Raw genomic sequence first — 54,833 nt, forward strand, 5'->3', positions numbered from 1 at the left:
TCAAAAAGAAAGCGACTTTACTTGATGATTATCACCGTTTGCAAATGGTCTATCTAGCAACCGAGGATTTTGCCAAAATAAAACCTTCTGATATTGAATTCAAATTATCTCAACCCAATTATACGGTAAATACGTTAGTTCATTTACAAGAAAAATTTCCTGATCATGAGTTCTCTTTGATTATGGGTGAAGACAACTTAAAATCGTTACATAAATGGAAAAATTATGAAGTGATTTTAGAACACCATGACATTTATGTCTATCCTCGCATTTCATCGGAAGGAGAAAATTTGGAGCTGAAAAACCATCCAAAAATCCATTTGATTGATGCTCCCGTTGTTGAAATATCATCGACCGACATTCGTCACAATATCAAAAAAGGGAAAAATGTTCAGCCTTTATTGCCTCATAAAGTTTGGGATTATATTGACCATAATAATTTTTACAGGAAATAATTAACTCAAAACCCCCTTTAATTCCATTTCTATATCCTGAAAAACAGAACTTAAATTATTATTTTTACCTGATAATAAAAAAACTTCAGTACTTGGCATTTCTTTGCTGTTCCATATCAATTTCAGTTTCTTTTCTCCAAGCAAATTTTTAGCATTGACATTCCAAGTAATTGCGACTCCATTATTTTTACTAAGGATTTCCAACATTTCATATTCTGACGGAATGATATAATTGGCCACAATCGAAGGCCTTTTTTTAGCAAAAACATGAAGCCAAAATAATTTTATATGTGGAATTCCAGCATCATGGCTGTACCATTTTTGCTCATTCATCCAATTTTCGATACCTAAAAAATCTTTGTTTTTAATTTTTGTTTTTAAAACCGAAATATCAATATCCGTTGATCCCACAATAACTTGCTTGATATCACCCACTTTTTTCTGAATCGTATCAAAAGTGTCGAACTTCTTGGTTCCTATAGCAAAATCTAGTTTTTTGGAATTCACCAAATCAAAGAGCGCATCATTTGTATGGAACGTAAAATCAATAAAATCAAATTTCGAAATCAATGAACTTCCTATACTACTCATCAAATGCCTAGAAATCCCGACAGTAAGCAATCGATTAGCATTAAAAGCTTTGGCACGAAATCCGTTCTCCACATTTTCCAAACGGTCTAAGGCATCAATAATTAAATTATTGAGTAACTTAGCATATTCTGTCGGTTCAACCCCTTTGGACTTTCGATTAAAAAGCTTGTAGCCTACATGTGCCTCCAACATGACTATCTGCTGACTAACAGCTGGTTGACTGATAAATAATTCTTTGGCCGCTAAAGAGAAATTTCCGTTTTTATAAACAGATTTAAACGTTCGGTACCATTCCAGATTAACCATGATATAAATATATTTATCACAAACATAATTTAAATTATTTTTACTAATATCATATTCGCCATAAATTTGCTGTACTAAAAAATTACATCATGAAAAAATTTACAGTCTTAACTATTCTAGCATTAACCGTGAGTTGCTTTATGGCAACTGCACAAAAACAAAATAATAAAAAGATGAAAAAAGTATTATTCGTAGTTACCAGCCACGATCAATTGGGTAACACAGGAGAAAAAACAGGATTTTGGACAGAAGAATTAGCGGCTCCATATTATGCATTGCTTGATCAAGGCGTGATTATTGACATCGCTACGCCAAAAGGAGGACAACCTCCAATTGATCCAAAAAGTGCCGATCCGTCATCAGCAACCGAAGACACAAAACGTTTTGATGCCGATACCGTTTTATTGGAAAAACTAAAAAATACCAAAAAACTAGCTGACGTGAATCAAGCTGATTATGACGCCGTTTTTTACCCAGGAGGTCACGGTCCACTTTGGGATTTGGTTGAAGATAAAAATTCCATTACACTGATTGAGTCTTTTTATTCACACAAAAAACCTGTTGCTTTTGTATGTCACGCTCCTGCCGTTTTAAAAAATGTAAAAGTGAATGGGCAATTTTTGGTAAAAGGAAAAAAAGTAACTGGATTTGCCAATACCGAAGAAGAAGCAGTTGGGTTAAGTAAAATCGTTCCTTTTTTATTGGAAGATGCACTAAAGGCAAATGGTGCAGTATATTCCAAAGGAGCAGATTGGAATCCTTATGCTGTAGAAGACGGTTTACTAATTACCGGTCAAAATCCAGCTTCGTCCAAACTAGTTGCTGAAAAATTGTTAGTACAATTGAATTCAAAAAAATAAGAAGAAAGTCTCTAAGATTCTGAGATGCTAAGTTACTAAGTTTCAAAAATTAGAATCTTAGTTTCTCAGCAACTTAGTTTCTCTAAAAAAACTCACTATGTTAAATTTCGAATTATACAATCCTACCAAATTGATTTTTGGTAAAGGACAAATAGAAAAATTACCGACGTTAATTCCTGCAGGTGCCAAAATTCTTCTTGCCTATGGCGGAGGAAGTATTTTTAAAAATGGTGTTCATGAGCAAGCTCGAAAAAGTCTCGAAGGATACAATATTGTAGAATTTGGAGGAATTGAAGCCAATCCACATTTTGAAACTTTGATGAAAGCAGTTGCGATTATCAAGGAGGAAAATATCGATTTTATTCTTGCTGTAGGTGGCGGAAGCGTTATTGACGGAGTAAAATTTATTTCGGCAGCAGTACATTTTGATGGAAATCCAATTGATATTCTTCAAAAACACATTTTGATTAAAGAAAATGCAATGCCTTTTGGAACAATTTTAACGTTGCCTGCTACTGGAAGTGAAATGAACTCTGGTTCTGTCGTGACAATTGCAGCTACCCAAGAAAAATTGGCTTTTGGAGGCTCAGCACTATTTCCGCAATTTTCAATATGCGATCCAACCGTTATTCAATCATTACCAAAAAGACAATTACAGAACGGAGTTGTAGATGCCTACACACACGTGCTGGAGCAATACCTAACTTATGTGCACGAAGGATTTTTACAAGACCGAATTGCAGAAAGCATTTTGCAAACTTTAATCCAAATTGGCCCTAATGTTATTGAAAAACCAACTGATTATGCTTTGGCTTCCAACTTTATGTGGAGCTGCACTATGGCTTTGAACGGACTGATTCAAAAAGGAGTTCCAAGTGATTGGGCAACTCACATGATTGGCCATGAACTGACAGCGCTGTATGGAATTGACCATGCCAGAACACTCGCAATCATTGGCCCAAATCTATATAAAGTTATGTTTGAAACCAAAAAAGAAAAATTGGCTCAATACGGAAAACGCGTCTTTAATTTAACAGGTTCCGAAGAAGAAATTGCTAGAGAAGCTATTGAAAAAACTGTTGCCTTCTTTCACAGCATGGGAATGAAAACTGCACTCTCTGAAAATGCAGAAAATATTGAGAAAACTGCTGATTTCATTGTCGACCGTTTTGAAAAAAGAGGTTGGAAAGGATTGGGAGAAAAACAAAATATCACTTTAGAAAAAGTAAAAGAAATTGTTTTAGCAAGTTATTAAGTCTGTATCAAATGGACATAAAAAAAGGCGTTCATCTAACCAATAAGAACGCCTTTTAAAATACTAAAACAAAACTAACTCAATCCTTATATTTAAATTCTAAACAATTTATTTATAATGACTTACAACGCAAGTGTTGTGTTTATATTGTATAAAATCAAAAAAAAATATAAATAATCTATTTTTTTAGCAAAAACTTTATAAAGCTCCATAAATTCAAGGCTTATCATTAAAATTAATTTGTGTTATTGGTATATTTTTAAGTACTTTTGATGAAATTTAATAAAAAAATGGCCGATAATTTAAAATTTGCAGTGATTGGTGGCGGAAGCTGGGCTACTGCCATTGCTAAAATGTTGTGTGTAAATCTTCCCGAGATTTCATGGTATATGCGTAATGATGCTGCCATAGAACACATTAAAAACCACAAGCACAATCCTAATTATTTAAGCTCTGTAGAGTTTGACAATACAAAACTAAAACTTACCAACGATATCAATGAAGCTGTTGCTTATGCCGATTATATCATATTTGCAATTCCTTCCGCTTTTTTAAACAGCGAGCTGGAAAAACTAACAGTTTCCCTGAAAGACAAAATAATTTTTTCTGCCATAAAAGGGATTGTTCCCGAAACCAGTTTAATCGTTGGAGAACATTTTCATTACAAATATGATATTCCTTATTACAATATTGGCGTAATTACAGGGCCTTGCCACGCTGAGGAAGTAGCGCTGGAAAGACTTTCGTACTTAACCATTGCCTGTGGTGATCCTGACAAAGCAGGTATTGTTGCCAAAAATTTATCCGGAAACTATATCAAAGCCAAAATATCCGATGATATCATAGGAACGGAATATGCAGCAATGCTAAAAAATATTTATTCTATTGCTGCAGGTATTGCACATGGATTGGGTTATGGCGATAATTTCCAATCGGTTATTATGAGTAATGCCATTCGTGAGATGAAAAAATTCATCAAGAAAGTGCATAAAATGAAACGTAACATTAATGATTCGGCCTATTTGGGCGATTTATTGGTTACGGGATATTCCGTTTTTTCGAGAAATAGAATGTTCGGGAATATGATTGGAAAAGGCTATACCGTAAAATCAGCACAAATGGAAATGAGCATGGTTGCCGAAGGTTATTATGCCGTAAAAAGTGCCTATAAACTAAACCAAGGCTATGGCGCCAAAACCCCTATTATTGATGCTGTCTATGCTATTTTGTACGAAGGAAAAGAAGCCAAAGCCGTGTTTAAAAAATTGACAGAGGAACTTGACTAGATTGCAGATTTTAGATTGAAAAAACAAAAAAGGCATTTTCTAATTTATGAAAATGCCTTTTTTGTTTGATTTCCTCAGCTAATCATCGGACACTAAAAAACTGAATACTTATTTCACCATCACTCCATCAACAAACAAAAGCGGCACTTCTTCCACATTAGTTTCATTGATGCTGTTGGCTTTGAAAATAAACTTTTTGTCGTATAATGTGCTTCCGATGAAATAGGTCACCATAAACTCATTGTTTAGTGCCAATACACTTTTTTCCATCATTTCGATTTTAACCACTGAAACGGCTGGAACTTCCATAAAAGCGTGACGCAAAAGAGAAGTTTTCTTCATTTCTCCGTCGATGGTTCCAAAAGCTTTGGAAACTACCATAACACTGTCAAGTTGAAAATCGCTATCGTTTATTAAATACGCATACCACACTTTTTCCATAAAATCGTCGCTCCATTCTTGAACGGCAGCAAGGAATACGTTTTCTACTTCGGGGATGTTAATGTCTTTTTTCATTGTTGTCAAAAGTTATAAAGCCGAAAGTCGAAAGTCCCAAACATTGAAACTTTCGACTTTCGGCTTTTGACTTAAATTATATGCTTGATTTAAATTGTTCTAAGAAACGCACGTCATTTTCATAAAACATACGGATGTCACCAATTTGGTATAGTAACATCGCGATACGCTCGATTCCCATTCCGAATGCAAAACCATTATATTCGTCTGGATTAATGCCACAGTTTTTAAGAACATTTGGATCTACCATTCCACAGCCCATAATTTCTAACCAGCCGGTTCCTTTGGTGATACGGTAATCGGTTTCAGTTTTTAAACCCCAATAAATATCAACCTCGGCGCTTGGTTCAGTAAACGGAAAATAAGAAGGTCTCAATCGGATTTTTGATTTTCCGAACATCTCTTTCGTGAAATACAAAAGGGTTTGTTTCAAGTCGGCAAACGATACGTCTTTGTCAATGTACAATCCTTCTACCTGGTGAAAAATACAGTGTGAACGAGACGAAACAGCCTCATTACGGAAAACTCTCCCCGGAGAAATGGTACGAATAGGCGGTTTGTTGTTCTCCATATAGCGCACTTGCACTGATGATGTGTGCGTACGCAACAAAATATCAGGATTGGTCTGAATAAAAAATGTGTCCTGCATATCACGTGCCGGATGGTATTCCGGTAAATTCAATGCGGTGAAATTATGCCAATCGTCCTCAATTTCCGGACCTTCTGAAACGTTAAATCCGATGTTTGAAAAGACATCTATAATTTGGTTTTTTACCAATGAAATAGGGTGACGTGAACCAATAATTGTCGGTTCGGCCGTACGGGTCAAATCTCCGTAAATTCCTTTGAACTCTTCTTTGTCAGCCAAAGCTTCCTGAATGGATTTTACTTTGTCTTCAGCAGAAGTTTTAAGTAAATTGATTACTTGTCCAAATTCCTTTTTTTGGTCATTGGGTACGTTTTTGAATTCAGCAAAAAGATCTTTCAACAAACCTTTGGTTCCAAGAAATTTTATTCTAAATGCTTCTAATTCTGCTGTGTTTTCTGTGGAGAACGCCTGAGCTTCACCAATATATTCTTTTATCTTATCTATCATTTTCATTCCGTAATTGAGAGTGCAAATTTAGGAAATTTGTTTCAAGTATCCCGTTTAAAGTATAAAGTTTCCGTTCCAAAATCTGAAAACTGGTATCTATCCTCAAAATTTAATCAATCACTTCTCTTTCCAGAAAATAATTGACGATTGCTTCTTTCATTAAAACGGATTGCTCTCCTGCTTTTAATGGTGGTAATTGTTCTTTTACCTTATAATGGGGCCAGCCGTCTTCGTCAAAATAGTCGAATTCGTAGAATCCATAAGGCTCCAATAATCGGCAAATAGCGATATGCATCAAATTTAGTTTCTCGTCTTTTTTGTATTCGCGATGAACTTTTCCTAATTCCTGTACTCCTATTAAATAAATAATGGCGTCCAAATCCAAATCTTCGCCTTGCGAAAATTGATTGGAAAGTATATCGACAAGCCGTTCCCAGCGTTCTTTTAGTTGTGTGTCTCTTGACATTTTGATCGTTGATTGTTGATTTTCAAAAAGGATAATCAAATTATTTTACGCAAAGATAAGAACTTGAAAATTGACAATGGTTAACGATCAATTCTTTTATATTTGCAACTCCAAATTTTAAAATAAAAAAATGAGTTTTTTTGATATTGTTATAGGCGGACTATTGTGTTTTTCATTGTATAAAGGAATCCGAAACGGTCTTTTTGTCGAAATGGCTTCGTTCTTTTCCCTTATTTTAGGTATTTACATTGCCATAAAATTTTCGGATATAGTGAAGAATATTTTGTCAGGCTGGCTGCATTGGAATCCATATACTATTCAGGTTTTTGCTTTTATCTTAACTTTTATTGTCGTGGTTATTGGAATTTATATGCTTGGAAAGTTCCTGACTAATTTAGCTGATTTTGCTTTTATGGGATGGATGAACAGTCTGGGAGGCGGTTTTTTCAGAGTTTTGAAAACCATTTTAATCATCAGCATATTTTTGACGCTTTTTGAAAAAATAAATTACCAAAATTATTTAGCCAAAAAAGAAACATTGGATAAATCCATTTTCTTTAACCCAATTCAAAAGATATCAGGATTTATATTTCCTTCTATTGAAAAATGGTATGATAAAGCGAGGAAGTAATTTAAGTTAGCAGATAGCAGTTTTAAGGTTGCAGATTTTAGATTTCTTGAATCCGATAAGATTATTTTTTTACGAATTATACATAACATCAAAAAACAGAGTAGCCCACAGTTCTTGACTGTGGGCTACTCTGTTTTTATAAATCCAATGATTATTTTTTTGAAATCAAAATATAAATATGGAAACTAATTAAATCTATCTCCTGCAAATTTCTGAATTCTTCCTTTCTGCTTTCTGAAATCTTCCGTCTGCAAACTAAACACTAATCTTTAACTTCCTTTATTGCCCTAGCGTCTATCCAGCCTTCGGTTCCATCTGTCAATTGAATTTTTTTCCAAGCCCCTAAAATTTCCCCCACGTACACTTTGGTGCCTGCGTGCAGTACAAAAGTGGTTGCGCTTGCACTTTGAGGCTCGCTCCTTACGTCTACAGATTCAGCAAAAACGATGGCTGGTCTTTCATTATCGAAATGACTTTTCTCGAAAAAAGCGGCAGAAATACTCATTACAAGAAGCAACAGTATTACAAACATTCCCACAAAGAAAATTCTTTTCACAATTACTGTTTGATAAAAATAATACCCCATAAAAAACGACAAGAACAAAAACGCAAAAACAATCGTAATCCATGCCCAAGTATCAAAAGGATAAATCCCGGTAAAATCGCGAAGCAATTTCTCAAAACCAACTTTTGGCACAACTTTGATTTCGTCTATTGTTTGCTTTTGGGCAAATTTTATATTGTTTAAAACATCTTTGTCGGAAGGATCCAAAACCAAAGCTTTTTCATAATTATAAATTGCCGGGGCTGTTTGGTTTAACTTATAATAACAATTCCCTAAATTAAAATACAACTCAACAGACTCTTTGTTTGCCTCCAAAACAGATTCATAAGCTTTGGCAGCCTCTGCGTACTCCCCGTTTTGGTACAGAAGATTTCCTTTTTCAAAACCCGTTTGAGCATAGAAAACTTGTGTGATTAATAATAGTATGTAAAAAATATTTTTCATTTTAATTTTTTTTAAGCTGCTGAGATTCTAAGTTGCTGAGATTCTAAGTTTCTTAGGTATTAAATCTGTTTTTCCAATTCAGAAATGATGGCTACTGCTTTGTCAAAATCGTGCTGTATTGTTGCACTTGATGATGGCGCATATCTTGCGATCTCACAATTCTCGGTAAGTGCAATAAAATCATTGACCACTTCGGGTTTGGCTTTTCTGGACAACAACAATTCCTGAATATTATCTTTACTCATTTCCGAAGTCTCGATATGGAGTTTGGCTTTCAAGAAATTATGCATTGCTTTTTCCAAAGCCACATAGAAAGGCTCTTTGTTGTTAATTTGTTTTTTGGCCTCGGACAAATATTTCTTAGCCAATTTGTTATTCATTTTGATACGGTTACCAAAAACATCACTATCAATTGCTTCTTTTTTCTTTTTGAACAATACAATTATTGGAAGCAATAGGAACGGCAAGAACAATAATCCATAGAATTTATCCGAACCAAAAAACACCGGTTCATTCCTTGTTACTAGTTTTGTTTTTAAATCGATATATTTAAACTGCTCCACACCTTCAATTCTGTTTTTTCCTACACTAGCAGTTGCAGACGAATCAGCTTTTTGTGTAGGTCCGTCAAGAACATTAATTTTAATTTCCTTGGAACTTATCGTTTTGTAGGTTCCTGTTCCTAAATCAAAATACGAAAAATGCATTGGTTTTATGACATATTCCCCTTTAAACTGCGGTATAATAGTGTAGGAATCTGATATTTTACCGGTCATTCCTGATAGTGGTGTGTTTACTTTCTCGTCGTGAACTGCATCATACATTTCTAATGCATTTGGCACTTCCGGCTTAGGCAAGGTAAATAATTTAAGATTACCTGTTCCTGCTACACTCAAAACCAAATCTAAGCTTTCTCCATTTTTCAATGTAGTTTTAGACGGAATTGCCTTGAAATCAAATTTTCCAACGGCACCTGTAAAATCAAGTGGTTTACCAGCTTCCGGCAAAGGTTTTACATTAATGGTTTTGGCTCCCGCAGAAACTCTTTTGCTGTCTTCAACCAATATAACTCGACCGAATATATCTCTACGATTCGTTGGTAATTGAACTCCAATATTTAACGAAAGTGGTTCTATAACCAGTTTTCCTGACTTTTGAGGGTATAAAACTGTTTTTCGCAAAACAACATAACGGTATTGCTCACCTTTGAACATTCCTTCTTCAGGAACCAATCGTTTGATATCAATGTTCTGATTCCAAAAATCATTATATTTTGGTTTGCTAAGTTCTTCAAAACCTCTAATCCCTATGTTATTGAAATACAATTTATACACTATCGTGATAGGTTGATTAATGTATGGATTTGTATTTGAGATATCGGCTACTAAATATAGATTATCATCTGCTGAAACCTGTGAATCATTTGGATCTCTAGGTTGTTCTGTAGCCGCAGTTACATTGATTCTGATAGGTTGTGTTTTGTATATCTGCCCATTATATTCAATCATTGCCTGCTTGATTACCAAGTTTCCTTTTTGGTTGGGCAATAAAAAATATGAATAGCTTTTCTCGAAAGATGTTTTTCCATTTATCCAAGATTGACTTACCTGCTGACTCGGCCCTGCAATAATTCGAAATCCGTCAAAAGAAGGCTGCACAAAATTATCTCCATCAATATTCATCACAAAATCGATACGCAGTCTCTCGTTTAGTCCAAGCGTCGTCTTGCTTACTCTTGCCTCAAACTGCACTTGAGCCAAAAGTCCTTGAAAACATAATAGGAATAAAATTAAATATCTTTTCATTACTTTTTTAATCGTTTAAGTGTTTAACTGTTTAATCGTTTAAGTGTTCCAAATAAACAAATAAACGATTAAACAAATCAACTTGAATTTTACCAATCTTTCTCCGTTTTTACAGGAGATCCTTTTACTTTATTAGCATTTACTTTATCCTGTATTTTCTTTTCCTCATTGTTTACTGCATCCAAAAGATTTTCGGTACGCTGTTTGGGAATATCACCCGGTTTGGGTTTTGGTTGTCCCTGATCGTTTTTGGGTTTATCCTCTTTTTTATCTTTATCCCCGTCTTTCTTATCGTCCTTTTTATCTTTATCGCCTTCTTTCTTGTCGTCCTTTTTATCTTTATCCTTGTCCTTATCTTTATCCTTGTCTTTGTTTTTATCTTTTTTCTTATCGTCCTTTGGAGGTGGATTATCTTTTAGCATTTTTTTTGCCAAAGCATAATTATAACGCGTTTCTTCATCCTCAGGATTGTTTCTCAAGGCATTTTTATAGGCTTCCACAGCTTGGGTATAATCCTTCTCTTTCATGAAAACATTTCCCAAATTATGAAAGGCTTTGTGTTTTTGAGTTCTAGTTTTCAAACTTTTCAAAGCATTGGCATACGCAAATTTGGATTCCGAAAATTGGTTTTGCCTGTAAATGGAATTCCCTAAGTTGTACGAAGCCACCGTTCGGCTTGGAAATTTAGAGTGTGAAATTCTATAATCGGCTTCAGCTTCCACAAAATTCTTCGCTACATATTCCTCATTTGCTTTAGGCAAAACTTTGTCTTTCTCTTGAGCATTAGCCGCAAAAGTTAAAAGTATCAGCAATAAGTATATAATTCTATTTTTCATTTTCATTTCAATATTCCTTTCAAGATGACTGAACAGCAGTTACTTTTTGTACTTTATTTATTTTCTCCAAATAAATTCAATTTGTTTACCCATTTGGTTTTTCTTTCCAAAAAGAAAACATCCAAAAACAGAAGCAGAAAACCAAATCCTAAAAACCATTGAAACTGCGATTGGAAATCAGCCATTTGAGTAGCTTCAAATTCTGTCTTTTGGATTTTATCCAATGTTGCTTTTATATATTCTAAAACTTCTTTAGTATTGTTTCCGTTTACATAACCTCCTTTTGTGGCTTTCCCAATTGCTTCAAGGTTTTTTGGAACCAATTTTGTGATAACAATTTCTCCGTTTTTGTCTCTTTTATAGCTTTCGACAACTCCATTTCTTTTCAAAGGAATAGTACCTCCTTTTTCTGTTCCAACTCCAATCGTGATAATCTTAATTCCTAATTTGTATGCTTCTTCTGCGGCTGCTTCAGCTCCTTCGGAATGATCTTCTCCGTCGGATATCATGATCAGCAGCTTACTGGTTTTTTTATCATCAAAAAAAGTAGAAGATATCCTAATGGCTTCGTCAAAAGAAGTGCCTACCGAGGAAACCATATCGGTATTTGTACTTTGCAGAAACATTTTGGCTACGCTATAATCGGTTGTTATCGGCAATAACGGAAATGCGCTTCCGGCATAAGCCACAATCCCTATCCTGTCATTTCCCAGCTGATTGATAATTTGTGAAACGATTTGTTTGCTTTTGTCCAAACGGCTTGGAGCAACATCCTCACAAAGCATACTTTTGGATACATCCATAGCAAAAACGATGTCAATTCCTTCTCTTTTTACGGTTTCGACTTTAGTCCCGATTTTAGGGTTCACCAAACCAATAATTAGAGCCAATAATGCTAAAAGCAACACTATCAATTTTAAAACTGGTTTGAAAACTGAACGTTCCGGACTTAATCTTTTGATTACTTCCAAATCTCCAAATTCACGTTGTTTCTTTCTTTTCCAATATAAATTAAATAGAAAAAGTACCGCCACAACTGGCAGTATAAAAAGAAAGTATAAATAGTTGCGTTCGTCTAATTCCATTTTTATTTAACCACTAAGGTCACTAAGTTTTCACTAAGTTCACAAAATTAATTGCAAACTGTCTTTTATAAAGTTCCGTTTATTACTCTTTTAACACCGTTTTTCAATAAATTAACATTGAAATTAATTAACAATCCTAATTTACAATTTGACAATCTTAAGTAGGTTAACACTTGTGCCAAATGCACATCATTTAAAGCTTCAACTGATTTAATCTCAACTATAAATTTATCTTCTATACTAATATCAATTCTATAACCTGCATCCAACTTCACTTCTTCATAAACCAAAGGCAATTGTTTTTGCTTCTCAATTTTTAAATTGTGTTTCTCTAACTCATAGAACAAGCATTCCTCATAAGCACTTTCTAATAAACCCGGACCAAAGTTTGATGAACTTTTAATGCACTTTCGAAAACAATTTTTGATATATCATTCTCGCTCATCTCTGTTTTGTGTCTTTTATATTATTCACTTTGTGCTCTTTGCGCATTCTCCGTGTACTTTGTGTTTAAACCTATATAAAACTCCTATACACTGTATTGCGTAAACCTATTTCCAACAACAATAAAAATCCAGCGAGCAAAACGAAAGGTCTAAATTTTTCGTCATAATCGTAGAATTTTAATTCTTCAATTTCAGTCGTTTCCAGTTTATTGATTTCGCCATAAATTTGGGCCAATTTGCTATTACTGGTTGCTCTAAAATATTTACCTCCGGTTTTATTCGCAATACTTTTCATCATTTGTTCGTCAATTTCCACCTTCATCATTCTAAATATCAATTGTCCGTTAGGTCCAAGTGCATAAGGAGATTCTGCCATCCCGTTGGATCCAATACCAATAGTATACACTTTGATCCCATATTGGCGTGCAATATCAGATGCTGTGTCCGGCTCAATGAATCCGGCGTTATTAACACCATCTGTCATTAAAATAACCACTTTACTTTTGGCTTTGCTGTCTTTTAATCGGTTTACGGCTGTCGCCAACCCCATTCCGATTCCTGTTCCATCCACCAAAATATTATCGTATTTAATACTCCTGATGGCTTCTTGAATAATGGCTTTATCACTTGTCACCGGTGATTTGGTGTAAGCTTCGGAGGCATAGACTACAAGCCCTATTCTGTCATTGGGTCTTTCATCCACAAAATCTGCAGCCAAACTTTTAAGCGCTTGCATTCGATCTGGCTTTAAATCTCTTGCCAACATACTTCCGGACACATCAATTGCCAAAACTATATCAATTCCCTTTGTGGTTTTGGTTTTATTGCTGATGTCTACCGTTCTTGGTCTTGCCAATGCAACGATTAATGATGATAATGCCAGTATTCGTAAAACATCAAGCCCAGGCTTTAATTTTGCCAATAAAGATTCTGTCCCTTTGAAGCCTTGAAGTGAACTCATTTTCAAGGCCGCTGTCTGCTGGTTCCTTTTCCAAAACAGCCAAGCCACCGCAACAGGCATCAGAAGAAACAACCAAAAAAATTCTGGATTTAAAAAGGTTATTTTTTCCATTAGTTACTTGCTGATTTAAGTTCAACCGAATTCATAATACGGTCTGTCAATTCCGTTGCATATCGATCTCCTTCTTCGTGAAGAATCATAATTTGCTGTAGTCCTCCTTCTTGTCCAAAAAGCAGGATTTCATAATATATTTTGGAACTTGATTGGCTTTCACCATCAATTCTTGAGAAAGTTCCATATCCTTTTTTACCAGTAATTCCGTTGTTGGTTTGGAAATCCTCTTCTTTGACAATCATATTTTGTGCGCCTTGAGTTTCCAATACTTTCAAAGAACTTTCTATAGCTTTCGATAAATCTAAAGCGCCTTCTTTTTTGTATTTCATTGTGGACACCATAATATAAAAATTGTCCAGCAAACTTCCATATCCAAATGACTGCATCTCTTTAATCAGTGCCATTCCATCTTTTGGCAATGATTTGGTCAAATCCATTCGTTTTAAAACCTTTGGAGTTTCAATGATAACGCCCGGATTTCCATACTCACTTTTAACCCATTCGCCTTCCAGCAATTCTTTGGTTGGATGTCCCAGCACATTGTCCTTTACATAATCAAAACCTTTGGTGGCGACAAAGAAAGCTGTCGTTGCAAAAAGCAGAAAAAGAACAGACCCAACCGATATTGCAATACGCTGATTTCTCTTTTTTCTAAGCAAAATTTTGATTTGTTTTTGCTTTTGAGCTTCATTCAGGATAGTGTCTTCCTCTATTGGAACTTCAACAGGAATTGCTTCGTCTAGTGTTAAAATCGCTTTTTGAATTCTATTTCTGTCCTCGGTGATTTCATACTCCAGCGGTTTCGACTTTGCAAACTTTACTAAATCGGCCTGTTTCAAAACGGTAAACAAATTCTCTATTGTTTCCTGAGAAAGCTTCATTTTCTTTTTTAATGAAGCGGTTTTTAATCCGTCAATCAATTCAGAAGTAGTACTTTCCATTGCGGGAATTTCTATTGCTTCTTCAATATAATTTCGGGCAATATCCGTCAGTTCACTATAATATTCTTTGACTTCTCCATGCTGCCAAAGTTCTTTCTTTTCTAATATATTAAGCAGACTTGTCGCTTTTTCAATCGGAGTTTTATAAACTTCTTCTTCAATTTTTTTCTTCTGGCGAATTTTGGTGTACCAATAAACAAAAGCTCCAATTCCTAAAATCAATAGTATTCCCAAAAGATATTTCCACCAGTCTGAAGAATCTTCGGCTTTAACAATCTCTTTGATGTCATACATTTTTTGTCTTAATGTATCAACCTCAACATTGGCAACCTCAACTTTTATGGAGTCCGTCAAAAACTCTTTGTTGTTTATCAAGATTTTTATACTTGGAATTGTGTATTTCCCCGAATCAAATTGAGTCAAACCATACTTTTTGATTAATTCGTATCGGTCGTCTTTTTTGATGGTGTCAATTGGATACGACTGAATTACTTCCAGCGCTCCAATGTTTTTTAGTTTTGGAAAAACAACTTTAGATAAAGTATCTACTGAAGTTTTTAAAGTCAGTTTAAACTCAGCTCCAATTTTATTTTTTGTGGTATCGATACTGGTAACTACTTTTTGCTGTGCAAAAATAGAAGTCGAAATCAGCAGTAATAGTAGGTAAAGTTTAATTTTCATTTTTTATCTAATTAACCTTGTCAGTTCCAATGGATATTCCAGAACTGATTGGGGCTAGGTTTCGTCTTATCGTGATTTAAAATAGCCTAATAATTTGGTGACATAACTTTCATCCACTCTTGTGTTTACAACACCTGAACCCGATTTGCTGAAAGTTTCTTTAAAATAATTCACATTATCATGAAAGTATTTCTCATAATTCATTCGCACCGATTTTGAACCTGTATTAATCAATTGTGTTTCACCTGTCTCAGCATCAATCATCGACACCATTCCTAAGTTTGGCATTTTTTCTTCTCTAATATCATACACGCGAATACCTGTGATATCGTGTTTTTTTGAAGCAATTTTCAAGGTTTGCTCATAGTCTCCCGACATGAAATCGGAAATAACAAAAACGATTGCTTTCTTTTTTTGAGTTCCCGACAGAAACTTCAAAGCTTGAGAAATATCTGTTTTGTGACTTTTAGGTTCAAATTCTATCAATTCACGAATGATGCGTAATACGTGAGACCTCCCTTTTTTGGGTGGAATATACAATTCGATTTGGTCCGAGAACAAAATCAATCCTATTTTGTCATTATTTTGAGTAGCCGAAAATGCCATTGTTGCAGCAATTTCGGTAACAATTTCTTTCTTAAACTGGTTCTTGGAACCAAAACTTTCAGAACCCGAAATATCGACCATTAACATCATGGTCAATTCTCTTTCTTCCTCAAAAACTTTGACGTGAGCTTCGTTGTACCTAGCAGTCACATTCCAATCGATGGAGCGTATATCGTCGCCAAATTGATATTGACGCACCTCACTGAAAGTCATACCTCGCCCTTTGAAAGATGTATGATATTCACCCGAGAAGATATGATCGCTCAATCTTCTGGTTTTGATTTCTATTTTACGTACTTTTTTTAAAAGCTCTTTTGTATCCATTTTTTTTAGTAATTAGTAATTAGTGAATAGTGAATAGTAACCAACCAAGGCTAATTACTTTTCACTTATTACTTTTCACCTATTATGGTACTTCGATTTCGTTTATGATTTTATTGATAATGTCAACCGATGTAATATTTTCGGCTTCGGCTTCATAAGTAACTCCGATTCTATGACGTAAAATATCATGAACTACGGCACGAACATCTTCAGGAATTACATATCCACGACGTTTGATAAAAGCATAACATTTGGCGGCAGTAGCAAGATTAATACTTCCACGTGGTGATGCTCCAAAACTGATTAAAGGTTTCAAATCAGCCAATTTATATTTCTCTGGGTAACGAGTTGCAAAAATAATATCCAGTATGTATTTTTCGATTTTTTCATCCATGTAAACCTCACGAACTGCTTCTTGAGCACGAAGAATTTGCTCTACAGAAACTACTTGATTTACTTTTTCATAACTTCCTTTAAGGTTTTGACGAATTACCAAACGCTCATCTTCCATTTTTGGATAATCGATAACTGTTTTCAGCATAAAACGATCAACTTGCGCTTCAGGCAATTGATATGTTCCTTCTTGCTCAATTGGGTTTTGAGTTGCTAAAACTAAAAACGGCTTGTCTAATTTGAAAGTAGTATCGCCAATAGTTACTTGTTTTTCTTGCATCGCCTCTAATAAAGCCGATTGCACTTTGGCAGGAGCACGGTTAATCTCATCGGCAAGAACGAAATTAGCAAAAATTGGTCCTTTTTTAATAGAAAACTCATTGGATTTAATATTATAAATCATGGTTCCAATAACATCCGCGGGCAATAAATCGGGAGTAAACTGGATTCTGCTGAAAGAACCATGAATGGCTTGTGAAAGAGTATTGATGGCTAATGTTTTTGCCAATCCTGGAACTCCTTCCAACAAAATATGTCCTTGGCCCAAAAGTCCAATTAACAATCTTTCGACCATATGTTTTTGTCCCACAATAACTTTGTTCATTTCCATAGTGAGAAGGTCTATAAAAGCACTCTCTCTTTCGATTTTTTCATTGATTGCTCTAATGTCTAAAGTCGTTGTATTTTCTTCCATTTTTATATATTTATTCCCTTAAATTTTTATCTCTTTTATTTGATGGTGCAAATTGAATTTTTTTTTAGAAGTAAGATGTTAAAAAATGGTTAAAACTTCTACCAATCCCCTAATTTTAAGGACGAATTATGATAGTATTTACCTATTTTTAAGAACAAAAAAAAATAAACATCAAATTCATAGATTTACCCCCAAAATCACTAGGGGGAATAACAAAATAAAACCATGAGCAAAATTCCATTTTCAAAAATAATTGCAGGCACAATGACTTGGGGAGCTTGGGGCAAAAACTGCTCTACTCAACAAATTATAGAACTAATAAATTTATGTCTCGAAAGCGGCATTTCAACTTTCGATCATGCCGATATTTATGGGGGTTATACTACAGAAGAAGACTTTGGAAAAGCTTTTGGCGAGAGCCAAATAAACCGAAAAGACATCCAGTTGATTTCTAAATGTGGTATTCAAATGATGTCTGAAAAAAGAAACAATACAATCAAACATTATGCTTATTCCAAGGAGTACATTATCGCCTCGGCAGAACAATCTTTAAAAAATTTACAAACTGATTATTTGGATCTTTTGTTGTTACATCGGCCAAGTCCATTAATGCAAGTAGATGAAATTGCTGAAGCTGTTGAAAAATTAAAAATTGACGGAAAGATTTTGGATTTTGGTGTTTCAAATTTTACACCAAGCCAAAGCGATTTGATTGAGACAAAAACCAAAATAAACTACAACCAAATTGAGTTTTCTGTTACCCATTTGGATCCAATGATTAACGGAAGTTTAGATCACATGCAAACCAACCGAATCACTCCTATGTGCTGGTCACCTCTAGGAACTGTCTTTAGAAAAGATGACGAACAGTCACAACGCATTCAAAAAGTTGCAAACGAATTGGCTTCCAAATATGATGTTACCGATGATATTATTTTATTGGCCTGGATACTGAAACATCCCGCTGGAATTTTACCCGTTTGTGGCACCTCAGACAAAGGTAGACTTGCCAATTTAATGCAAGCCACGACGATTGAAATCGAGTTACAGGATTGGTTCTCACTTTGGACAGCGAGTACTGGAAAAGATGTAGATTAGACTATTCAAAATTGATTTGGCAGTTGGATAAAACTGTTCTCAAGTAACAATTTTAGGTTGCAAATTCAGAAAAAATGATAAACAAGCGTCTTCTTATTAAAAACCTATTGGCTCACAATGATGAGTCCAGTTTTTATGACAAAAAGCGACAGCTGAATCTGCATTCAAGAGAAGGAAAAGCCAAGTTTTTGAAACACATTTGCGCGTTATCCAATTCAAATCCAACCAATAATTCCTATATAGTTGTAGGGGTTGAAGATGAAAGTAATCAAATTGTGGGAGACGATTTTTTTGATGACAGCAGGATTCAGAATTTAGTAAATGCTTTTCTGGAAAATCCGCCCAAAATTCAATACGAAAATGTCCCTTTCCCTAATTTGCCAAAAGACAAAGTGATTGGACTCGTAACCATAAAACCCAACAGCAAAACTTCCTTTTTCAAAAAAGGAATTCATACTATTCCCGTCAACAGTATTTTTATACGACAAGGCAGTAATACGATGCCAATTGAAGGCGAAATTGAGAAAAATTTTCATAATATTGAAACCGTTATTGGTATCGAAAATAATTCGAGAAACAGCATCGAATACACACTTGACGGCGTGATTGATTTTATGAATTTTCGCCATAAGGACATGGCTCCAAAATACAAAGTTTTCAAAGAATTGTTTGTGATTTGCTGGGCTGGAATTGCCAAAAAATCCAGAAACAAAACCTATTTGTCACGAGTCGATATTGAACTGATTAACGAACAGATCAAATTATTTTATTCCGCTCAAGATGTGGTTGAAATCAGTTACGACGAAGATAGTTTTACGATTATTGAATACGTTCCTTTGGGCTTGAATGACATAACCAGTTACTATCCTCTAGAGCAACAAACAATCCATTTTCATGATAATGGGTATTATAAAATTGATCGAAAAATACTTTTTGAACCGCCGGAATACAACAAAAAAATGTTGTACCATATTTATAATTCAAACATGGCATTACTCCATAAACTAGAAAAAAATATTAAATTGTCGGAACGGGAACGAAAAGATCTGAATCATTTGCCTTCCACTTTTATGATTTGTTATCTTAATGGTTTTGAAGATGCCAAACAAAAACTAATTGATGCCAAAACGTTATTAAAACCGTTTACGCAAGTCTATCTTTCGTTTAAAGAAGCATTACGAATTCTGAGAAAAATGAAATATGATGTGCAATAATAAATTTACTTATTGCCATTTGGTCTGCCTTTATTAGCTGAACAATCCTGTTAGCCAAACAACCACATCATTTATAACTTGACAAATAAAATTGGTCATTAAAAGCAATAAAGTGAGAAGTGCGTTCATCTTAAAAATTTTAAGTAAAATTATAATGTTTTATTACAGCATGCAATCACCAAAAACAATGATTTTTTGAAACTCAAAAGTACTGAAAAATACTATACTATCATTCGCATCAAGTTGGAATTCAACGGGTATAAATGGCAATTTGACGGTTTTATTCTTAATAAAAACTTAAAGCCTTTTTAATTAACATACTTCTAACATCTCTTTCAAAAAAAAGTTAAACCAACACTTCTTTTCCCTTATTTTTGTAAAAGAACAAATTAAGAATAAATGAGAACATTAGTTATTGGTGACATACATGGTGGTTTGAGAGCTTTACATCAAATTTTCGAAAGAGCAAACGTAACCCCAAAAGACAAACTCATTTTCCTGGGGGATTATGTAGATGGCTGGAGCCAATCCCCACAGGTAATTGATTTTTTGATAGAATTGAAAACGACCCATGATATTATCTGTATTCGTGGTAACCATGATGAATTGCTAAGGGAATGGCTCAAGGACAGTAAAGACAACGAACAATGGTATCAGCATGGTGGCGAAGCAACAGTATTAGCGTATCAAGATGTTAATAATGAAACCAAAAAAAAACATATCCTATTCTTAGAATCCTTAAAAGACTATTACTTGGACGAACAAAATCGGATGTTTATCCATGCCGGTTTCACCAATATGAATGGGGTGAACTTCGAGTATTTCCCTAAATTATTTTATTGGGACCGAACACTTTGGGAAGCAGCTTTGGCATTAGATCCAAAAATGAAATCCGATCATCCGTATTATCCAAAACGATTTACATTATATAACGAAATCTATATCGGTCATACCCCTGTCTCGCGTATAGGAAAAACCACTCCTGTGCAAAAAGCTAATATTTGGAATATCGATACCAGTGCTGCTTTCAAAGGTCCCCTGACAATACTTGACGTCGATACAAAAGAGTTTTGGCAAAGCGAACTTTTACCCAGTTTATATCCTACTGAAAAAGGTCGAAATAGAATCTAAACACTATATTTGCCGAAAATTTATTACCTATTTTATATTATGAAAAAAATTATTACAGTTTTATTTTTAGCTACTTTTTGTATAACAAATGCACAACAGGCCTTTAAAGGAAAAGGTGACGCAAAAATTAATATTGGAGCCAATATTCAAGACGGAGGTTCTGGAATTCAGGCTTCTGCTGATTTTGGTCTTGGTGAAAATTTCTCTTATGGATTTGTCGCTTCTTATTTATTGGGAGTAGATGAGTTTTCAGGAATCTATGGCGAAAACATTTACGTTGACGCAAAACCAGAATTTCAAGACCGTTTTGATGCTAAATTTAGAATTAATGCTAATTTAAGCAGTGTACTTGGTGTAGATCAATTGGATATCTATCCAGGTTTAAGCTTAGGATTACGCAATTTTGGAGGTCATCTTGGAGGCCGTTATTTTTTTACAGACGGTTTTGGTATTTTTACTGAACTTGGATTCCCAATTGCAAAATACAGCAAGGAAAAAGAAGTATTCGATCATTTAAACAATCAAGTTACCTTTAGTGTAGGTGCTTCATTTAATTTAGATTAAACCTTAAATTCCAAATAAAAAAAGTGGCTTGTTAATCAAAACAAGCCACTTTTTTTTATGAATTATAATTGTCTACAAATCAAATTTGATTCCCTGTGCCAATGGCAGACTCGTAGTATAATTGATTGTATTCGTTTGTCTTCTCATGTAGACTTTCCAAGCATCAGAACCAGATTCTCTTCCACCGCCGGTTTCTTTTTCTCCACCAAAAGCACCGCCAATTTCAGCTCCAGAAGTTCCAATATTTACATTGGCAATTCCGCAGTCGGATCCTACTACAGACAAGAAATGTTCAGCTTCACGCAAATTATTTGTCATAATCGCAGAGGATAATCCCTGAGCTACTCCGTTTTGAACATCAATTGCATTCTCAACAGTTCCTGAATATTTGATTAAATATAAAACTGGAGCAAACGTTTCGTGTTGTACAATTTCGAATGAATTTTGTGCTTCAGCAATAGCTGGTTTTACGTAGCAACCACTTTCATATCCTTCTCCAGAAAGTACGCCACCTTCAACCAGGATTTTACCACCTTCGGCAACAACTTTGGTTAATGCATTATTATACATTTCAACTGCGTGTGTATCAATTAATGGTCCAACATGATTTTTCTCGTCCAATGGATTTCCAATTCTCAGTTGTCCGTAAGCCGATACAACAGCATCTTTTACTTTATCGTAAATACTTTCGTGAATAATCAAACGACGAGTAGAAGTACATCTTTGTCCTGCAGTTCCTACGGCTCCAAAAACTGCTCCGATAACTGTCATTTTGATATCAGCATCTGGAGTTACAATAATTGCATTATTACCACCTAATTCCAATAATGATCTACCCAAACGACCTGCAACAGTTTGTGCCACAATTTTCCCCATACGAGTAGAACCGGTAGCCGAAACTAAAGGCACACGTTTATCGGCAGTCATCAATTGTCCTATTGTATAATCACCGTTAATCAAACAGGAAATTCCTTCAGGAAGGTTGTTTTCTCTGATTACCTCAGCAATAATATTTTGGCAGGCGATTCCGCACAATGGTGTTTTCTCAGATGGTTTCCAAACGCAAACATCTCCGCAAATCCAAGCCAATGCAGTGTTCCAAGCCCAAACGGCTACCGGAAAATTGAAAGCCGAAATGATTCCCACAATTCCCAAAGAATGGTATTGCTCATACATTCTGTGTCCTGGACGTTCAGAGTGCATAGTCAATCCGTGCAATTGACGTGACAATCCTACTGCAAAATCACAAATGTCAATCATCTCTTGTACTTCGCCATATCCTTCTTGCAATGATTTCCCCATTTCATAAGAAACCAGTTTCCCTAAAGCTTCTTTATTTTGACGCAATTTCTCTCCAAACTGACGTACAATTTCTCCACGTTGTGGCGCTGGCATCAATCGAAATGTTTTGAAAGCTTCGGTTGCAGTTTGCATTACTTTTTCGTAATCTGCTGGTGTGCTAATTTTTACAGAAGCAATTAACTTACCATCTACTGGCGAAAAGCTTTCTAGGATTGCTCCGTTTGAAAAATGATTAATCCCTGTCGAAGTTCCTTCGTTTATGGCTTTAACTCCCAATTGCGCTAATGCCTCTTTCATCCCAAATTGATCTGCTATTGTTGTCATTGTAACTTTTTTAGTTAAAATTGTTATATTTTTGTGTAAAGATATTATTTTAAGGTCAATTTTTCACACTCCATAAGATGTTAAAATCAAAATTGCTGCAAAATTAACTTCTTTTGAAACACACAATCTTTAATATGAATAGTAAAATTATAGCATTTTAATGGGTTGTTGTCATTTTTTACAAAAAAACACATTCGTTAAAAAAGAAGGAAGTAATTTTATCACGGCAAACAGATTAAGTTAAAAAACAACCGCAGATTCGCAGATTTTTTCTTTATAAAGCTAAATTTTGTGATTTTAGAAAATTTAATTTGTGTTAATTTCACTGAAAGTGATTAATTTATGATTCAAAATTTACTAAAATCTGCGAATCTGCGGTAAAAATAAGTCATCTGTTGCCTTGCAGTTTTATAGGCATAAATAAAATTTAAAATAACACCCTTCATAATATGACTTCTTTTAATCGATACTTCATTGGATTATTTTTGATATCTATTCAACTTTTTGCACAAAAACCGGCTTTTGAAGTTGTTCCTTTGGGTATAAAAGGCGGTGTTGACGAAGCAAATCTTTCGGCCTATTTGGTTGCTCCCATAAATACCCACGATTATATTTGCCTCGATGCAGGAACCATTAATGCGGGGATTGAAAAAGCAATTTCGAATAAAGTATTCAATGTTCCGGCTAGTGAAGTTTTGCGAAAATATATTAAAGGATATTGCATTTCCCATGCGCATTTGGATCACGTTTCGGGTTTGATAATTAACTCCCCTGCTGATTCTTCCAAAACGGTTTATGCCACAAAGAAATGCATGGAGATGATGGAAAAGCATTATTTTAACGGAGAGACTTGGGCCAATTTTGGTGATGAAGGCCCTGGTTTTCAACTAAAAAAATATCATTTTCAAACACTTACCTTCGGGGAAGAAACCAAAATCAACAATACCGCAATGACTGTAAAAGCATTTCCGCTAAGTCATGTGAATTCCTTTGAAAGTACTGCTTTTTTAATCCAAAACGGCAATGATGCCATTTTGTATTTGGGAGATACAGGTCCAGATTCGGTTGAGAAAAGCAATCATTTAAGTGAGTTATGGAAAGCCGTTACTCCTTTGCTTCAGCAAAAAAGATTGAGAGGAATTTTTATCGAAGTATCATTTCCGAATGAACAACCTGACACCTCTCTATTTGGGCATTTGACTCCCAATCATCTTATGAAAGAACTTCACAAACTGGAAGAAATGGCAGGAAAAGGAACTTTGAAGAACTTCAAAATTATCATTACCCATTTGAAACCGCCAAGTCAAAACATTGTAAAAATTAAAGAACAATTGCAAAAAGGAAATGATTTAGGAGTAGTACTCATATTCCCCGAACAAGGAAAACGTTTTGAATTGTAAATTTTTAGATTTAAACTTAAGTTCAATTAATACTGCACATAATTTATTTATAAATTAAGTTTTGTTTAGTATTAATTGAACTGAGGTTTTAAGGGAAGTTTTTGTATTCGTTTGTGTCCCGATTGAACATTCTCCTCTTTTCTGCGAGATAGAGCGAAAATAGTTCCTGAAGAAAATTATTTTTACATTCAGTTTAATATATTGCTTTTTGACTTCAATAACTCTATATCAAATTATAAACATATTTTTATATAATGCTTTTTCTTTTAAACCAACTATAAATAATAACACTTACAAAAACCATAAACAAGATCACATATAAGTAGCCGTATTGCCATCGAAGTTCAGGCATAAAATCAAAATTCATCCCATATACTCCAACAATGAAAGTTAGTGGCAGAAAAAATGCTGAAAAAACTGTAAGCAATTTGACGACATCATTATTCTTTTGTGCCGTTACAGACAAGAATGTATTCATTAAATTTACCGCATTTTCCGTTGCTTCCTCATATTCTAAAATTAATTTGATCAAATTGTCTTTTACATCCTGTAGTGCCGAAGAACTTTCCTGAGGAACCACAACCTGATTAATCACATTTTGGGTAAGTAGGAGTAATTTTCTGCTGATTCTGGTTTCTGCCTTTTGATAATACAAATCTTCAAGAGAGATTTTATATTCTTTTTTTAGAAAAATTGTTTTCTCAACTTCATCAATTTGATTTGTTTGCCATTGCGAAGGGATGCTATATGTTAAAATTATTTCCTTGAAAATAGAAATCAACAATTCAAAGACGGAGTTATATTTTAAATCTTCGTCAAAAGCTTTCTTCAAAAAAGGAAATGGCAATCTGTGAATTGTAATTAATTGGTTTTCATTATAAAAAAAAGCCACTTTATTTGACAATTCCTCTACCGTAGAAATATTGTCGTATTCATTTGCCGTGTAGGCCCTTAAAATAATAAAATCAAAATTCCTTATTTTCTCAATTTTAGGCAAATGTCCCGGTTCTAGAGCATCTTTTATTGGGAAAATATCCAGATCAAATTTTGTTGCTATTTCTTCCAGTTGTTGTGTTGACGGTTTTTCAATATCAATCCAATTAAAAGTTTTGAATTGTTTTTCTAATATGTTTTTATTCATTTTTTTAATTTTAATTCAAATTTAATCCAAATGCTAATCCGTACCATAATTTGTTCTGGTAAATCCAATATTGCTTGTTTTCATCTAATAAATTGTCATAGCCAATTGCTATTCCAATGGTAAAATTATTAACCCCAATAATTCCTGCAATTCCTTTTGACCACACTACACCGTCATATTCCTTCACTATTTTTTCCTGAGTTACCGATGGATTCATAGCGGTACCGCCAAAACCGGTAAACAATCCAAAAGAAAAGGCATAGTGATTTATATTTCGGTTAAATTTTTGAAAAGGATTTAGTTTATAATCTAAACTGTAGGCATCAGTTCTGTAACCAAAATACACTTCACCATTAAGATTTGTAGTAAATTGATTGGGTAAATCTTTTTGTGCAGGTCTGTATTTAAAAGGTATAGTTAGAAAATCAACATCAAAACTATTTTTTAAAAACACGGAAGATTTAATATGATCACTGTTGTATTGCTCTAAATAAATTTGCTTTTTATGGTGCAGAGTATCAATTATTAGATTTCCTTTTTCATCTTTATTAATTGGATAAATAACAACTGTTTCTTCTTTATTATCGATGTAAACTAACTTTTTTTTATCATCAAAAGTTGTGCTTTTATAAATTCCAGAAGATAATTGCTGCTTTGATTTTTGCTCTAAAACACTACAGCTGCTACAAAATAGTATACAACAAATGGAAATACAAATTATCTTCATTATTAAAATTTAGGTTAAAATATGTGACGAATTCTGATGACAACTAAACTCCAATTATTTTCAGTTTCCATCTATGATTGTTCATTAATATCTCAAAAAAAGTGACTATTTTGTAACTATAAATCTTGAATCGGTTTCCAAAATTATTCCGCACTCAGGGTTTAACGCTGTCCATTTTTTGTATGCTAAATTACTGAGATGCTAAAGTTACTGAAAAGTTTCAATAGCTGTGAAAGCTTTGTGTAAACGCTTATTTTTTTTCTTTAATTAAATAAATGTACACCGGAAAATGATCGCTAAATCCTGGAACAGTTGGAGTATTTCTTAATCCATATCCTTTATATTTGCCTTTTGGATTTATCAAAAAAGGTGCGTTGTAAACTCCAGCTTTCCAATATTTATAACTCGAATACTCCTCACTTATTAAAGATTGCGTTACAATTATCTGGTCGAAAATATCCCAACTGTCTCTAAATGCGATTGTCCCTGTTCCTTTTTTAGCTAAATTTTCCATTGGGTTATACAGCCCAAATGGTTCTACTTCATTTTTACTAGCTTTAGTTTTAAGGATTTTTTTTAAACTGGTATTAAACGGGCCGTCGTTTAAATCGCCCATCGTAACCACTTTGGCATTTGGATTTATCGATTGTAAGGAGTCAATAATTTTCACATTCAAGGTTGCTGCTTTTTCCCTCAATAAATTACTTATTGCCTCACCTCCTCTTCGCGAAGGCCAGTGATTTACTATGAAATTTATTTCTTCTCCTTCAAGAAATCCCGTTAATAGAATTTGATCGCGAGTGTAAATTCTTTTTGTAATCTTATCAGAATCGATAATATCTTCGCTATCTTCATTTACTATCTTTTCTTTAATTGGTTTGGTATTCACATCATAAATTAGTAACGGAATATTTGTATAGCTAGTAGGTTTGAAATATTTTTTTTGATATAAAAAAGCACAATCTATTCCTCTTCTATCTGGGGAGTCGAAGTGTACAATACCATAACCTTTATCAATTATTTGAGGATCCTTGACCAAATCTTCTAGAACCTTTCTGTTTTCCGCTTCGGCTAGACCAATAATTGTTGGAGAATTAGAGTTTTCCCCAGTACCAATTTTTGACAATACTCTTGCAATATTACTAATCTTTTTTTTATAATATTCGGTAGTATAAATCCAATCTTCATCTCGTGTAGCAGGATCATTAATAGTGTCATATAAATTTTCCATATTATAGAAGGCTACCGTATGAACTAAAAAAGTCTTCTTTTGCGCATTGGCATTGACCATTAAAAGAAATAGAAAGAGATATACTAATTTATTCATTTTATGCTTTTACAATTGGGTTCCAGTTTTGTAAATATAGTAATTTGATTACAATTATTTGTTGTCTTCAAGAAATGCATATCTTTGCTTTAACCCTGAATCTTTAACAGCAATTCATTTTTCAAAAAATACAGCATGCAGACCAATCCATTTTCTTTTATTCAAAAACAATCTGTTTTGTATCCAATGCTATTGCTTATTTTTGTTTTTCAATCTATGAACAGTCAAGCTCAAACCACTATGATCACACCACCTTATTTACAAAAAGGAGACACCATTGCCATTGTTGCCACCGCCAGAAAAAATGTTGATGACAACCTAAAACCAACAATAAATTTACTACACTCTTGGGGACTGGAAGTCGTAATAGGAAAAACCATTGGATTAGATCTTAATCAATTGGCAGGAACTGATGAACAGCGTGCTGCCGATTTTCAACATCAAATGGACAACCCGAATATCAAAGCAATTTGGTGTGCACGAGGTGGATATGGTACGGTACGAATGATTGATTTATTGGATTTTACTAAATTCAAACAGCACCCAAAATGGATTGTGGGTTTTAGCGACGTAACTGTTTTACACAATCATCTTAATACAATGGGTTATAAATCGATTCACGGTACAATGCCCGTCAGCGTCGAAAGAACAGCTCCCGAATCTATAGAAACTTTAAAAAAAGCGTTGTTCGGAAAACCTTTGGAATATCAAATCGATCCGTTCCCGATGAATCGTTTTGGGAAAGCTACCGGCGAATTGGTTGGTGGAAATTTGTCTATTTTATATAGTCTATTTGGATCTAAATCGGCGATTGACTGTACCGATAAAATTTTATTCATTGAAGATTTGGACGAATATCTTTATCACATTGACAGAATGATGATGAACCTGAAACGCAACGGCTGTCTCGAAAGTATCAAAGGAATTATTGTGGGCGGCATGACCAAAATGAAAGACAATGATATTCCTTGGGGAAAAAATGCTAATGAAATTGTTCAGGATGTAACCAAAAAATACAACATTCCGATTCTTTATAATTTCCCAGCCGGACACGTTCACGATAACAGAGCCTTGATTATGGGAAATATTGTGAGTATGGATGTGAATGAGAGTTGCAATACTGTGATTTTTAAATAAAAAAAACTAAAGAATAGAGTAAAGACTTAATCACCATCTTTATTCTATATTCTCTTCTCTTTTTTCTATCTTCTAAAATGTAACTTCTAATTTCTAACTTCAAAAATGGCTGCACACAACGAACTGGGAAAGTTGGGAGAGGATCTTGCTGTAGATTACCTTAGAAAAAACGGATACACTATTCTGGACACCAATTGGACCTTTCAAAAAGCGGAAATTGATATTATTGCCAGAATAGAAAATACTCTTGCTATTATAGAAGTTAAAACCCGTTCGTCTCTCGATTTTGGATTACCGCAGGATTTTGTGAAACCAAAAAAAATTCAGCTTTTGGTCAAAGCTGTAGATGCTTACGTAGTTGAAAGAGATTTGGATATTGATGTCCGTTTTGATATCATTGCCATCCACAAGGAAGAGAAATCCTTTGCAATTGAACACCTTATAGATGCTTTTTTTCATTTTTAAAGAAATTTAACAATGTTATATTTGTAACAAATTGTTTTTTATGTATATTTGTCGAGAATTTAGAATCAAAAACTAAGTATTAACTACGTACAAACCACTATACATTATGAAAACTGTTTCCTCAATTGTTGAAAATTACATCAAAACCAAACCTTTTTTATTGAATGCATTGTCACTTGGAATTATCAATCTGACTTCTTTGTCCAGAAACATTATGACCGAATTGGAAAGTGAATTTGGGAAAGAAGTAAAACAAGGAGCTGTAGTTATGGCTCTGAAACGATTGACCGAAGAGCTTGACTTTAGACTCAATCACAAAATCAATAAAGTAATAAAAAACATAGGTGAAATCACAGTACGATCTGCCTTAACTGATTATACCTATGTTGTTTCGGATACTGTTTTGAACAAACAAGCCGATTTAATCACCGACATTAATTCATTACCTGATATTTTTTATACATCGTCTAAAGGTGTAAATGAAACTAATATTGTGGTTAGCAACAGTGTAAATCATTTGGTTGAAAAGCATTTTGCTTCCGAAAAATTGATTCAAAAATTGGAAAATCTGGCTTCGATTACGGTAAAATTACCAAAAGAAAACATTGTGGTTCCAGGTATTTATTATTTCATCTTCCAGCGTCTAGCTTGGGAAGGGATTATCATCAATGAGGTAATCTCAACTTCTAACGAATTTACGATTTTAGTAAGTGAAAATGAAGTGGATGTTGCTTTCAAGGTGATAAAAGATTTGAAAAATTAAAATAAAAAATATTTTATATAATGAAACGAGGCCAAGTGCTTCGTTTTTTTTTGTTTGAATATAGAATTAACATTTACTAATCCCTAATTTTACATTTTAAGTAAAAGACATTAAAGTTTTCGCTTCTGATTTATAATTAGTGTATTCATAAATACAATCGCCATGCTAGCCCCTTCTTATCAAAAGTTAAAAGATATTTTATCCTCCTCTATTGATCCCAAACGCATTTTGACCAATCCTTTGCAAACCCTTGCTTATGGAACCGATGCCAGTTTTTATAGACTAATTCCAAAAATCGTAATTCTGGTACACGATGAATCGGAAGTCATTGAAATTATAAAACAGGCCAAAAAACTGGACATTGCTTTGACTTTTAGAGCTGCAGGAACCAGTTTATCTGGTCAAGCCATTACGGATTCGGTATTGGTGGTAGCCACGCACGGCTGGAAAGATTTTGAGCTATTGGAAAACAATCAAAAAATAAAACTCGAGCCAGGTATTATTGGAGCAAAAGCCAATAATTTCTTGGCTCCACATGGTTTGAAGATAGGCCCAGACCCGGCATCTATCGCCGCCTGCATGATTGGCGGAATAGTCGCGAACAATGCCAGCGGAATGTGTTGCGGAACAGCGCAAAACTCCTATCAAACCATAGCCGATATTCGAATTGTATTGCATGACGGAACGATTTTGGATACCGCCGATACGCAAAGTATTACAGCTTTCAGGAAAAACCAAACTGCGTTAATTCAGGAAATCGAAAACCTCAGGGATCAAATAAAAGGCAATGAAATTCTTTTCAATCAGATAAAAAATAAATTCAAGATAAAAAATACGACTGGCTACAGTATCAATGCCTTGGTCGACTATCAAGATCCTATCGATATCATCAAACATTTGATGGTAGGTTCTGAAGGAACTTTAGCGTTTATCTCCTCTGTCACCTTAAAAACGGTCATTGACGAAAAACACAAGTCCTGTTCATTGATTTTTTTCAACACGATTCAGGATGCCTGTAATGCCACTATTTTATTGAAATCTGCTCCCGTATCGGCCGTAGAGTTATTAGACAGGGAATCGATTCGCTCTGTTGAAAACGACAATGATTCCCCTGAATATTTCAAAACATTACCCGAATCGGCTTGTGCTTTATTGGTGGAATGCCGTGACAATGATTTGGCCACCTTGAAAGAAAAACAAACCGCTATCAGAAATCAGATTCAGTCCATCTCTACTTACACTGATTATGAATTTACAAGTAATCCCAAACAATATTATTTTAACTGGAAAGCCCGAAAAGGTTTGTTACCTACAGTTGGCGGACTCAGAAAAAACGGAACAACGGTTATCATTGAAGATGTAGCATTCCCTTTACCTCAACTAGCAGATGCTTGTCTGGCATTGAAAGATTTGTTTAAAAAGTATGAATACCACGATGCAGTTTTATTTGGTCATGCCTTGGAAGGAAATCTTCATTTTGTCTTTTCACAAGACTTTTCAAACCAAAATGAAATCGATCGTTACGAAAAACTGATGTCAGAATTGGCTGTTCTGGTTGTCGATCGTTTTAATGGCTCCCTGAAAGCCGAACATGGAACGGGTCGTAACATGGCGGCATTTGTGGAAAAAGAATGGGGATCTACGGCCTACGAAATCATGAAACGTATCAAAAACATTTTTGATCCCAATAATAAAATCAATCCAGATGTATTAATCAATCCAGATCCCAAAGCGCATCTCAAAAATTTAAAACCGCTACCCGAATGCAATGATATTGTTGACAAATGTATGGAGTGCGGGTTTTGTGAACCACATTGCGTATCCGAAGGCTTGACTTTGTCACCGCGCCAACGTATTGTGATAGCACGAGAAATTAGTCGATTGGAAGAATCCAAAGATGATCCGCAACGGTTAGCCGATATCCGAAAAGATGTTACCTATCAGTTGGATGAAACCTGTGCCACCGATGGCCTTTGTGCCCTGGCCTGCCCTGTCCATATCGACACAGGGAAATTTGTAAAAACTTGGCGTGCCAATGAATTAAATTCTGGCAATAAAAAAGTGGCTGCATATATTGGCACACACATGGCAGGAACTACATCGATTTTGAGAACCGGATTAAAAATTGTTTCCTTTTTTCACGCTATTCTTGGAACCACCGTTATGACCGCATTGTCAAATGTGTCCCATTTTATCACTTTTGGAAAAGTTCCGAAATGGATTCCAGAAATGCCAAAAGGAGCCGACAAAATTAACACGAAAAATTAACCACAGATTGCTCCGCCTATTCGCTATCGCTCGGGTCGCAGATTATTTTTAAAATCTTTGACAAAAAATTTAAAATAATCTACGAATCTGCAGTCAAACATTTAATAAAAAAGTAATGAATACAACCGCTGATTTAAAAGTCGTTTACTTTCCTTCGTGCATCAACAGAAGCATGGGGAAAAATCGTTTCCAAGACTCGGATGATCTTCAATTGACCGAACTGACCCATCGATTGTTGGTTCGTGCCGGATTCACAATAATTTATCCTGAATCTATGGATGCTCATTGCTGTGGTATGCCTTTCTCTAGTAAAGGTTTTGCAGAAGCTAATCATGAACAATCGGAGGCATTAGAAAAAGATTTGTTGAAGGCTTCGGAAAATGGTAAATATCCCGTTTTGTATGATATGAGTCCTTGTTTTTACCATTCGAAAGAAGAATTTACGAAAGCCTTAAAAATCGTCGATCCTATCGAATTTATGTTGGATTATGTAATGCCACAATTGGTTGTGAAAAACAAAAAAGATACTATAGCGGTTTTCCCGGTTTGTTCTGTCAAAAAAATTGGAAAAACAGAACAATTGTTGGCATTGTCAAAAATGTGTGCCGACAAAGTGACCCTTATTGACAGCAATTGTTGCGGTTTTGCCGGTGACAGAGGTTTCCTGATTCCAGAATTGAACGAACATGGATTGCGCGAATTGAAAGCACAAATTCCTGCCAATTGCCAAGAAGGTTATTCCACCAGCCGAACCTGCGAAATAGGTTTTGAAAAAATAAGCGGCATTGATTTTAAATCCATCTTTTATTTGATTGAAGAAGTGACGCGGTAAAACAACAAGTACAGCCCAAAACACCAACTTGGATAAGATAATTTCACACTATACTATTTATTTGCAACGAACTAGCTGCCTTACAAATGCTTAAATTACAAGAGCTTTTTTTAAAAGTAATGTCATTTTGAAGTTTGATAACTAATGTTTTTTAAGCCTTTGTAATTATTATCGCTGCAATCTTTTTTTGCGTATTGAAAAATTATAACCTATTAATACGCAACCAAATCATTAAAATAACATCTATAATAATAAAGCATAGAAAACATGAAAAACAGAATTTATCTTATTGCATTATTATTAATCGGTGGCCTAATCTCTTCTTGTGAATCCGATGATGTAGATCAAAATGAGTTTCAAAATAGTGTCAAGGTCTTATCAGATTTCAAAAAATCAACCAATAACTCATATAGATACATAGTCACTGGTGTGTCTTGGGTTGGTACTGCTTGGGAAACTACTATAACTATTTCAGGCGGAAAAGCAATTCAAAGACATTTTAAATACACTAATACCCAAGGATTAAGAAATGATATTCCTAAAGAAGAATTGGAATGGACTGAAAATGGAAATGAAATAGGCAGTCATAAAAACATAGCTGCAACTGCTCTAACTTTAGACGAAATATATAATAAAGCCGAACAAGAATGGTTAATTAAAAGAGATAATGCAAAGACATACTTTGAAACCAAAAACAATGGATTAATCTCCATTTGTGGTTATATTGAAAATGGTTGTCAAGACGATTGCTTTATTGGAATACATATAAAAAATATCGAGCCATATAATATCATTTAGAAATATAAAAACCCTTTTTTGTTTTAATCCTCTCCCAAAAAAGAAGAAATAAAAATTGGCCACTTTATATTTCTAAATGACATAAAAAAAGATTCATAAACCCTTAAAATTTCTTTTACAAATTCACACCCCCCGAAACCTCAATACGTTGTCCATTTATCCATTTGGCATCATCGGTACACAAAAAAGCAACCACACCTCCAATATCATCAGGCAAGCCTACTCTTCCCAAAGCTGTTAACGAAGAAATAAGCTGATTTAACTGCTCATTATCACGAACCACACCACCACCAAAATCGGTTTCAATAGCACCCGGAGCCACAATATTCACTCTGATTTTTCTCTCCCCCAATTCTTTTGCCTGATATTTAGTCAACGTTTCCATTGCTCCTTTCATACTCGCATAAGTGGAATATCCTGGAAATGAAAAACGAGTCAATCCCGACGAAATATTTACAATTCCACCGCCATCATTCATAACTCCTAATGCTTTTTGAGTTAGAAAAAAGGGTCCTTTAAATTGAATATTAACCATTTCGTCAAATTGGGTTGTGCTAGTTGTCGAAAAACTTTCGTGAAGACCAACACCAGCATTGTTGATTAAGAAATCAATTTTATCGGTTCCGAATGAGTCTTTCAATGCAGTTTCTACTTTTTGAAAAAACAAATCAAAACCACTTACCTCAGCAACATTCAATTGAATGGCTACAGCTTTTTGCCCCAGTTTTTCAATTTCGTTTACAACACTATCAGCTTCTTCCTTTTTACTGTTGTAAGTCAATACAAGATCAAGCCCTTTTTTAGCAAGATTCAAAGCCATGTCTTTTCCTAATCCGCGGCTTCCTCCAGTTACTAATGCTATTTTGCTTTTAATTTCCATCTTAAAGTTTGTTTTAAATTATATATGACAAAATTAGTTCAGATGTAAAGTCTTGGAATTGTAAATATCAATCCAGAGTTTGCGAAATTCAAATCAGGTTATTTAAACCCGAAAAGAAATAGGCGTCAATGTTGTTTGTTTTTTGAAAAAATTTGAGAAATGTGCCAACTCCTCAAAACCGAGCGAGTAAGCGATTTCCGAAATATTCCAGTCGGTTTCTTTCAATAGAATTTTGGCCTCATGAATCAATCGGTCGCTGATTAATTCGGTGGTCGTTTTTCCTGTATTCTCTTTTAAAACTTTATTGAGATGATTGACATGAATTGCCAAACGGCTAGCAAAATCTTTGGCGGATTTCAATTCCAGTCTTTGGCGCGGCGATTCGATCGGAAATTGTCTTTCGAGTAATTCCACAAATAAAGAAGAAACTCTCGCAGCCGAATTATGCTTGGAATATAAAGCGGTAACGGGTTGCAGCTTTTGCCCAAAATGAATGAGCTCCGCCACATAGTTCCGAATCAAATCGTATTTATACACATAATCCGAATTGATTTCTTGATGTATCTTTTTGAAAACCAATTCAATTTCAGCAGCTTCATCAGTCGTGAGCTGAAAAACGGGATATCCATCTGTTTGAAAAATAGGCAATTTATCCAAATCAATTCCGCTCTTGTCTTTGGTTAAAAACTCTCCGGTAAAAACACAAAAATGACCCGATTGCTGGGTGTCCTGCGGAACATAATTATAAGGAATTTTGGGTGTGGCAAATAGAAGTGCATTTTCCTCAATATCAATTACCCGGTCTGCATACTCGACTCTGTTTTTGCCACGAATCAGGCTTATTTTATAGTAGGCTCTTCGGTCATAAGGCATAACCGGTTTTTCCTTTAGTCTTTCGTAAAGTTCTTTAGTGCTGAAAACATTAAAATGTCCAATTTCTTTTTGGATATCCTTGGGTAATAATGAATTCTGTTCCGTACCTGAGTCTCCAGAAATTTCTTGGTAGAACTCTTCTATTGATTTTGGTTTCATTGGGAATGAATTTGTAAAAATCAAATATACGGATTCTTTGAAATAATTATTCTATCAATCAAAGATTTGAAATTAAGCTTGATAAAATGTGCCAAAAATTTTTAACTTTTCAAATATGCATTTATTCCCTTTCGTTTCTCTTTGTTAGAAATTGGTAGACATATACTATAAACGGGAAAGTCACAAAGACAATCCATATAGCAATATGTTTTGGAACAACTTTATAGTAAAAATTCAAACTAAAAATTCCACCAGTGAAGACAATACAATATAAAGAATGTAAAATATCTATTTGTTGCATCGAATATCTTTTAATGTGATCGTTTTTCAACTCTTTTAGTTCTTTATAGTATTGTTTATTGAAGAACCTTTCTTTGCTTGGTAAAAAACCTAATATCATAAAGTAATTTTGAACAATATAGACACTTGAAACTCCTAAAAGAAAATATTGAAGTCCAATATAAAATCCGCTGCTTATATCTTCAGTGTTTTCAATTTGTTCATTTTGAAAAGTTCGAATTATGTTTTCAGTCGCAAGTAAGACAAATATAATGGTACTCCAAACGCTTAAAGTTAGCCTACTCGTTGGTGTTAATTCTGTATGTGTAAATGCGTGAAAAATTGAAAAAATTGAGAAAAACAAACCCACACCCATTAAAATAATTAGAAATAAATTATGCGTTTTAATTAATCCAAAATCTACAACCCAATATATTATCGCTATTGATTGAAGCAAAGTAATTCCTTCCGTTAATTTTGGAATTATTTTATCCTTGTTAAAACCAATTGTCAACATTAAAAAGAAAACTAAAAAAACGTATGGCCAAATTTCAATATGTTTTTCAAAATCATAATTGTGCTCTCTTTTACCGGGAAGGAAAGCTAAAAAGCTTAACAAAAATGAAAAAAGTGCTGTAGATAGAACAGTTCCCCATTTTTCCATTATCCGTTTTGTTTCAAAAACAGCTCCAGCAATTAAGGCAAAAATACTTATTGGAATTAAATTTCGTTCCGTAATATACAATCTGTACGAAATGTATAAAAGTAAAATTAGAGACAAACCACCTACTGCAATCATATATGGCATTAAATCAAATCCTTTACTTTTAGTTTTTGGCTTTTTTACTTTTTCTTCTGTTGTTATCAATTATCTATCCTTTTTTAGATTTAAAACTAACTTTAATGTCTAACAGTTTACAAACTATTAAGAGTTCATAGATTCCATTTATTACTGATTTATTGGAAAAGTAAAACCAATAGCAACTGCTCCAGAAGTTTGTTCTGCTGATGGATGGTCATAATAGGTAAAGGCAACATCAATATTATGTTTACGCCCTAATGCCAGCCCAATAGAAATAGGAATATGCATTAATAGCCCACTCTTCTTTATATCAGTAAAAGGCGTATAAGTATCAAATGAACCTATCGAGGCGCCAACACCGATTTCAAAATAGGGCGCAACCCAAGGTATAGGTGCGCAAATACGGGCTTTCCCGCCAAATAAAAATGCTTTGGATGTTACCTTGTAACCCTGCTGTTGGTATAGGGGATCAGTGATTCCATCAGGTGATGTAATAATAATTCCGGCATAAGGTCTTATGCCAACCCATCTAGTTAAACCAAAAACATATTCTCCTTGAGTATAAAACCCAGAACCTCCAATATTTACATCGTCATAAGGAGCACTTATTCCCATACCTACAGAAACATCAATAAATCTACCTTTTCTAGGTTGTGCTTTTGCAGGGTTAGAAAGAAATATTGTAAAAAGGGCAATAACAAAAAAAATACGTAAAGTTGAAATCATAATTAAGGGGCTTGGATGTTACAAAAATGTATTCTTAATGTGCTGCAATTTTGTGAAACACATACGATATTTGGTGCCAAAATAAGTCTATTATTCTGATTTACCAAAACACAAAAACCTCCTTTTATTAAACAGAAAATCTTACTCCCCACCCAACAACTCCATCAATTCCAAAGCTCTTCTAGTCGATTTCACATTATCAAAAGTCAATAACAATCGTAAACCGTTTGGAGTTTGCTTTTCTTTCATAACACAAATGCTACTATGGGTTTGCACAAACTGAATCACTTTATGGAAACGTTTCGAATGGTAATAATCGGATTGTTGATCGGAGACAAAATAGCCAATCATCTTGCCTTTTTTCATCACCAGTTTTTCGATTCCTACTCGAGTGGCAATCCATTTGATGCGAATACTGTTCATTAAGGCAAGTGCCCTAGGAGGCATTGGGCCAAAACGGTCGATTAATTTATTTTGGAAAACAACCAGTTCTTCCTCGTTTTTCACATCGGCCAACTCGTTGTACAAACTCAGACGTTCGGTGACATTATTAATGTATTCATCTGAAAACAACAACTCAAAATCAGTGTCGATTTGCAGGTCTTTTACATATTCCTTGGTTTCAATATTATTCTCTTCTGGGTATAAATCCTTGAATTCGTTTTCCTTCAATTCCTCGATGGCCTCGTTCATGATTTTTTGGTACGTATCAAAACCAATGTCGTTTATGAAACCGCTTTGTTCTCCTCCTAATAAATCTCCGGCACCACGAATTTCTAGATCTTTCATCGCAATGTTCAATCCACTTCCCAACTCGCTAAATTGCTCCAAAGCCTGAATTCGTTTTCTGGCATCTTCGGTCATGTGGGAATACGGTGGACAGATGAAATAACAAAATGCTTTCTTGTTACTTCTTCCTACTCTACCACGCATTTGATGCAAATCAGATAAACCAAAATTATTGGCATTATTGATAAAAATGGTATTCGCATTCGGAACGTCCAATCCGCTTTCGATGATGGTTGTCGCCACCAAAACATCAAATTCTCCATTCATAAAGGCAAGCATCAATTCTTCTAGTTTGGCTCCGTCCATTTGTCCGTGGCCAATTCCCACTCGGGCATTTGGAACCAAACGCTGAATCATTCCTGCAAATTCCTTGATATTTTCGATTCGGTTATTAATGAAAAAAACCTGTCCGTTTCGCTGAATTTCATACGAAATTGCATCCCGAATCAGTTCTTCATTAAAACTTACCACATTCGTTTCTATAGGATATCTGTTTGGCGGAGGTGTCGTAATTACCGATAAATCCCGTGCAGCCATCAACGAAAACTGCAAGGTTCTCGGGATTGGGGTTGCCGTCAAAGTCAAAGTATCCACATTGGCCGCGATGGTTTTGAGTTTGTCTTTTACGTTAACACCAAATTTCTGTTCCTCATCGACAATCAATAATCCAAGGTCTTTGAAAACCACATTTTTGTTGACCAATTGATGCGTTCCAATGACAATATCAAGTTTGCCTTCGGCCAATTGTTTAAGGGTTTCGGCTTTTTGTTTGGCAGTTCTAAAACGGTTCAAATAACCAATAGAAACCGGCATATCTTTTAATCTTTCGCTAAAAGTACGGTAATGTTGGTAGGCCAAAATAGTTGTAGGAACCAAAATTGCCACTTGTTTTGAATTGTCCACAGCCTTGAAAGCCGCACGAATTGCCACCTCGGTTTTACCAAATCCTACATCCCCACAAACCAAACGGTCCATCGGGCGCTCGCTCTCCATATCGGCTTTGACTTCTTGAGTCGATTTGATTTGGTCTGGCGTGTCCTCATAGATAAATGAACTTTCCAACTCGTTTTGCAGGTAACTGTCGGGAGCAAATTGGAATCCTTTTTCCAATCTACGTTTAGCATACAACTGAATCAAATTGAAAGCGATATGCTTGACCCTTGCTTTGGTTTTTTGTTTTAAAGTCTTCCAAGCACTGGATCCCAATTTGTAAATTTTGGGAGGCGTTCCGTCTTTTCCGTTGTATTTCGAAATCTTGTGCAGTGAATGAATACTCACATACACGATGTCATTATCGGCATAAACGAGCTTGATCGCTTCCTGTGTTTTGCCTTCGACCTGTATTTTTTGCAACCCGCCAAACTTCCCGATTCCGTGGTCGATATGCGTTACATAATCGCCAACGGACAAAGTCGTAAGTTCTTTTAAGGTTAGATTTTGCTTTTTGGAATAGCCGTTTTTGATGCTAAATTTATGGTAACGCTCAAAAATTTGATGGTCGGTATAACAGGTAATTTGGTTTTCCTGATCGATGAAGCCTTGGTACAAAGGCAACACAATCGTCTTGTATTGTTTGCGAATATTCTCAGAATTTGCTTCATCCAAAGATTCGAATATATCATGAAAACGTTTCGTCTGCGCTTCATTCGAACAAAACAAATAATTTTGATACCCGTTAAAATGGTTGTCGCTCAAATTATTCAGCAATAAATCAAATTGCTTGTTGAACGACGGTTGCGGCTGAATGTGAAACTCAAACTTCTTAGTCGTTTTAAAAACCGGCTTGGAATTAAATTCCACAACCGAAAAATCCAATGCTCTTTTTACAAATTGCTTTTGGTTCAAGAACAATTGTTCTGGCGTGGCGTGTTTGATATCTATGGATAATTTTTCAAAAGCTTCTTCGGCTCTGGCAAATTGTTTATCCAATTCATATAAAAGATTCTCGGTATTCTGAAAAAACAAAACCGTTCTTTCGGCTATATAATCCAGAAAACTTTCTCTGTTTTCTTGAAAAACTTTATTCTCGACATTCGGAATAATGGTGATTTTTTTCTGCTTTTCTAATGACAGTTGCGTATCAACAGCAAAACTGCGGATGCTTTCGACTTCATTGCCAAAAAATTCTATTCGGTACGGATTGTCATTCGAAAACGAAAACACATCGACAATTCCCCCGCGAACAGAAAATTCGCCGGGTTCCGTGATAAAATCAACCCTTTTAAATTCATATTCAAAAAGCACTTCGTTCAAGAAATCGATCGAAATTTTATCACCCAAACTTACTTTTAAAGTATTTTGATCCAAGTTTTTTCGGGTCACCACTTTTTCAAAAAGCGCTTCGGGATACGTAACGATTATGGCGGGTTTCTTGCGGGAATTGATTCGGTTGAGCACCTCAGCGCGAAGCAAAACATTGGCATTATCGGTTTCTTCAATTTGGTACGGACGACGAAAAGAACCCGGATAAAACAACACATCCTGCTCGCCTATCATTTGTTCCAAATCGTTCAAATAATACGCCGCTTCTTCTTTATTGTTCAAAACCACCAAAAAAGGAAGTTCCGATTTCTTGAAAACAGACTGAATCACAAAGGAAGCCGCCGATCCCAATAGACCGTCCAATTGCATTTTTACCTGATTGTTTTCCAACAAACGGGCCACAATCTGAGCCGTTTTTGGAGAAGAATCATAAACCGAATATATAGTTGCTTTACTCAACGCGCGCTTCGTTTGGGTTTTTTGGACTAGTTGCCGCACCTCCCGGATTACTAGGTATTGTCAGATTCGCTGGCCTTTTAGGATTTCCAGGAATCGACTTACTTCCTGGTAGTACTGGATTTCCGGATTGAATCGCTCTTGAGGTATCCAGCATCATCAACAATTCCGTCTCCCCAACTTCCATCGGAATCTTACTTTTCTCAACAATCTTGTCCATTTGTCTTTGCAAGGAAACCAGTTCCAAATTAATTTCGGCAACTAGCTCCGTTACTTTTTTATCCGAAACTTTATCCAGGTTAATATATAGATCCAACATTCGAACTTGAGTAATCAACGTCGCTATTCTGCTTCTTATTTGCGATGTGTCAAATTGTGTGGGTATATTGGTGTTCAAAGCCATCACTTTGGTTGACAAAGCCTTGGCTTTCTTTTGAAAAGCAGTAATTGTTTTCTTGGGTTTAATAGACAGTTCTTCCATAAAGGCACGCCATTCAGGCCAAGTCTTCAATGTAGATTCTGAAGTAGTGTTGATAGGAGTGTCAATAAAATTCCACCCTTTATTTATTGTTTTAAAAATTAATTCTTTCTTTTTTGCATCCCTTAAGTTATCGGCAAGACGTTCCTCGTTGTCGTTTTTACACGAAAACTGCATCAAGATCACCAAAAAAAGTAGCGTTAATTTATTATTCATTTCCTAAATTATTTGAGTCACAAAGTTACAAAGTAAATTTACAATGGCAATCGGAAAATAAAAGGCAATCCGTTCAAATCTATGAGTTTTTTTTACCGCAGATTCGCAGATTTTAATGTGGCTTATTATCGTGAATTAACCGCTTTCAGTGGAATTAACGCAATTTTTTTTCTAATTATAGTTACAAAATTCTTTTTTTAAATAAAATCTGCGAATCTGCGGTAATTTTTAACTCATATAATTGCAACATCAATGACAGAATATTAACACCTATAATTACGACCTTTTTCCGATTTTAGCTATTTTTTTACAATATCTACAAAAATGATTGTCTTTATTCAAGATAATTTACGAAATCGTTATCTTTGCATTTCAAAACAACACACAATGAATCCAAAGATCTTAATTATTGGCGCTTGCGGGCAAATAGGTACTGAATTGACTCATCAACTTAGAGCCATTTATGGAACCGACAATGTTATTGCTTCTGATATTCGAAAGCTGAATAACGATGTGGTGAATTCTGGTCCTTTTGAGGTAATCAATGCGCTAGATTTTAACCAAATCGAGCATTTGGTAGAACTTCACCAAATCACCGACGTGTATTTGATGGCCGCCTTACTCTCGGCAACTGCCGAAAAAAACCCTGCCTTTGCTTGGGATCTAAATATGAATTCGTTGTTTCACGTTTTGAATTTGGCGAAAGCCGGAAAAATAAAAAAGATCTTTTGGCCTTCCAGTATCGCCGTTTTTGGACCGACAACTCCAAAGGAAAATACGCCGCAATATACCGTCATGGAACCTTCAACCGTTTATGGAATCAGCAAACAGGCTGGTGAAAGATGGTGTGAATACTACCACAACATTTTTGGGGTCGATGTGAGAAGCATCCGTTACCCGGGATTAATCAGCTGGACAACATTGCCCGGCGGAGGAACCACCGATTATGCTGTAGATATTTACCACAAAGCACTTTCGGATGGAAAATACGAGTGCTTTTTGAACTCCGAAACCAAAATGCCAATGATGTATATGGACGACGCCATTGCCGCCACCATCAATATCATGAAAGCGCCTGTTGAACAAATCAAAATACGCTCTTCCTATAATTTGGCCGCAATGAGCTTTACTCCAACGGAGGTTGCAGCCGAAATCAAGAAACACATTCCAGAACTGGAAGTAACCTACGCACCTGACTTCCGTCAAAAAATTGCCGACAGCTGGCCTGCCAGTATTGACGACTCCCGCGCTAGAGAAGACTGGGGTTGGAACCACGAATTTGACCTGGAAATGATGACCGTCGATATGCTTAAAAACCTAGCACCTCAATACAATACCGATTTACAGTAACACACCAATTAATATCACTTGGGCGTGCCACCATAAAGAGAAGGGACTAATCACTGTAACGGTGATTCAGTCCCTTCTCTTTATGCTGTCGGGCCATCCACGCTACTTCGGTAGCTTGCTCCAAACGAAGTTCACTGAACTCCAATTAAAATAAAAGCTAAGTGAAGTAATCCCTCACGCAGCATCAATGTTCCAAAAATATTTTTATTGCAAATTATCCTGTGTAGGATTCTAATTATTATTTTCTACATTTGAAAAAAGGAAAACGTGATACTTATTACACAAAGCTATCATGATTAGGATGGATAAGTGTGATTTTGTCAGGCATATATATAAGTTATAAGCTATTAAAATGAACAACTACATATGAACAACTACATTCTAGACAAATTACGAGCCGATAGCATACATTTACTTCATTTGTCCTCAAACGAAGAAAAAGTTCAGCATACTGGTTTAAGAGGACGACTTAGAGAACTTTTAATTGACAATATATTAACTCCCTGGCTACCTCCATACGTTTTAAGTGGCACAGGGACAATTATTGAGGCTGAAAATTTGAAAAGAGAATCAACTCAAGATGACATTATTTTATTTGATAAGACATTAGCACCTCCAATATTAGGCTCACATAATTCCAAAGAAGGAATTTTTCTTTTTAATTCCGTTTTAGCAAGAATTGAAGTAAAGTCAACTGTAAATAGAGGATATATAAAAGATTTTTCTGCAACTTCTTTGGAAATTTCAAAATTAAAATTTACTGTCGGTCCTAATTTTAACGCAAATTATTTCGGAGCTTTTAATTTGTTCTTTGCGTTTAAAAGTGATGCTGACTTGGATAATAAAAATCCAAATTTTGAACTAAAGCGACTTGTAGAAGTAATGAAAGAGCTAAATATTGACCCACTTTCCGGCATCATTTCAATGGTCTGCATTCTTGGTAAAGGTTTTTGGAAAATTGGAATGAAAACAGATGGTATAACAAGAACATGGCAAAAATTAAATTCCGATGAAGTAGCTGATCAAATCACTTGGTTCGTAGGATGTGTTTCAAATTCATGTTTTAATGCCCATATGCAAAGGCAAGGTAGAAATCCAGATAATAGTTTGGAATCTGGAATAGGAATGTATCTTGACCACCCATTCACAGATATTGATATTAACAGCTTATAACAGCCACTACAACGGATTTGGGCATTTGGCTTAATGGAAAATGGTCTTGTATTTGGAATATTTGGCTAATCCGAAAATAGGGCTTAATTTAATCCCAAACCCGCTGTAGTGCCAGAACGTTGGCAGACAGCTTGAGAAAACGAAATGCAAAAAAAAATTAACTAAAAACATAAACTATGTTAGAATTATTTTGGGGAATATTAAATACTGTAATTTTAATTTATTTTATAATTATCTGCTTCAAAGCAACAAAGATAATTCGTGATAATTTAGGAATATTGGCAACTCTTATTTTTGTTTTTGGTCTTTTGTCATTTATTGGAAAAACAAATGAAGAAAATACTAAAAACAAAACTTTTAATTTACAAGAAGAAACTGAAAATATAGAGCGTCCTAAATTTAATGGAAATACTTATTTAAGAGAAAAAAAACTTGAAGATAATTTAATGACAGATATTGATATTTCAATTTCATTTGGTGAAAATACAATTGAAAAAAAGCTGTTAAATGCAAATGTTTATAGAAATGGTTTTGTGAGTGGAACTGATTGGAAAACTACTAACATAAATGTTTTTAAATTAGAGAATAATACATACAAATACAATGTAACAGGAACAGTTGATTGGAGAATTTTAGGAATAAAATTTTACACTGAATTGAAAGAATTTGATGGAAAAATTGAATTGAAAAAATAAAGCCGATCTGCCAACACACGCTACAATCAATTTGGGGATTTGGCTTAATTTGAAATTGGTTTTGTATTTGGAAGATTTGGCAAATCCGAAGATTGGGCTTAATATAGTCCCAAACCCGCTGTAGCCCCAAGACGTTGTGCGACATTACCATAACAAATCTTAAACATTGATTCATGAAGAAAATTCTATTTCTTTCCTTTTGCATGGTAATACTTAGTTCTTGCAACTTACCGTCTTATGTTTTCTACAATCCCGGACAAACAACAGGTGTCGATTTCACCAACGGAAAATGGCTACTTAATGAGATAGATGCGCCGGCAGATTGCACAAAATATCTTAAAGAAACTTCAATACGTGACTTTAAGATTCTTCTCGGCGAAAGATTAAATTATGTGACCGATGTTTCTGGTTTACTTTTGACACAGAAAAAAATTCCTTTGAATCCAAGTAAGCAAATCATTGCAGACATTAAAAAAGGAACTAACTATGACTTTTTCATAAACATTAAAGCTACCCAAACAAGAAATGATTTTGGTTCAATCGATTTGACTCCACATAGAATGAGCAGAGAAGGCATGAACAGTAATGAAGTAACAATCGAAATCTACGATTTAAAAAATTCTCAAATTATTTACACTCAAAAAGTAATAGCTTCTGTAGGAAAACCAAAAGATAACTCTGATGTTCATTTTTCTAAGCCTTCAAGAAGTTTAATAATTGGCGCATATAATAAACTAATAAGAGATATTAAAAACAAGTCAATAAAGTAGTAAAGCCGCTCAACACCTACTACAACGGATTTGGGCAATTGGCTTAATCGAAAGTTGGTTAAAAGCAATATTTGTTTCTCCAAAAATCAATAATCAAACTCCCTTTAATAGAATTTCCCCACCACTCTATAAGAAACAACTCCCCCCTTTTAGCCCAATTCTGTAAATAAAATAATAAAACAATTCATAAATAACTTTTCATTAATTATCTCCGATGATTTTTGCCAATTATATACCAATTTTTATACGTGTTTTGTCTAAATTGCGACTAGAAACAAATTAGACAGGGTATGCCAGAAAGAGATCCAGAAAAAAACGCCGAAAAAGCACGTTTACAGCTAAGAACCGATAACAAAGGCTGGAAAAAATGGGGTCCCTATTTATCCGAAAGACAATGGGGTACTGTAAGGGAAGATTATTCCCAAAGCGGTTATGCATGGGGAAGCACTACTCATGACATGGCTCGTTCCAAAGCGTATCGCTGGGGCGAAGAAGGGATTGGGGGTATTTCTGACAACAAACAACACATCTGTTTAGCTTTTGCCTTTTGGAACCATAAAGACCGTATCCTAAAAGAGCGTTTCTTTGGACTAACCCCAGCCGAATCGAATCATGGCGAGGATGTCAAAGAAATTTACTTCTACCAAGATTCCACTCCTACACATTCTTATCAAAAGATGCTTTATAAGTATCCTCATGCTGTTTTTCCCTATGAAAAATTAATTGAGGAAAGTAAAAAGCGTAGCCGTCTGGAACCCGAATATGAATTGCTGGACACGGGCGTTTTTGACAAAGACGAATATTTCGACATCACCATAGAATATGCCAAAGCCGATGAGCAAGACATATTGATCAAGGTAACGGTAGAAAATCGTTCCAAAGTAATCGCTCCAATTACGGTTTTACCAACCATCTGGTTCAGAAACACTTGGAGTTGGGGATATGAAAATTACAAACACAAACCTACTTTAATTGGAGTAGAAAAATCACATATAGAAGTCAATCACCGATTGGTGGGACACTTCAATTTGTATGCCGAAAATGCCAAAGATCTTTTGTTTTGTGACAACAAAACCAATTTTGAAAAACTATATAAATCACCCGCTCAATCCACTTATGCCAAAGATGGAATAAACGATTATATTATCAATCAAAAGCGAACTAGCATAAATCCAGACGCCATTGGTACCAAAGCGTCGGTGCATTATGATGATTACATTCCGCCACTAGGCAAAAAAGAATACCGTCTTCGCTTTACAAATACCAATCCTGATAAACCCTTTGAAGACTTTGATGCTATTTTCAAACAAAGAATCGAAGAAGCTGACGAATTTTATGCTCCACTTCAAAAAGGAGTAAAGGACGAAAAATTAAAATCCATTCAGCGACAAGCTTACGCCGGTATGCTTTGGACCAAACAATGGTATTACTATAATGTTTTTGAATGGCTAAAAGGAGATCCTTCGACGCCAAGACCTGATGCCAATCGAAAAGAGGGACGCAATAGTGCCTGGAAACACATGTACACCTCCAATATTCTTTCTATGCCGGACAAATGGGAATATCCTTGGTTTGCCGCTTGGGATCTGGCATTTCATACCTTGCCTCTGGCCAGATTGGACCCTGATTTTGCCAAAAGGCAATTATCGGTTATTCTTAGGGAATATTACATGCATCCAAACGGACAAATTCCGGCTTATGAATGGTCGTTCTCGGATGTCAATCCGCCCGTTCATGCGTGGGCTACATGGAAAGTATATGAAATTGACAAAGAAGCCAATGGTGGTATTGGAGATACCGTTTTCTTGGAACGTATTTTTCACAAACTGCTGCTCAATTTTACATGGTGGGTGAACTTAAAAGATAAAAATGGAAATAACGTCTTTGGGGGAGGGTTCCTCGGAATGGATAATATTGGAGTGTTTGACCGCTCCGCCGATTTGCCAACTGGAGGTCATCTCGAACAAGCCGATGGCACGGGTTGGATGGCTATGTACTGCCTTAACATGCTTCGGATAGCCTGTGAAATAGCACTAAAAAATCCTGTTTATCAAGATATGGCATCCAAATTCTTTGAGCATTTTCTCCAAATTTCGGGAGCCATGCAGTCATTGGGTGATAACAAATTGAACCTTTGGGATGAAGAGGATCAGTTTTATTATGACATGTTACATAAAGAAAACGGTGATGCCCAACTACTAAAAATCCGTTCGATGGTTGGATTAATTCCACTATTTGCCGTCGAAGTTTTAACCCCAGAATTACTGGAAAAATTACCCATATTCAAGCGACGTGTGGAATGGGTCTTGAAAAACCGTCCTGACTTGGCCAGTTTGGTTTCCAGTTGGTACAATCCAGGAAAAGGGGAAACTCGTTTGCTGTCTACACTTAGAGGGCATCGAATGAAAATGATACTCAAGCGTATGTTTGACGAAAAGGAATTTTTGTCTGATTATGGCGTTCGATCTTTATCCAAATATCACAAAGAACATCCGTATAAATTCAAACATGATGGCGGAACCATCCAAGTAGATTATACTCCAGCCGAAGCTACCGGAGACATGTTTGGTGGAAATTCGAATTGGAGAGGCCCAATTTGGTTCCCTATGAACTATTTGATTTTGGATTCTTTGGAAAAATTCCACAGTTATTATGGCAAAGACTTCAAGGTCGAATTTCCAACCGAATCTGGTAAACTGATGAATTTACAAGAAGCTGCCGAAGGTGTTGCCGAAAGATTATTGGCGTTATTTGTTCCTGGAGCGAATAAAAAAATTCCAATGTATGGCGAATACAAAAAGTTTCAGGAAGATTCTCTTTTCAATAAAAACCATTTGTTTTTTGAGTATTTTGATGGAGACAGCGGTAAAGGACTAGGTGCCAATCATCAAACGGGATGGACAGGACTTATTTCTGAAATTATTAGGCATTTGCATGAGGATTTGGAATAGGAAGAGCTCTTTGCAAAACTTTGTCAAAGTTTGGAACTTTGACAAAGTTGGCTTTTCAACAACTATAATGTAATTCATCGGATCTTCCCTTTAGATCTTTGTCAAAGTTTAGAACTTTGATAAAGAAACTCCCGGATCTTTTCATCATTTCCAAAAATGAACGTTTTAATCATTTCCAAAAATCAAAACTTTCAAATGGATTGTTATGACAAAAAATAAAATTATCTAAATCATTAAACAATTCTATTACTTCAGTTCGTTTTAAATTCGTTTTAGCATTAGATAAAATTGCCACATAAGAAGAGAATTTGTAGATTTTAAAGTCTATTTTTAAATCTACAGGGTTCTGATGAACATAAAGAATTAAGTTTCTTAAATATTCTTCAGATTCAATTTTTTTCGTTTAAAAGGAGATTCTAATAATGCTCCATGTCTATTATACACTTTGTTATAAGACTGACTATAAGAACTTATGAACTTGCTTATTTGTTTACTAACCACATTCTGTATGGCATGCAAACCCTCATTATTCTCTTTGTTCAATTTTAACTCATTTATTGCAAAAAGCAATAAGTCTTCTTTAGATTTTATTTTTATTACAAAATGAAAATGATTTGGCATCAAACAATAGGCATAGATATCACAAACTGGAATTACATATTTTGAAAATTGTTTTAGAAAGAAAAGATAATTATCCGTGTTTTTAAAAATTTTCCCTCCATTAATCCCACGATTATAGATATGATAATAGCAATCGGGTTCTAAAATTTGAATTCTTATATCCATTCTGTTTGGTTTTATTGTGAACCTTTGTCAAAGTTTAAAACTTTGACAAAGGTGGAAACGACAAATCATTCGGGCTTATTCTAAATACTTTTGAACTTTGACAAAGATGCACCCGACATATTCATTTTATTCTGCTTTATGAACCTTTGTCAAAGTTTAAAACTTTGACAAAGGTGTAGATGAAATTATTTAAAATTATTTTTTAAAATTTAAATTTACTAATAAAACGTAAACATATAAAACAAAATATAGGAAAAAACCTAAAATTAAAAAATTGCCCTAATGCTCTTTTAATCGGGTAAGGGATAGAAACTAGCTACCGAAGTAGCGTGGATAGCCCGACAGCAGTAGCAAAAGGGGCGAGTAAGCGGTGCTAAAAGTAGCCCCTTTTGCTAATGGTGTTACCCCCAAAAAATTATTGTGTAAAAAAAAGCTCTTTTAAAACCTTACATTTTAAAAGAGCCTTTATAGGATTGTTTACAAAGAATTATTTTACTTCATAAACATTATTGGTTTGTTTGATATCGGCCATTAAACCGCTTGGATCGATAGTGATTTTCTTGATAGTAGCCTTAGGTTTTGCAATATTAAATTCAAAAGTAGGATACGCCCAAGCCCAATCGTTAAGAACGGTTCTGGTAATAGCAGGAGTTGGATTTTCTTTTTCGAAACTCATCAAACGCAACGGAATGTAGAAACTTTCTTTGGTTCCATCTGCATATTCTACCAATACATCAATAGGCATTGGCGTTCTACCGATTCTCTCTAGGATTACGCTTGTTTTATCTGCATTTTCTTTGACATCTTTGATTCCGTAATCGATAGTATTCAACGTTTGTGTCCAATCAACCAAATACCAATCCAAATTAGCTCCCGAAACACGCTCGGCAGTTCTCTTGACATCGTTTGGCGATGGGTGTTTGAATTTAAAATCTTGGTAATATTTTTTTATCGTTTTGTCCACGTTCTCCTGACCAATCACATAAATCAATTGCGATAGGAATAAGCTTCCTTTTACATAAGACGCAATGCTATACGGACGGTTTTCATCATAACGATCCCCATGCGTGGATAGTGGTTGTTCTTTTCCTGATTCTACTAATTTATAATAAGTTGCATAGTTGCCTTTGAATGGGTTCTCTTCTTTTTTATCATTCAATTCATTCAAAGCCAAATCTTCGATATAGGTAGTAAAACCTTCGTCCATCCAAGGGTGCTTGGACTCGTTGGATGCCAAAATATGTTGAAACCAAGAATGTCCCATCTCGTGGGCCGCAGTTCCCAACATTCCTTGCGTTGTTCCATTTCCTAACATCAAGGTACACATGGCATACTCCATTCCGCCATCGCCTCCTTGTATAAACGAGTATTGTTTGTATGGATAATCCCCCACATTTTTATTATAAAAATCCATAACTCTTACCATTAAAGGTTCCAGTTTTTTCCAGTTTTCAGTTACTGCTGGTGTGTTTTTGTATAAGAAATGCAAATCAACATTGTTTGGCCCTTTTACTATATCATGTTGGTAATTTTTATCGGCAGCCCAAGTGAAATCATGTACCATTGGCGCTACAAAATGCCAAGTCAAAGTCTTTGCTTTTTTAGGATAAACTACAGTAACTCCTGTGTCTTGGTAACCATGACCTATTTCGTTTGGTTTTTGCAAGTAACCAGAACCTCCTAAAGTATACTCCTTGTCGATAGTGATTTTAACATCAAAATTCCCCCAAACACCGTGAAATTCTCTGGCAATATACGGATCAGCATGCCAGCCCTCAAAATCAAACTCGGCCATTTTTGGATACCATTGCGACATTGATAATTCGATCCCCTCTGAATTATTTCGCCCAGAACGACGAATCTGCACTGGTACTTGACCATCAAAATCTAATGTGAAAGTAGTTTTTGAATTTGGTAAAATGGGTTTAGCCAAAGTCACTTCTAGAATCGTTCCCACTTCTTTGGCAACAGCCACAACACCATCTTGTTTGAAATTGGAAATTTTCAAATACCCAATTTCGTTAGGCTTCAGGTTTTTGATTCGGCTTTCTTTTACATCCTTTCCATCGACTTTTATTTTGGTAACCATACGCCCATCAGGATCTTTGATGGTTTGCAGTCTAGCATCCATTTCACTTCCTGGTTGAAAGGCATTATTATACAAATGATAATATACTTTCTTCAACGTATCCGAAGAGTTATTGGTGTAAACCAGTTCTTGTTTTCCTTTGTACTGGTAGGTTTTGACGTCCATTGTGACATCCATTTTGTAATCGACCTGCTGTTGCCAGTAACCCGCTTTTTGAGCGAATAAATTCCCCAGACTTACAGAAAAGAAAATAAATAAAAAAAGTTTGCGCATGGTATTTAAAATAAAAAAATGGAAGAGCCAAAAACTCTTCCATTGGGTTAATAGATGTTGAAATTATTTTTTAGACATTTTCTCTGCCAGCAATAATGCATTGTAAGCATTGACCATTTTGGCTGATTTTGAAGATTCAGTCGATGAAACAGCAACAGGTTCCTGATTTGGATTTGGATTTTCGCCCAAAACTACTTTAGCAGGAAGTGCTGTACCCGATTCCATTATAATTTGCTTTACTTGTTTGGCGGATAATTTTGGATAATACGAGCGAATCAAAGCTGCAACACCAGCCGCATTTGGTGCAGCCATTGAAGTTCCCTGCAAATATTTGTATTTGTTGTTTGGAATGGTCGCATAAATCTCGTCGCCTGGAGCAAAAACATCCACATTGAAACTTCCATAATTTGAAAATGAAGCAATTACTCCCTCTCCATATTTATTATTCAAGGCTCCAACAGTCAATACATTTGAAGCAAATTCTTTTGTATTGTCATCGGCGTCATTTGGAAAATTCTTTTTATCCTCTAAATCGATATTATCTCCATCGTTTCCTGCTGCATGAACAAACAATACGTCTTTCTTTTCGGCATATTTTATGGCATCAAAAACCCATTGTTTATGAGGAGAGTAACTTTTTCCAAAACTGCCATTGATTACTTTAGCACCATTATCCACTGCATAACGAATTGCCAAAGCAATATCTTTATCGTACTCATCCCCATCTGGAACTGCCCTTACGGCCATAATTTCCACATTATCGGCAACTCCGTCTCCACCAATATTATTGCCTCTTACTTGTGCAATAATTCCAGCTACGTGAGTTCCATGAAGGGCTTCTTCTTTGTCTGGTCCATAAACAGTGTTATTACCGTATTTGGTGTTTTTTATGTCTTCTGGATTGTCTCCTACAATTTTTCTACCATCAAACTCTTTGTTCAAATTATAGTTCAATTGATCGTAAACGTATTTCCCGTAGTCTTCAATTTCGGTCCTGAAAGTAGGCCCAGCATTGGTCAGGATACGAGTCATGATCATTTTACTTTTGGTCAAATCGGGATCTGTAGTAACGATTGCGTTTAAATCTTCAATAGTATAATTTTCTTTATTCAAATGCTTTTGAATGGCTTTATCCGTAGCAATCAAGAAATCAACTTGTTGCTTGTCTTGCATTGCCTTATTGTATTTTTTATCATAAGCCGCCAATGCGCTTTTGTAAGTAACCGATCCGTCATCCCCTTTTTTTACAATACGAGTCATTTCCAGTGTTTCATGTCCAGCATCACCTAGAAAATTCCATCCGTGAACATCATCAACAAATCCGTTTTTATCGTCATCAATTCCATTTCCGGCTACCTCTTTTTTATTGGTCCAAACAACTGATTTCAAATCTTCATGGTCAATATCTACACCCGAATCCACAACTCCAACAATCACTTTAACTCCTTTTTTGCCTTTAAGTAATTCGGCATACGCTTTATCCACGCTCATTCCCGGAATACTGTCTTTGGCTAAATCCAGATGCGACCATCTTTGCAATTGAGGTTCACTTAGTTCTCCTTTTTTGGCGGTATAATTTGTTGTATTTGCCACTGTTTGTGCATTAGCCGAAAGGGATAAAGACAAGGCAACGAGTAATGCTAATGAAGTTAAATTTATTTTTTTCATCTATGTAGTTATTCTGTAATTAATAATCAACTCCAAAAATAGTAGAAGTAATTTAGATATTATGTAATCGTTAACTTTATTTTAGGACGCACTTGAAAATAACAATGTTTTTAATAGAATATTTTTGTTAAAATGTAATAATTTGGCAATTTAACAGCATTATTAGTTTTTTGTCTATTTTTTTAGAAAACTTCCTACAATTAAAGAGGAAATACCGTACATTCGCGCCAACCGCAAATCGTTATAACCTATGAAAACAAAATTACTTGTTTTGCTATTTTTAGCATCATTAACTACTTATGCACAAACCAATTTGGTGCCTAATGGTGGATTCGAAACTTGGACGAATAGCACAACCTTGTCTAACTGGACAACAGCAAACAATGTAATCCAAAACACTTCCTCGTACACAGAAGGAAGTAAAAGTGTACAATTATCTATTACAAGCACTGCACTTTCTCCAAAAATTACAGCTCAAGTTCCTATGACTGCTGGAACTACTTATACTGTAAAATTCAAGTATAAGTATGTAAACTCTAACTATAGCGGTCAACATCCCATCAGCTTAAATATTAGCCAAAACGGGAGTGCTACAACGCTTTCCAGTAGCACTTTTGCAACAGACAACAACTGGACCATAAAAGAAACCACTTTTACGCCAGACCAAAATATGTCGTATGACTTGGATATTTCCTTATATACTTTTGATTCTGAGGCTTTCGATGTCTTGATTGACGATGTACAAGTATACATCCAAGGAACAGAACAATATACGCTTATTCCTGATGTGAATTTTGAGAACAAATTGATTGCCTTGGGGATTGATTCTGGGGTAGCTGATGGAAAAGTGATGACTAATAGCGTTAACAAATTAACTTCATTGAATGTTTCTAATAGTTCTATTGCTGATTTGACAGGAATTGAGGATTTTGTGGCATTAAAAACTTTGGATTGTCAAAGTAACAAATTGAACAGTTTAAATGTTACAAAAAATTTAGACTTAATCAATTTAAATTGTAGTGCGAATTACCTAACTTCCATCAATGTTACAAAAAACAGTGCTTTGAAATCTTTAAATGTTTCATATATGGCAGAAGGTGTTTCTAGTAGCCTTTCAGGCCAAGGAAAAATTGAATCTCTAGACCTTTCTAAGAATTTAGCTCTTACTGATTTAAACTGTTCATATAATAAACTTACTAGTTTAGATGTTTCTAATAATGTTTTATTAATAAATTTAATTTGTAATGCAACTTTTCTAACAAAAATTGATGTTAGTAAAAATATTGCATTAAAATCTTTATCTATTGCAT

General features: G+C 35.0%; 48 protein-coding genes (1 of these 48 only partly in view). 22 read left to right on the top strand and 26 right to left on the bottom strand.

Annotated features, from left to right (window positions below):
• Positions 1–455, top strand: partial view of a nicotinate (nicotinamide) nucleotide adenylyltransferase gene (gene nadD, locus B0E44_RS07490; protein ID WP_077372408.1) — the 3' portion only. 127 nt of this gene lie to the left of the window's left edge; the window shows 455 of its 582 coding nt (coding positions 128–582); its start codon lies off the left edge, out of view; its stop codon occupies positions 453–455.
• Here the strand turns inward: nadD and B0E44_RS07495 are convergent, their stop codons facing one another.
• Positions 456–1,352, bottom strand: coding sequence for a LysR family transcriptional regulator (locus B0E44_RS07495; RefSeq protein WP_077372411.1), 897 nt, complete (start codon positions 1,350–1,352; stop codon positions 456–458).
• 89 nt (positions 1,353–1,441) lie between these two features.
• Between B0E44_RS07495 and B0E44_RS07500 the strand changes: the two genes are divergently transcribed.
• The 3 genes from B0E44_RS07500 (at position 1,442) to B0E44_RS07510 (ending at position 4,753) form a co-directional block, all read left to right on the top strand.
• On the top strand, positions 1,442–2,212 hold the full coding sequence (locus B0E44_RS07500; protein WP_077372414.1) for a type 1 glutamine amidotransferase domain-containing protein: 771 nt from the start codon (positions 1,442–1,444) through the stop codon (positions 2,210–2,212).
• Positions 2,213–2,309: 97 nt separating this feature from the next.
• Positions 2,310–3,467, top strand: a complete 1,158-nt coding sequence (locus B0E44_RS07505; protein WP_077372417.1) for an iron-containing alcohol dehydrogenase — start codon at positions 2,310–2,312, stop codon at positions 3,465–3,467.
• A 290-nt stretch (positions 3,468–3,757) separates the two neighbouring features.
• Positions 3,758–4,753, top strand: coding sequence for an NAD(P)H-dependent glycerol-3-phosphate dehydrogenase (locus B0E44_RS07510; RefSeq protein ID WP_077372537.1), 996 nt, complete (start codon positions 3,758–3,760; stop codon positions 4,751–4,753).
• 108 nt (positions 4,754–4,861) lie between these two features.
• Here the strand turns inward: B0E44_RS07510 and B0E44_RS07515 are convergent, their stop codons facing one another.
• The 3 genes from B0E44_RS07515 to B0E44_RS07525 all read right to left on the bottom strand — a co-directional run bounded on the left by B0E44_RS07515 (position 4,862) and on the right by B0E44_RS07525 (position 6,831).
• On the bottom strand, positions 4,862–5,269 hold the full coding sequence (locus B0E44_RS07515; RefSeq protein WP_077372420.1) for a hypothetical protein: 408 nt from the start codon (positions 5,267–5,269) through the stop codon (positions 4,862–4,864).
• Between the two features lie 76 nt (positions 5,270–5,345).
• Entirely contained in the window at positions 5,346–6,365 is a 1,020-nt protein-coding gene (pheS, locus tag B0E44_RS07520; RefSeq protein WP_077372540.1) for a phenylalanine--tRNA ligase subunit alpha, read from the bottom strand.
• A gap of 109 nt (positions 6,366–6,474) precedes the next feature.
• Positions 6,475–6,831 (bottom strand): hypothetical protein, encoded by a 357-nt coding sequence (locus tag B0E44_RS07525; protein ID WP_077372423.1) that lies wholly within the window; start codon positions 6,829–6,831, stop codon positions 6,475–6,477.
• Positions 6,832–6,961: 130 nt separating this feature from the next.
• On the opposite strand from B0E44_RS07525, the gene B0E44_RS07530 reads away from it, so the two are divergent.
• On the top strand, positions 6,962–7,462 hold the full coding sequence (locus tag B0E44_RS07530) for a CvpA family protein (RefSeq protein ID WP_077372426.1): 501 nt from the start codon (positions 6,962–6,964) through the stop codon (positions 7,460–7,462).
• A gap of 262 nt (positions 7,463–7,724) precedes the next feature.
• On the opposite strand, the gene B0E44_RS07535 is transcribed toward B0E44_RS07530, so the two are convergent.
• The 9 genes from B0E44_RS07535 to B0E44_RS07575 form a co-directional block, all read right to left on the bottom strand.
• Complete coding sequence (locus B0E44_RS07535; protein WP_077372430.1) at positions 7,725–8,471, bottom strand: tetratricopeptide repeat protein; 747 nt, start codon at positions 8,469–8,471, stop codon at positions 7,725–7,727.
• 59 nt (positions 8,472–8,530) lie between these two features.
• Entirely contained in the window at positions 8,531–10,276 is a 1,746-nt protein-coding gene (locus tag B0E44_RS07540; protein ID WP_077372433.1) for a BatD family protein, read from the bottom strand.
• Positions 10,277–10,365: 89 nt separating this feature from the next.
• Positions 10,366–11,112 carry a tetratricopeptide repeat protein gene (locus B0E44_RS07545; protein WP_077372543.1) on the bottom strand — a complete coding sequence of 249 codons (747 nt, stop codon included), beginning with the start codon at positions 11,110–11,112 and terminating at the stop codon, positions 10,366–10,368.
• Positions 11,113–11,165: 53 nt separating this feature from the next.
• Positions 11,166–12,197: a VWA domain-containing protein gene (locus B0E44_RS07550; protein ID WP_077372436.1), complete on the bottom strand. Its 1,032-nt coding sequence runs from the start codon at positions 12,195–12,197 to the stop codon at positions 11,166–11,168.
• Between the two features lie 65 nt (positions 12,198–12,262).
• Complete coding sequence (locus B0E44_RS07555) at positions 12,263–12,625, bottom strand: GxxExxY protein (RefSeq protein ID WP_371594749.1); 363 nt, start codon at positions 12,623–12,625, stop codon at positions 12,263–12,265.
• 88 nt (positions 12,626–12,713) lie between these two features.
• Positions 12,714–13,715, bottom strand: coding sequence for a VWA domain-containing protein (locus tag B0E44_RS07560; protein ID WP_077372442.1), 1,002 nt, complete (start codon positions 13,713–13,715; stop codon positions 12,714–12,716).
• Positions 13,715–15,340 carry a hypothetical protein gene (locus tag B0E44_RS07565; protein WP_077372445.1) on the bottom strand — a complete coding sequence of 542 codons (1,626 nt, stop codon included), beginning with the start codon at positions 15,338–15,340 and terminating at the stop codon, positions 13,715–13,717. Before B0E44_RS07565 ends, B0E44_RS07560 begins: the two co-directional genes overlap by 1 nt.
• A 66-nt stretch (positions 15,341–15,406) precedes the next feature.
• Positions 15,407–16,270: a DUF58 domain-containing protein gene (locus tag B0E44_RS07570; protein ID WP_077372448.1), complete on the bottom strand. Its 864-nt coding sequence runs from the start codon at positions 16,268–16,270 to the stop codon at positions 15,407–15,409.
• An 82-nt stretch (positions 16,271–16,352) separates the two neighbouring features.
• Positions 16,353–17,357 (bottom strand): MoxR family ATPase, encoded by a 1,005-nt coding sequence (locus B0E44_RS07575; protein ID WP_077372451.1) that lies wholly within the window; start codon positions 17,355–17,357, stop codon positions 16,353–16,355.
• A gap of 225 nt (positions 17,358–17,582) precedes the next feature.
• Here B0E44_RS07575 and B0E44_RS07580 point away from each other — a divergent pair, with 225 nt between their 5' ends.
• The 4 genes from B0E44_RS07580 (at position 17,583) to B0E44_RS07595 (ending at position 21,364) form a co-directional block, all read left to right on the top strand.
• Positions 17,583–18,455: an aldo/keto reductase family oxidoreductase gene (locus tag B0E44_RS07580; protein WP_077372454.1), complete on the top strand. Its 873-nt coding sequence runs from the start codon at positions 17,583–17,585 to the stop codon at positions 18,453–18,455.
• Between the two features lie 74 nt (positions 18,456–18,529).
• The gene (locus B0E44_RS07585; RefSeq protein WP_077372457.1) at positions 18,530–19,669 is read left to right on the top strand and encodes an ATP-binding protein; all 1,140 of its coding nucleotides are present in this window, start codon (positions 18,530–18,532) and stop codon (positions 19,667–19,669) included.
• Positions 19,670–20,068: 399 nt separating this feature from the next.
• Positions 20,069–20,800 carry a metallophosphoesterase family protein gene (locus B0E44_RS07590; protein ID WP_077372460.1) on the top strand — a complete coding sequence of 244 codons (732 nt, stop codon included), beginning with the start codon at positions 20,069–20,071 and terminating at the stop codon, positions 20,798–20,800.
• 39 nt (positions 20,801–20,839) lie between these two features.
• On the top strand, positions 20,840–21,364 hold the full coding sequence (locus B0E44_RS07595) for a DUF6646 family protein (protein ID WP_077372463.1): 525 nt from the start codon (positions 20,840–20,842) through the stop codon (positions 21,362–21,364).
• 72 nt (positions 21,365–21,436) lie between these two features.
• Here the strand turns inward: B0E44_RS07595 and B0E44_RS07600 are convergent, their stop codons facing one another.
• Positions 21,437–22,990, bottom strand: coding sequence for an aldehyde dehydrogenase family protein (locus tag B0E44_RS07600; protein WP_077372466.1), 1,554 nt, complete (start codon positions 22,988–22,990; stop codon positions 21,437–21,439).
• A 449-nt stretch (positions 22,991–23,439) separates the two neighbouring features.
• Here B0E44_RS07600 and B0E44_RS07605 point away from each other — a divergent pair, with 449 nt between their 5' ends.
• Positions 23,440–24,390 (top strand): MBL fold metallo-hydrolase, encoded by a 951-nt coding sequence (locus B0E44_RS07605; RefSeq protein ID WP_077372469.1) that lies wholly within the window; start codon positions 23,440–23,442, stop codon positions 24,388–24,390.
• A 247-nt stretch (positions 24,391–24,637) separates the two neighbouring features.
• On the opposite strand, the gene B0E44_RS07610 is transcribed toward B0E44_RS07605, so the two are convergent.
• The 3 genes from B0E44_RS07610 to B0E44_RS07620 form a co-directional block, all read right to left on the bottom strand.
• Positions 24,638–25,531, bottom strand: a complete 894-nt coding sequence (locus B0E44_RS07610; protein WP_077372473.1) for a CorA family divalent cation transporter — start codon at positions 25,529–25,531, stop codon at positions 24,638–24,640.
• Between the two features lie 10 nt (positions 25,532–25,541).
• Complete coding sequence (locus B0E44_RS07615) at positions 25,542–26,258, bottom strand: hypothetical protein (protein WP_077372476.1); 717 nt, start codon at positions 26,256–26,258, stop codon at positions 25,542–25,544.
• Positions 26,259–26,508: 250 nt separating this feature from the next.
• Entirely contained in the window at positions 26,509–27,585 is a 1,077-nt protein-coding gene (locus tag B0E44_RS07620; protein WP_077372479.1) for an endonuclease, read from the bottom strand.
• Between the two features lie 240 nt (positions 27,586–27,825).
• On the opposite strand from B0E44_RS07620, the gene B0E44_RS07625 reads away from it, so the two are divergent.
• The 6 genes from B0E44_RS07625 to B0E44_RS07650 all read left to right on the top strand — a co-directional run bounded on the left by B0E44_RS07625 (position 27,826) and on the right by B0E44_RS07650 (position 33,848).
• Positions 27,826–28,722, top strand: coding sequence for an LD-carboxypeptidase (locus tag B0E44_RS07625; RefSeq protein ID WP_165688778.1), 897 nt, complete (start codon positions 27,826–27,828; stop codon positions 28,720–28,722).
• A 105-nt stretch (positions 28,723–28,827) separates the two neighbouring features.
• The gene (locus B0E44_RS07630; RefSeq protein ID WP_077372485.1) at positions 28,828–29,187 is read left to right on the top strand and encodes a YraN family protein; all 360 of its coding nucleotides are present in this window, start codon (positions 28,828–28,830) and stop codon (positions 29,185–29,187) included.
• Between the two features lie 106 nt (positions 29,188–29,293).
• On the top strand, positions 29,294–29,950 hold the full coding sequence (locus B0E44_RS07635) for an aspartate kinase (protein WP_077372488.1): 657 nt from the start codon (positions 29,294–29,296) through the stop codon (positions 29,948–29,950).
• Positions 29,951–30,112: 162 nt separating this feature from the next.
• A complete protein-coding gene (locus B0E44_RS07640; RefSeq protein WP_077372491.1) occupies positions 30,113–32,218 on the top strand; it encodes an FAD-binding and (Fe-S)-binding domain-containing protein in 2,106 nt (701 codons plus the stop codon).
• A gap of 115 nt (positions 32,219–32,333) precedes the next feature.
• Positions 32,334–33,050 (top strand): (Fe-S)-binding protein, encoded by a 717-nt coding sequence (locus B0E44_RS07645; protein WP_077372494.1) that lies wholly within the window; start codon positions 32,334–32,336, stop codon positions 33,048–33,050.
• A 267-nt stretch (positions 33,051–33,317) separates the two neighbouring features.
• Positions 33,318–33,848 (top strand): hypothetical protein, encoded by a 531-nt coding sequence (locus B0E44_RS07650; protein WP_077372497.1) that lies wholly within the window; start codon positions 33,318–33,320, stop codon positions 33,846–33,848.
• Between the two features lie 115 nt (positions 33,849–33,963).
• On the opposite strand, the gene B0E44_RS07655 is transcribed toward B0E44_RS07650, so the two are convergent.
• The 6 genes from B0E44_RS07655 to B0E44_RS07680 form a co-directional block, all read right to left on the bottom strand.
• Positions 33,964–34,728: an SDR family NAD(P)-dependent oxidoreductase gene (locus tag B0E44_RS07655; RefSeq protein ID WP_077372499.1), complete on the bottom strand. Its 765-nt coding sequence runs from the start codon at positions 34,726–34,728 to the stop codon at positions 33,964–33,966.
• A 102-nt stretch (positions 34,729–34,830) separates the two neighbouring features.
• On the bottom strand, positions 34,831–35,760 hold the full coding sequence (locus tag B0E44_RS07660; protein ID WP_077372502.1) for an AraC family transcriptional regulator: 930 nt from the start codon (positions 35,758–35,760) through the stop codon (positions 34,831–34,833).
• A gap of 121 nt (positions 35,761–35,881) precedes the next feature.
• Positions 35,882–36,703: a hypothetical protein gene (locus tag B0E44_RS07665; protein WP_124019302.1), complete on the bottom strand. Its 822-nt coding sequence runs from the start codon at positions 36,701–36,703 to the stop codon at positions 35,882–35,884.
• A 285-nt stretch (positions 36,704–36,988) separates the two neighbouring features.
• Complete coding sequence (locus tag B0E44_RS07670; protein WP_077372509.1) at positions 36,989–37,567, bottom strand: hypothetical protein; 579 nt, start codon at positions 37,565–37,567, stop codon at positions 36,989–36,991.
• A gap of 141 nt (positions 37,568–37,708) precedes the next feature.
• Positions 37,709–40,987: a transcription-repair coupling factor gene (mfd, locus tag B0E44_RS07675; RefSeq protein ID WP_371594750.1), complete on the bottom strand. Its 3,279-nt coding sequence runs from the start codon at positions 40,985–40,987 to the stop codon at positions 37,709–37,711.
• Between the two features lie 82 nt (positions 40,988–41,069).
• The gene (locus tag B0E44_RS07680; RefSeq protein WP_254423263.1) at positions 41,070–41,768 is read right to left on the bottom strand and encodes a hypothetical protein; all 699 of its coding nucleotides are present in this window, start codon (positions 41,766–41,768) and stop codon (positions 41,070–41,072) included.
• Positions 41,769–42,155: 387 nt separating this feature from the next.
• Between B0E44_RS07680 and B0E44_RS07685 the strand changes: the two genes are divergently transcribed.
• The 5 genes from B0E44_RS07685 (at position 42,156) to B0E44_RS07705 (ending at position 48,707) form a co-directional block, all read left to right on the top strand.
• On the top strand, positions 42,156–43,118 hold the full coding sequence (locus B0E44_RS07685; RefSeq protein WP_077372515.1) for an L-threonine 3-dehydrogenase: 963 nt from the start codon (positions 42,156–42,158) through the stop codon (positions 43,116–43,118).
• A 366-nt stretch (positions 43,119–43,484) separates the two neighbouring features.
• Entirely contained in the window at positions 43,485–44,291 is an 807-nt protein-coding gene (locus tag B0E44_RS07690; protein ID WP_077372518.1) for a DUF6602 domain-containing protein, read from the top strand.
• 176 nt (positions 44,292–44,467) lie between these two features.
• Complete coding sequence (locus B0E44_RS07695) at positions 44,468–44,986, top strand: hypothetical protein (RefSeq protein ID WP_077372521.1); 519 nt, start codon at positions 44,468–44,470, stop codon at positions 44,984–44,986.
• 173 nt (positions 44,987–45,159) lie between these two features.
• Positions 45,160–45,756, top strand: a complete 597-nt coding sequence (locus B0E44_RS07700; protein WP_124019303.1) for a hypothetical protein — start codon at positions 45,160–45,162, stop codon at positions 45,754–45,756.
• Positions 45,757–46,046: 290 nt separating this feature from the next.
• On the top strand, positions 46,047–48,707 hold the full coding sequence (locus B0E44_RS07705) for a glucosidase (RefSeq protein ID WP_077372527.1): 2,661 nt from the start codon (positions 46,047–46,049) through the stop codon (positions 48,705–48,707).
• A 372-nt stretch (positions 48,708–49,079) separates the two neighbouring features.
• On the opposite strand, the gene B0E44_RS07710 is transcribed toward B0E44_RS07705, so the two are convergent.
• From B0E44_RS07710 to B0E44_RS07720, 3 genes are all read right to left on the bottom strand, one after another.
• A complete protein-coding gene (locus tag B0E44_RS07710) occupies positions 49,080–49,493 on the bottom strand; it encodes a transposase (protein WP_254423264.1) in 414 nt (137 codons plus the stop codon).
• Positions 49,494–49,980: 487 nt separating this feature from the next.
• The gene (locus B0E44_RS07715) at positions 49,981–51,855 is read right to left on the bottom strand and encodes a M1 family metallopeptidase (protein ID WP_077372530.1); all 1,875 of its coding nucleotides are present in this window, start codon (positions 51,853–51,855) and stop codon (positions 49,981–49,983) included.
• Between the two features lie 63 nt (positions 51,856–51,918).
• Positions 51,919–53,523, bottom strand: a complete 1,605-nt coding sequence (locus tag B0E44_RS07720; RefSeq protein ID WP_077372533.1) for a S8 family peptidase — start codon at positions 53,521–53,523, stop codon at positions 51,919–51,921.
• Positions 53,524–53,773: 250 nt separating this feature from the next.
• Here B0E44_RS07720 and B0E44_RS07725 point away from each other — a divergent pair.
• Positions 53,774–54,833 (top strand): carbohydrate binding domain-containing protein (locus B0E44_RS07725; protein ID WP_174565128.1); only part of this gene is annotated, 1,060 nt, incomplete at its 3' end.

The organism is Flavobacterium sp. A45, from assembly GCF_002001005.1.
In the GTDB taxonomy this organism is placed as follows: domain Bacteria; phylum Bacteroidota; class Bacteroidia; order Flavobacteriales; family Flavobacteriaceae; genus Flavobacterium.

What these genes read in the sequence shown, in the direction of transcription:
- B0E44_RS07495 (WP_077372411.1), bottom strand. Translation starts at nt 1,352, where the DNA reads ATGGTTAATCTGGAATGGTACCGAACGTTTAAATCTGTTTATAAAAAC.
- B0E44_RS07500 (WP_077372414.1), top strand. Translation starts at nt 1,442, where the DNA reads ATGAAAAAATTTACAGTCTTAACTATTCTAGCATTAACCGTGAGTTGC.
- B0E44_RS07505 (WP_077372417.1), top strand. Translation starts at nt 2,310, where the DNA reads ATGTTAAATTTCGAATTATACAATCCTACCAAATTGATTTTTGGTAAA.
- B0E44_RS07510 (WP_077372537.1), top strand. Translation starts at nt 3,758, where the DNA reads ATGGCCGATAATTTAAAATTTGCAGTGATTGGTGGCGGAAGCTGGGCT.
- B0E44_RS07515 (WP_077372420.1), bottom strand. Translation starts at nt 5,269, where the DNA reads ATGAAAAAAGACATTAACATCCCCGAAGTAGAAAACGTATTCCTTGCT.
- pheS (WP_077372540.1), bottom strand. Translation starts at nt 6,365, where the DNA reads ATGATAGATAAGATAAAAGAATATATTGGTGAAGCTCAGGCGTTCTCC.
- B0E44_RS07525 (WP_077372423.1), bottom strand. Translation starts at nt 6,831, where the DNA reads ATGTCAAGAGACACACAACTAAAAGAACGCTGGGAACGGCTTGTCGAT.
- B0E44_RS07530 (WP_077372426.1), top strand. Translation starts at nt 6,962, where the DNA reads ATGAGTTTTTTTGATATTGTTATAGGCGGACTATTGTGTTTTTCATTG.
- B0E44_RS07535 (WP_077372430.1), bottom strand. Translation starts at nt 8,471, where the DNA reads ATGAAAAATATTTTTTACATACTATTATTAATCACACAAGTTTTCTAT.
- B0E44_RS07540 (WP_077372433.1), bottom strand. Translation starts at nt 10,276, where the DNA reads ATGAAAAGATATTTAATTTTATTCCTATTATGTTTTCAAGGACTTTTG.
- B0E44_RS07545 (WP_077372543.1), bottom strand. Translation starts at nt 11,112, where the DNA reads ATGAAAAATAGAATTATATACTTATTGCTGATACTTTTAACTTTTGCG.
- B0E44_RS07550 (WP_077372436.1), bottom strand. Translation starts at nt 12,197, where the DNA reads ATGGAATTAGACGAACGCAACTATTTATACTTTCTTTTTATACTGCCA.
- B0E44_RS07560 (WP_077372442.1), bottom strand. Translation starts at nt 13,715, where the DNA reads ATGGAAAAAATAACCTTTTTAAATCCAGAATTTTTTTGGTTGTTTCTT.
- B0E44_RS07565 (WP_077372445.1), bottom strand. Translation starts at nt 15,340, where the DNA reads ATGAAAATTAAACTTTACCTACTATTACTGCTGATTTCGACTTCTATT.
- B0E44_RS07570 (WP_077372448.1), bottom strand. Translation starts at nt 16,270, where the DNA reads ATGGATACAAAAGAGCTTTTAAAAAAAGTACGTAAAATAGAAATCAAA.
- B0E44_RS07575 (WP_077372451.1), bottom strand. Translation starts at nt 17,357, where the DNA reads ATGGAAGAAAATACAACGACTTTAGACATTAGAGCAATCAATGAAAAA.
- B0E44_RS07580 (WP_077372454.1), top strand. Translation starts at nt 17,583, where the DNA reads ATGAGCAAAATTCCATTTTCAAAAATAATTGCAGGCACAATGACTTGG.
- B0E44_RS07585 (WP_077372457.1), top strand. Translation starts at nt 18,530, where the DNA reads ATGATAAACAAGCGTCTTCTTATTAAAAACCTATTGGCTCACAATGAT.
- B0E44_RS07590 (WP_077372460.1), top strand. Translation starts at nt 20,069, where the DNA reads ATGAGAACATTAGTTATTGGTGACATACATGGTGGTTTGAGAGCTTTA.
- B0E44_RS07595 (WP_077372463.1), top strand. Translation starts at nt 20,840, where the DNA reads ATGAAAAAAATTATTACAGTTTTATTTTTAGCTACTTTTTGTATAACA.
- B0E44_RS07600 (WP_077372466.1), bottom strand. Translation starts at nt 22,990, where the DNA reads ATGACAACAATAGCAGATCAATTTGGGATGAAAGAGGCATTAGCGCAA.
- B0E44_RS07605 (WP_077372469.1), top strand. Translation starts at nt 23,440, where the DNA reads ATGACTTCTTTTAATCGATACTTCATTGGATTATTTTTGATATCTATT.
- B0E44_RS07610 (WP_077372473.1), bottom strand. Translation starts at nt 25,531, where the DNA reads ATGAATAAAAACATATTAGAAAAACAATTCAAAACTTTTAATTGGATT.
- B0E44_RS07615 (WP_077372476.1), bottom strand. Translation starts at nt 26,258, where the DNA reads ATGAAGATAATTTGTATTTCCATTTGTTGTATACTATTTTGTAGCAGC.
- B0E44_RS07620 (WP_077372479.1), bottom strand. Translation starts at nt 27,585, where the DNA reads ATGAATAAATTAGTATATCTCTTTCTATTTCTTTTAATGGTCAATGCC.
- B0E44_RS07625 (WP_165688778.1), top strand. Translation starts at nt 27,826, where the DNA reads ATGATCACACCACCTTATTTACAAAAAGGAGACACCATTGCCATTGTT.
- B0E44_RS07630 (WP_077372485.1), top strand. Translation starts at nt 28,828, where the DNA reads ATGGCTGCACACAACGAACTGGGAAAGTTGGGAGAGGATCTTGCTGTA.
- B0E44_RS07635 (WP_077372488.1), top strand. Translation starts at nt 29,294, where the DNA reads ATGAAAACTGTTTCCTCAATTGTTGAAAATTACATCAAAACCAAACCT.
- B0E44_RS07640 (WP_077372491.1), top strand. Translation starts at nt 30,113, where the DNA reads ATGCTAGCCCCTTCTTATCAAAAGTTAAAAGATATTTTATCCTCCTCT.
- B0E44_RS07645 (WP_077372494.1), top strand. Translation starts at nt 32,334, where the DNA reads ATGAATACAACCGCTGATTTAAAAGTCGTTTACTTTCCTTCGTGCATC.
- B0E44_RS07650 (WP_077372497.1), top strand. Translation starts at nt 33,318, where the DNA reads ATGAAAAACAGAATTTATCTTATTGCATTATTATTAATCGGTGGCCTA.
- B0E44_RS07655 (WP_077372499.1), bottom strand. Translation starts at nt 34,728, where the DNA reads ATGGAAATTAAAAGCAAAATAGCATTAGTAACTGGAGGAAGCCGCGGA.
- B0E44_RS07660 (WP_077372502.1), bottom strand. Translation starts at nt 35,760, where the DNA reads ATGAAACCAAAATCAATAGAAGAGTTCTACCAAGAAATTTCTGGAGAC.
- B0E44_RS07665 (WP_124019302.1), bottom strand. Translation starts at nt 36,703, where the DNA reads ATGGAAAAATGGGGAACTGTTCTATCTACAGCACTTTTTTCATTTTTG.
- B0E44_RS07670 (WP_077372509.1), bottom strand. Translation starts at nt 37,567, where the DNA reads ATGATTTCAACTTTACGTATTTTTTTTGTTATTGCCCTTTTTACAATA.
- mfd (WP_371594750.1), bottom strand. Translation starts at nt 40,987, where the DNA reads ATGCAATTGGACGGTCTATTGGGATCGGCGGCTTCCTTTGTGATTCAG.
- B0E44_RS07680 (WP_254423263.1), bottom strand. Translation starts at nt 41,768, where the DNA reads ATGAATAATAAATTAACGCTACTTTTTTTGGTGATCTTGATGCAGTTT.
- B0E44_RS07685 (WP_077372515.1), top strand. Translation starts at nt 42,156, where the DNA reads ATGAATCCAAAGATCTTAATTATTGGCGCTTGCGGGCAAATAGGTACT.
- B0E44_RS07690 (WP_077372518.1), top strand. Translation starts at nt 43,485, where the DNA reads ATGAACAACTACATTCTAGACAAATTACGAGCCGATAGCATACATTTA.
- B0E44_RS07695 (WP_077372521.1), top strand. Translation starts at nt 44,468, where the DNA reads ATGTTAGAATTATTTTGGGGAATATTAAATACTGTAATTTTAATTTAT.
- B0E44_RS07700 (WP_124019303.1), top strand. Translation starts at nt 45,160, where the DNA reads ATGAAGAAAATTCTATTTCTTTCCTTTTGCATGGTAATACTTAGTTCT.
- B0E44_RS07705 (WP_077372527.1), top strand. Translation starts at nt 46,047, where the DNA reads ATGCCAGAAAGAGATCCAGAAAAAAACGCCGAAAAAGCACGTTTACAG.
- B0E44_RS07710 (WP_254423264.1), bottom strand. Translation starts at nt 49,493, where the DNA reads ATGGATATAAGAATTCAAATTTTAGAACCCGATTGCTATTATCATATC.
- B0E44_RS07715 (WP_077372530.1), bottom strand. Translation starts at nt 51,855, where the DNA reads ATGCGCAAACTTTTTTTATTTATTTTCTTTTCTGTAAGTCTGGGGAAT.
- B0E44_RS07720 (WP_077372533.1), bottom strand. Translation starts at nt 53,523, where the DNA reads ATGAAAAAAATAAATTTAACTTCATTAGCATTACTCGTTGCCTTGTCT.